General features: G+C 75.5%; 58 protein-coding genes and 1 pseudogene (2 of these 59 only partly in view). 35 read left to right on the forward strand and 24 right to left on the reverse strand.

Annotated features, from left to right (window positions below; all coding sequences use genetic code 11):
* The 5 genes and pseudogenes from BS72_RS30945 to BS72_RS30965 all read left to right on the forward strand — a co-directional run.
* Positions 1 to 16, forward strand: a pseudogene (locus BS72_RS30945) (urease subunit beta); its annotated part reaches 290 nt to the left of the window's first position; the annotation flags it as partial.
* Between the two features lie 136 nt (positions 17 to 152).
* Positions 153 to 1874 (forward strand): urease subunit alpha, encoded by a 1722-nt coding sequence (locus tag BS72_RS30950; RefSeq protein WP_037915239.1) that lies wholly within the window; start codon positions 153 to 155, stop codon positions 1872 to 1874.
* An 8-nt stretch (positions 1875 to 1882) separates the two neighbouring features.
* Positions 1883 to 2593, forward strand: coding sequence for an urease accessory protein UreF (locus tag BS72_RS30955; protein WP_051951866.1), 711 nt, complete (start codon positions 1883 to 1885; stop codon positions 2591 to 2593).
* Positions 2594 to 2924: 331 nt separating this feature from the next.
* Complete coding sequence (ureG, locus tag BS72_RS30960) at positions 2925 to 3602, forward strand: urease accessory protein UreG (RefSeq protein ID WP_037915241.1); 678 nt, start codon at positions 2925 to 2927, stop codon at positions 3600 to 3602.
* A gap of 125 nt (positions 3603 to 3727) precedes the next feature.
* Positions 3728 to 4510, forward strand: coding sequence for an urease accessory protein UreD (locus tag BS72_RS30965; protein ID WP_051952078.1), 783 nt, complete (start codon positions 3728 to 3730; stop codon positions 4508 to 4510).
* Positions 4511 to 4689: 179 nt separating this feature from the next.
* Here BS72_RS30965 and BS72_RS30970 read toward each other — a convergent pair whose 3' ends face one another.
* The 3 genes from BS72_RS30970 to BS72_RS39700 all read right to left on the reverse strand — a co-directional run bounded on the left by BS72_RS30970 (position 4690) and on the right by BS72_RS39700 (position 6962).
* Positions 4690 to 5793 carry a calcium:proton antiporter gene (locus tag BS72_RS30970; RefSeq protein ID WP_037918504.1) on the reverse strand — a complete coding sequence of 368 codons (1104 nt, stop codon included), beginning with the start codon at positions 5791 to 5793 and terminating at the stop codon, positions 4690 to 4692.
* 213 nt (positions 5794 to 6006) lie between these two features.
* On the reverse strand, positions 6007 to 6378 hold the full coding sequence (locus tag BS72_RS39695) for a LysR family transcriptional regulator substrate-binding protein (protein WP_322942562.1): 372 nt from the start codon (positions 6376 to 6378) through the stop codon (positions 6007 to 6009).
* 26 nt (positions 6379 to 6404) lie between these two features.
* Positions 6405 to 6962, reverse strand: coding sequence for a LysR family transcriptional regulator (locus tag BS72_RS39700; protein ID WP_322942563.1), 558 nt, complete (start codon positions 6960 to 6962; stop codon positions 6405 to 6407).
* Positions 6963 to 7039: 77 nt separating this feature from the next.
* On the opposite strand from BS72_RS39700, the gene BS72_RS30980 reads away from it, so the two are divergent.
* Positions 7040 to 7822 carry a CTP synthase C-terminal region-related (seleno)protein gene (locus BS72_RS30980; RefSeq protein ID WP_078901777.1) on the forward strand — a complete coding sequence of 261 codons (783 nt, stop codon included), beginning with the start codon at positions 7040 to 7042 and terminating at the stop codon, positions 7820 to 7822.
* Between the two features lie 75 nt (positions 7823 to 7897).
* Positions 7898 to 8515: a CYTH domain-containing protein gene (locus tag BS72_RS30985; RefSeq protein ID WP_232792590.1), complete on the forward strand. Its 618-nt coding sequence runs from the start codon at positions 7898 to 7900 to the stop codon at positions 8513 to 8515.
* 169 nt (positions 8516 to 8684) lie between these two features.
* Here BS72_RS30985 and BS72_RS30990 read toward each other — a convergent pair whose 3' ends face one another.
* A complete protein-coding gene (locus tag BS72_RS30990) occupies positions 8685 to 9170 on the reverse strand; it encodes a YbaK/EbsC family protein (protein WP_037915243.1) in 486 nt (161 codons plus the stop codon).
* Positions 9171 to 9213: 43 nt separating this feature from the next.
* A complete protein-coding gene (locus BS72_RS30995; protein ID WP_037915245.1) occupies positions 9214 to 10059 on the reverse strand; it encodes a TIGR02452 family protein in 846 nt (281 codons plus the stop codon).
* A gap of 241 nt (positions 10060 to 10300) precedes the next feature.
* On the opposite strand from BS72_RS30995, the gene BS72_RS39015 reads away from it, so the two are divergent.
* The 3 genes from BS72_RS39015 to BS72_RS31010 all read left to right on the forward strand — a co-directional run bounded on the left by BS72_RS39015 (position 10301) and on the right by BS72_RS31010 (position 11795).
* Positions 10301 to 10660, forward strand: a complete 360-nt coding sequence (locus tag BS72_RS39015; RefSeq protein ID WP_407639034.1) for a DUF190 domain-containing protein — start codon at positions 10301 to 10303, stop codon at positions 10658 to 10660.
* Positions 10661 to 10717: 57 nt separating this feature from the next.
* Positions 10718 to 11053 carry a DUF190 domain-containing protein gene (locus tag BS72_RS31005; RefSeq protein WP_037915250.1) on the forward strand — a complete coding sequence of 112 codons (336 nt, stop codon included), beginning with the start codon at positions 10718 to 10720 and terminating at the stop codon, positions 11051 to 11053.
* A gap of 130 nt (positions 11054 to 11183) precedes the next feature.
* Complete coding sequence (locus tag BS72_RS31010) at positions 11184 to 11795, forward strand: DUF1707 SHOCT-like domain-containing protein (RefSeq protein WP_232792591.1); 612 nt, start codon at positions 11184 to 11186, stop codon at positions 11793 to 11795.
* Between the two features lie 77 nt (positions 11796 to 11872).
* On the opposite strand, the gene BS72_RS31015 is transcribed toward BS72_RS31010, so the two are convergent.
* Both BS72_RS31015 and BS72_RS31020 read right to left on the reverse strand, forming a co-directional pair.
* The gene (locus BS72_RS31015; RefSeq protein ID WP_037915253.1) at positions 11873 to 12907 is read right to left on the reverse strand and encodes an NAD-dependent epimerase/dehydratase family protein; all 1035 of its coding nucleotides are present in this window, start codon (positions 12905 to 12907) and stop codon (positions 11873 to 11875) included.
* Between the two features lie 109 nt (positions 12908 to 13016).
* Positions 13017 to 13490, reverse strand: a complete 474-nt coding sequence (locus BS72_RS31020; protein WP_037915255.1) for a MarR family winged helix-turn-helix transcriptional regulator — start codon at positions 13488 to 13490, stop codon at positions 13017 to 13019.
* Between the two features lie 85 nt (positions 13491 to 13575).
* Here BS72_RS31020 and BS72_RS31025 point away from each other — a divergent pair, with 85 nt between their 5' ends.
* Positions 13576 to 14469 (forward strand): alpha/beta fold hydrolase, encoded by an 894-nt coding sequence (locus BS72_RS31025; protein ID WP_037915258.1) that lies wholly within the window; start codon positions 13576 to 13578, stop codon positions 14467 to 14469.
* Positions 14470 to 14699: 230 nt separating this feature from the next.
* Here BS72_RS31025 and BS72_RS31030 read toward each other — a convergent pair whose 3' ends face one another.
* From BS72_RS31030 to BS72_RS31045, 4 genes are all read right to left on the reverse strand, one after another.
* Entirely contained in the window at positions 14700 to 15674 is a 975-nt protein-coding gene (locus BS72_RS31030; RefSeq protein WP_037915261.1) for a cytochrome c oxidase assembly protein, read from the reverse strand.
* 128 nt (positions 15675 to 15802) lie between these two features.
* Positions 15803 to 16828, reverse strand: coding sequence for a 6-phosphofructokinase (locus tag BS72_RS31035; protein ID WP_037915264.1), 1026 nt, complete (start codon positions 16826 to 16828; stop codon positions 15803 to 15805).
* Positions 16829 to 17134: 306 nt separating this feature from the next.
* Positions 17135 to 17863 carry a type 1 glutamine amidotransferase gene (locus tag BS72_RS31040; RefSeq protein ID WP_037915267.1) on the reverse strand — a complete coding sequence of 243 codons (729 nt, stop codon included), beginning with the start codon at positions 17861 to 17863 and terminating at the stop codon, positions 17135 to 17137.
* Positions 17864 to 17957: 94 nt separating this feature from the next.
* Positions 17958 to 19196 carry a MurT ligase domain-containing protein gene (locus tag BS72_RS31045; protein ID WP_037915269.1) on the reverse strand — a complete coding sequence of 413 codons (1239 nt, stop codon included), beginning with the start codon at positions 19194 to 19196 and terminating at the stop codon, positions 17958 to 17960.
* A 170-nt stretch (positions 19197 to 19366) separates the two neighbouring features.
* Between BS72_RS31045 and def the strand changes: the two genes are divergently transcribed.
* Complete coding sequence (gene def / locus BS72_RS31050) at positions 19367 to 19936, forward strand: peptide deformylase (RefSeq protein ID WP_037915272.1); 570 nt, start codon at positions 19367 to 19369, stop codon at positions 19934 to 19936.
* A 56-nt stretch (positions 19937 to 19992) separates the two neighbouring features.
* Here the strand turns inward: def and BS72_RS31055 are convergent, their stop codons facing one another.
* Complete coding sequence (locus tag BS72_RS31055; RefSeq protein WP_037915275.1) at positions 19993 to 20640, reverse strand: TetR family transcriptional regulator; 648 nt, start codon at positions 20638 to 20640, stop codon at positions 19993 to 19995.
* A 226-nt stretch (positions 20641 to 20866) separates the two neighbouring features.
* Here BS72_RS31055 and BS72_RS31060 point away from each other — a divergent pair, with 226 nt between their 5' ends.
* The gene (locus tag BS72_RS31060) at positions 20867 to 22105 is read left to right on the forward strand and encodes an acyl-CoA dehydrogenase family protein (RefSeq protein WP_037915278.1); all 1239 of its coding nucleotides are present in this window, start codon (positions 20867 to 20869) and stop codon (positions 22103 to 22105) included.
* A 101-nt stretch (positions 22106 to 22206) separates the two neighbouring features.
* On the opposite strand, the gene BS72_RS37595 is transcribed toward BS72_RS31060, so the two are convergent.
* Positions 22207 to 22350 carry a hypothetical protein gene (locus BS72_RS37595; RefSeq protein ID WP_037915280.1) on the reverse strand — a complete coding sequence of 48 codons (144 nt, stop codon included), beginning with the start codon at positions 22348 to 22350 and terminating at the stop codon, positions 22207 to 22209.
* A gap of 248 nt (positions 22351 to 22598) precedes the next feature.
* Here BS72_RS37595 and BS72_RS39375 point away from each other — a divergent pair, with 248 nt between their 5' ends.
* Entirely contained in the window at positions 22599 to 22727 is a 129-nt protein-coding gene (locus BS72_RS39375; protein WP_265736818.1) for a hypothetical protein, read from the forward strand.
* A 117-nt stretch (positions 22728 to 22844) separates the two neighbouring features.
* Positions 22845 to 23480: a winged helix-turn-helix domain-containing protein gene (locus BS72_RS31070; RefSeq protein ID WP_037915282.1), complete on the forward strand. Its 636-nt coding sequence runs from the start codon at positions 22845 to 22847 to the stop codon at positions 23478 to 23480.
* A gap of 197 nt (positions 23481 to 23677) precedes the next feature.
* On the opposite strand, the gene BS72_RS31075 is transcribed toward BS72_RS31070, so the two are convergent.
* Together BS72_RS31075 and BS72_RS31080 are read right to left on the reverse strand one after the other, a co-directional pair.
* Entirely contained in the window at positions 23678 to 24844 is a 1167-nt protein-coding gene (locus tag BS72_RS31075; RefSeq protein WP_232792592.1) for a damage-control phosphatase ARMT1 family protein, read from the reverse strand.
* 289 nt (positions 24845 to 25133) lie between these two features.
* Positions 25134 to 25580, reverse strand: a complete 447-nt coding sequence (locus tag BS72_RS31080; RefSeq protein WP_037915286.1) for a universal stress protein — start codon at positions 25578 to 25580, stop codon at positions 25134 to 25136.
* 237 nt (positions 25581 to 25817) lie between these two features.
* Here BS72_RS31080 and BS72_RS31085 point away from each other — a divergent pair, with 237 nt between their 5' ends.
* On the forward strand, positions 25818 to 26423 hold the full coding sequence (locus BS72_RS31085; protein ID WP_198545986.1) for an SRPBCC family protein: 606 nt from the start codon (positions 25818 to 25820) through the stop codon (positions 26421 to 26423).
* Here the strand turns inward: BS72_RS31085 and BS72_RS32925 are convergent.
* The 3 genes from BS72_RS32925 to BS72_RS31100 form a co-directional block, all read right to left on the reverse strand.
* Positions 26417 to 27970 (reverse strand): MAB_1171c family putative transporter, encoded by a 1554-nt coding sequence (locus BS72_RS32925; protein ID WP_051951868.1) that lies wholly within the window; start codon positions 27968 to 27970, stop codon positions 26417 to 26419. The two genes, BS72_RS31085 and BS72_RS32925, sit on opposite strands and share 7 nt — an antisense overlap.
* On the reverse strand, positions 27963 to 28508 hold the full coding sequence (locus tag BS72_RS31095; protein WP_157856370.1) for a ParH-like protein: 546 nt from the start codon (positions 28506 to 28508) through the stop codon (positions 27963 to 27965). The genes BS72_RS32925 and BS72_RS31095 overlap by 8 nt, the downstream gene beginning before the upstream one ends.
* A 119-nt stretch (positions 28509 to 28627) precedes the next feature.
* On the reverse strand, positions 28628 to 29095 hold the full coding sequence (locus BS72_RS31100; RefSeq protein WP_037915292.1) for a helix-turn-helix domain-containing protein: 468 nt from the start codon (positions 29093 to 29095) through the stop codon (positions 28628 to 28630).
* Positions 29096 to 29303: 208 nt separating this feature from the next.
* Here BS72_RS31100 and BS72_RS31105 point away from each other — a divergent pair, with 208 nt between their 5' ends.
* Complete coding sequence (locus tag BS72_RS31105) at positions 29304 to 30074, forward strand: L,D-transpeptidase family protein (protein WP_232792593.1); 771 nt, start codon at positions 29304 to 29306, stop codon at positions 30072 to 30074.
* 133 nt (positions 30075 to 30207) lie between these two features.
* Here the strand turns inward: BS72_RS31105 and BS72_RS31110 are convergent, their stop codons facing one another.
* On the reverse strand, positions 30208 to 30720 hold the full coding sequence (locus BS72_RS31110) for a cupin domain-containing protein (protein WP_037915294.1): 513 nt from the start codon (positions 30718 to 30720) through the stop codon (positions 30208 to 30210).
* Between the two features lie 133 nt (positions 30721 to 30853).
* Between BS72_RS31110 and BS72_RS31115 the strand changes: the two genes are divergently transcribed.
* The 10 genes from BS72_RS31115 to ssuE all read left to right on the forward strand — a co-directional run bounded on the left by BS72_RS31115 (position 30854) and on the right by ssuE (position 41002).
* A complete protein-coding gene (locus tag BS72_RS31115; RefSeq protein ID WP_037918529.1) occupies positions 30854 to 31288 on the forward strand; it encodes an RrF2 family transcriptional regulator in 435 nt (144 codons plus the stop codon).
* Positions 31285 to 32223 carry a DsbA family oxidoreductase gene (locus BS72_RS31120; protein WP_037915297.1) on the forward strand — a complete coding sequence of 313 codons (939 nt, stop codon included), beginning with the start codon at positions 31285 to 31287 and terminating at the stop codon, positions 32221 to 32223. The genes BS72_RS31115 and BS72_RS31120 overlap by 4 nt, the downstream gene beginning before the upstream one ends.
* Positions 32224 to 32705: 482 nt before the next feature.
* Positions 32706 to 34274 (forward strand): ABC transporter substrate-binding protein, encoded by a 1569-nt coding sequence (locus BS72_RS31125; RefSeq protein WP_037915300.1) that lies wholly within the window; start codon positions 32706 to 32708, stop codon positions 34272 to 34274.
* Between the two features lies 1 nt (position 34275).
* A complete protein-coding gene (locus BS72_RS31130) occupies positions 34276 to 35349 on the forward strand; it encodes an ABC transporter permease (protein ID WP_051951869.1) in 1074 nt (357 codons plus the stop codon).
* A 2-nt stretch (positions 35350 to 35351) separates the two neighbouring features.
* A complete protein-coding gene (locus BS72_RS31135; protein WP_037915303.1) occupies positions 35352 to 36245 on the forward strand; it encodes an ABC transporter permease in 894 nt (297 codons plus the stop codon).
* Positions 36242 to 37162, forward strand: coding sequence for an ABC transporter ATP-binding protein (locus BS72_RS31140; protein ID WP_037915306.1), 921 nt, complete (start codon positions 36242 to 36244; stop codon positions 37160 to 37162). Before BS72_RS31135 ends, BS72_RS31140 begins: the two co-directional genes overlap by 4 nt.
* Complete coding sequence (locus tag BS72_RS31145; protein WP_051951870.1) at positions 37159 to 38067, forward strand: ABC transporter ATP-binding protein; 909 nt, start codon at positions 37159 to 37161, stop codon at positions 38065 to 38067. Before BS72_RS31140 ends, BS72_RS31145 begins: the two co-directional genes overlap by 4 nt.
* A 125-nt stretch (positions 38068 to 38192) precedes the next feature.
* Positions 38193 to 39542 (forward strand): LLM class flavin-dependent oxidoreductase, encoded by a 1350-nt coding sequence (locus tag BS72_RS31150; protein ID WP_037915307.1) that lies wholly within the window; start codon positions 38193 to 38195, stop codon positions 39540 to 39542.
* Positions 39543 to 39549: 7 nt separating this feature from the next.
* Positions 39550 to 40347 (forward strand): alpha/beta fold hydrolase, encoded by a 798-nt coding sequence (locus tag BS72_RS31155; protein ID WP_051951871.1) that lies wholly within the window; start codon positions 39550 to 39552, stop codon positions 40345 to 40347.
* Between the two features lie 85 nt (positions 40348 to 40432).
* On the forward strand, positions 40433 to 41002 hold the full coding sequence (ssuE, locus tag BS72_RS31160) for an NADPH-dependent FMN reductase (RefSeq protein WP_037915309.1): 570 nt from the start codon (positions 40433 to 40435) through the stop codon (positions 41000 to 41002).
* A 227-nt stretch (positions 41003 to 41229) separates the two neighbouring features.
* Here ssuE and BS72_RS31165 read toward each other — a convergent pair whose 3' ends face one another.
* Together BS72_RS31165 and BS72_RS31170 are read right to left on the reverse strand one after the other, a co-directional pair.
* Positions 41230 to 42642 (reverse strand): MFS transporter, encoded by a 1413-nt coding sequence (locus tag BS72_RS31165; RefSeq protein ID WP_037915312.1) that lies wholly within the window; start codon positions 42640 to 42642, stop codon positions 41230 to 41232.
* A 131-nt stretch (positions 42643 to 42773) separates the two neighbouring features.
* Positions 42774 to 43664, reverse strand: coding sequence for an LLM class flavin-dependent oxidoreductase (locus BS72_RS31170; RefSeq protein WP_051951872.1), 891 nt, complete (start codon positions 43662 to 43664; stop codon positions 42774 to 42776).
* 290 nt (positions 43665 to 43954) lie between these two features.
* Between BS72_RS31170 and BS72_RS31175 the strand changes: the two genes are divergently transcribed.
* Positions 43955 to 44647 (forward strand): TetR/AcrR family transcriptional regulator, encoded by a 693-nt coding sequence (locus BS72_RS31175; protein ID WP_051951873.1) that lies wholly within the window; start codon positions 43955 to 43957, stop codon positions 44645 to 44647.
* A gap of 335 nt (positions 44648 to 44982) precedes the next feature.
* On the opposite strand, the gene BS72_RS31180 is transcribed toward BS72_RS31175, so the two are convergent.
* Entirely contained in the window at positions 44983 to 45459 is a 477-nt protein-coding gene (locus BS72_RS31180) for a hypothetical protein (protein WP_037915315.1), read from the reverse strand.
* Between the two features lie 180 nt (positions 45460 to 45639).
* Positions 45640 to 46737 (reverse strand): baeRF3 domain-containing protein, encoded by a 1098-nt coding sequence (locus BS72_RS31185; protein ID WP_037915317.1) that lies wholly within the window; start codon positions 46735 to 46737, stop codon positions 45640 to 45642.
* Positions 46738 to 47035: 298 nt separating this feature from the next.
* Here BS72_RS31185 and BS72_RS31190 point away from each other — a divergent pair, with 298 nt between their 5' ends.
* The 7 genes from BS72_RS31190 (at position 47036) to BS72_RS31225 (ending at position 53796) form a co-directional block, all read left to right on the forward strand.
* Entirely contained in the window at positions 47036 to 47659 is a 624-nt protein-coding gene (locus BS72_RS31190; RefSeq protein ID WP_037915320.1) for a hypothetical protein, read from the forward strand.
* A gap of 141 nt (positions 47660 to 47800) precedes the next feature.
* Positions 47801 to 48877 carry a DUF4129 domain-containing protein gene (locus BS72_RS31195; RefSeq protein ID WP_063836171.1) on the forward strand — a complete coding sequence of 359 codons (1077 nt, stop codon included), beginning with the start codon at positions 47801 to 47803 and terminating at the stop codon, positions 48875 to 48877.
* 168 nt (positions 48878 to 49045) lie between these two features.
* Positions 49046 to 49531 (forward strand): hypothetical protein, encoded by a 486-nt coding sequence (locus BS72_RS31205; RefSeq protein WP_157856371.1) that lies wholly within the window; start codon positions 49046 to 49048, stop codon positions 49529 to 49531.
* A gap of 187 nt (positions 49532 to 49718) precedes the next feature.
* On the forward strand, positions 49719 to 50690 hold the full coding sequence (locus BS72_RS31210; protein WP_037918550.1) for an AAA family ATPase: 972 nt from the start codon (positions 49719 to 49721) through the stop codon (positions 50688 to 50690).
* A gap of 325 nt (positions 50691 to 51015) precedes the next feature.
* The gene (locus BS72_RS31215) at positions 51016 to 52146 is read left to right on the forward strand and encodes a DUF58 domain-containing protein (RefSeq protein WP_232792595.1); all 1131 of its coding nucleotides are present in this window, start codon (positions 51016 to 51018) and stop codon (positions 52144 to 52146) included.
* Between the two features lie 31 nt (positions 52147 to 52177).
* Positions 52178 to 52927: a hypothetical protein gene (locus BS72_RS31220; RefSeq protein ID WP_051951875.1), complete on the forward strand. Its 750-nt coding sequence runs from the start codon at positions 52178 to 52180 to the stop codon at positions 52925 to 52927.
* 41 nt (positions 52928 to 52968) lie between these two features.
* Entirely contained in the window at positions 52969 to 53796 is an 828-nt protein-coding gene (locus tag BS72_RS31225) for a lipase family protein (protein ID WP_051951876.1), read from the forward strand.
* Positions 53797 to 54194: 398 nt separating this feature from the next.
* Here the strand turns inward: BS72_RS31225 and BS72_RS31230 are convergent, their stop codons facing one another.
* Positions 54195 to 55000 carry the 3' portion of a copper homeostasis protein CutC gene (locus BS72_RS31230; protein WP_051951877.1) on the reverse strand. Its footprint extends 13 nt past the window's final position, so only the last 806 of its 819 coding nucleotides appear in the window; the start codon falls outside the window, past its right edge — the gene reads right to left on this strand; its stop codon occupies positions 54195 to 54197.

Raw genomic sequence — 55000 nt, forward strand, 5'->3', positions numbered from 1 at the left:
CGCCGGACCGCTCGACACCGCCGACCGGGACGCCGCGAACCCTTCCGCCGACGCGAACCCCGCCGGTGCGGGCGTTCCGGGCGGGACGGGCGGGATGGGGACCGCCGCCGGGGCAGCCGATGTCCAGCGGCCCGAGCGGGACGGAGCCCGGGATGCCTGACCTCGACCGGGCCGTGTACGCCGGCCTCTACGGACCCACCACCGGCGACCGTGTCCGCCTCGCCGACACCGACCTGCTCGTCGAGGTCGAACGCGACCTGGCCGGCGGCCCCGGACGGGCCGGCGACGAGGCGGTGTTCGGCGGCGGCAAGGTCATCCGCGAGTCCATGGGACAGGGCCGCGCCACCCGTGCCGACGGCGCGCCCGACACCGTGATCACCGGCGCCGTCGTCCTCGACCACTGGGGCGTCGTCAAGGCCGACATCGGCATCCGCGACGGCCGGATCGCCGCCCTGGGCAAGGCCGGCAACCCCGACACCATGGACGGCGTCCACCCCGACCTGGTGATCGGCCCCGACACCGAGGTGATCGCCGGCAACGGTCTCATCCTCACCGCCGGGACCGTCGACGCGCACGTCCACTTCATCTCGCCCACCCTCGTCACCCAGGCCCTGGCCTGCGGGGTGACCACCCTCGTCGGCGGCGGCACCGGACCCGCCGAGGGCACCAAGGCGACCACCATCACCCCCGGCCGGTGGCATCTGGAGCGGATGTTCGCCGCGCTGGACGGCCAGCCGGTCAACATCGGGCTGCTCGGCAAGGGGAACACCGTCCACCAGCCCGCGCTGGAGGAGCAGTTGCGGGCCGGCGCCGTCGGCTTCAAGATCCACGAGGACTGGGGCGCCACCCCCGCCGCCATCGACGCCTGCCTGCGGGTTTGTGAACGCTCGGGCGCCCAACTCGCCCTGCACACCGACACGCTGAACGAGGCCGGCTTCGTCGAGGACACCCTCGCCGCCATCGCGGGCCGCACCGTCCACGCCTACCACACCGAGGGCGCGGGCGGCGGCCACGCCCCCGACATCATCACCGTCGTCTCCCAGCCGCACATCCTGCCGTCCTCCACCAACCCCACCCGCCCGCACACCGTCAACACCGTCGAGGAGCACCTCGACATGCTGATGGTCTGCCACCACCTCAACCCCGCCGTGCCCGAGGACCTCGCCTTCGCCGAGTCCCGCATCCGGCCCACCACCATCGCCGCGGAGGACGTGCTCCACGACCTCGGCGCCATCAGCATCATCAGCTCCGACTCCCAGGCCATGGGCCGGATCGGCGAGATCGCGCTGCGCACCTGGCAGACCGCGCACGTGATGAAGCGCCGCCGCGGCGCCCTGCCCGGCGACGGCCGCGCCGACAACCTCCGCGCCCGCCGCTACGTCGCCAAGTACACCATCAACCCGGCCATCGCCCAGGGCATGGACGGCGAGGTCGGCTCCGTCGAACCGGGCAAGCTCGCCGACCTGGTCCTGTGGGAGCCGGCGTTCTTCGGCGTGAAACCCCGACTCGTCCTCAAGGGAGGACAGATCGCCTACGCGCAGATGGGCGACGCCAACGCCTCGGTCCCCACGCCCGAACCCGTCCTGCCCCGGCCGATGTTCGGCGCGACCGGCGCCGCGCCCGCCCGCAACTCCGTCAACTTCACCACCCAGGCGGCCCTCGACGACGGGCTGCCCGAACGCCTCGGCCTGGCCAAGCCGTTCACGGCCGCCCACGGCACCCGCGGGATCACCAAGGCGGACATGCGGGAGAACGACGCGCTGCCCCGGGTGGAGGTCGACCCCGACTCCTTCACCGTGCGGATCGACGGCGAACCCGTGGAGCCCGCCCCGGCCACCGAACTGCCCATGACCCAGCGGTACTTCCTCTTCTGAAGGACGCCGTGACGACCACCGGGAACGGTCCCGCCCCGCAGCCGGCGGCCCGCGCCGCCCTGCTGCTCCTGGCCGACGGCCGCTTCCCGGCCGGCGGGCACGCCCACTCCGGCGGAGTGGAGGCCGCGGTGGCCGCCGGACGGGTGCGCGACGCGGCCACGCTCGCGGACTTCTGCCGCGGCCGGCTGCACACCACAGGACTGGTCGCCGCCGCACTGGCCGCGGCGGCGACCGCCGGGGCCGACCCCACCGCCCTCGACACGGCGGCCGACGCCCGCACCCCCTCCGCCGCGCTGCGCGCCTCCTCCCGCCGACTGGGCCGCCAACTGCTGCGCGCCGCACGGACGGTGTGGCCCGCGCCGACGCTGGAAGCGCTCGCCGCGGCCGCTCCCCGCGGCCTCCACCAGCCGGTCGTGCTCGGTGCCGTGGCGGCCGCGGCCGGCCTCCAGCCGCACGACGCCGCGCTCGCCGCCGTGCACGACAGCACCACGACGCCCGCCACCGCCGCCGTGCGGCTGCTCGGCCTCGACCCCTTCCACGCGGCGGCCGTGCTGGCCGATCTGGCCGCCGAGGTGGACGAGGTCGCCGAGCGGGCCGCCCGCTGCGGGCTGCGCGCCGCCACCCACGGCCCGGCCGCGCTGCCGGCGGCCTCCGCCCCGCTGCTGGACCTCACGGCGGAGGCGCACGTCCGCTGGCCGGTCCGGCTCTTCGCGTCATGACCCGCCGCGCCGCCCGAACACACGGCCTCGCCCCGCGAACCGAGCCCGCGGCGGCCCTCGCCGACGTCATGCCGCTCGGCCTCCGGACCGGCTCCGACGGCCCCACGGCCCGGCGAAGGGGCCCGACCCGACGACCCCCGGTCCGAAGAGCAGCGACGACGTCCGACGTGACGACGTCCGACGCGAAGGGGTCGGACGCGAAGGGGGCGGACGCGAAGGAGTCCGACGCGAAGAGGTCCGACCCCGAGCCGTTCGGTACGAAGCCGTTCGGTACGAAGCCGTTCGACCCGGCCCGTGTCCGGCGGACGGGGCCCACCGAGAGGAGCAGACGATGCACCGTGACCACCCCGAGGTGTTCCCCGAGCGGTACGCCGCCGGCGTGCCCGAGGGCGGGCGGGCGCTGCGGATCGGGCTCGGCGGCCCGGTCGGCTCCGGCAAGACCGCCACGGTGGCGGCGCTGTGCCGGGCCCTGCGGGACCGGCTGCGGATCGGCGTGGTGACCAACGACATCTACACCCGCGAGGACGCCGACTTCCTGCTGCGGCAGGCCGTACTGCCGCCCGAGCGGATCACCGCCGTCGAGACCGGGGCCTGCCCGCACACCGCCATCCGCGACGACATCTCCGCGAACCTGGAGGCCGTCGAGGAGCTGGAGGAGGCGGTGGGCCCGCTCGACCTGGTCCTGGTCGAGTCCGGTGGCGACAACCTCACCGCCACGTTCTCCCGGGGCCTGGTCGACGCGCAGATCTTCGTCATCGACGTGGCCGGAGGTGACGACATCCCGCGCAAGGGCGGCCCCGGCGTCACCACCGCGGACCTCCTCGTCGTCAACAAGACCGATCTCGCCCCGCACGTCGGCGCCGACCTGGCGCGGATGGCGCGCGACGCCGTCGCCCAACGCGGAACCCTGCCCGTCGTGTTCACCTCCGTCCGGGCCGCGGGCGGCATCGACCCGGTGACCGCCTGGGTCGGGGAGCGGCTCGCCGCGTGGTCCACGGCGCACGCGTGACCGGCACGCTCGCCGGGAGCGTCGCGGCGGGAAGCGGCGTCGCGGACCACGGCGCGGGGGATCGCGGTGTGACGGGTCACGGCGCGGCGGATCGCCGGCCCGCAGGGGTGCGGGCCGTGGCACGGATGCGGGCCGAGCCGGACGGGCGGGGCGGCACCGTGCTGCCGCTGCTGGCGGGGGAGGGGCCGCTCGCGCTGCGCCGCACCCGGGCCGTGGGGGACGGCGCGCACGTCACCGTCGTCGGTGCGATGTCCGCGCCGCTGGGCGGGGACCGGCTGCGGATCGAGGCCGAGGTGGCGGCGGGCGCCCGGCTGACCGTGGGCGCCTCGGCGGCGACGGTGTCCCTGCCGGGCCCCCACGGGGAGCGGGCCGGGTACGAGGTGCGGCTGCGGGTGGGTGAGGGAGCCGTCCTGCGCTGGCTGCCGGAGCCGGTGATCGCCGCCCGGGGCAGCGACCTGCGGACGGCCACCACCGCCGACATCGCCCCGGGCGGCTGTCTGGTGCTGCGCGAGGAGCAGGTGCTGGGCCGGCACGCCGAACCGTCCGGCCGGCTCGAAGCCCGTCTCACCGTGCGTCACGCCGGCGCGGACCTGCTCGACCAGGAGCTGCGCTTCGGCCCCGGAACCGCACCCGGTTGGGCGGGGCCGGCGGTGCTCGGCGGCCACCGCGCCGTCGGCCAGCTCCTGCTGGCGGCGCCGGAGCCGGTCCTCGCGGCGGTCCTGGCCTCGGCGGACGAAGCGGGCACGGCGGTGACGGAGGACGGCCCGGACGGCGCCGGCCTGGCGGCCCTCACCCCGCTGGCCGGTCCGGCGCTGCTGGCCACCGCGCTCGCCGTGGACGGCCGCCGGCTGCGCCGCCTGCTCGACGCGTACCTGGCACTGTTCGACGCGGCGGTGCGCTCCTGGTGAGAGACACGGCCATCGGACCGACGGTCGCCCCGCCTGCCCGCCTGCCCGCCTGCCCGCCTGCCCGCCTGCCCGCCTGCCCGCCTGCCCGGCCCACCTGAGTGCCCGGACGTGTCCGGAGGTGCCCCGACCCTGCCCAGCGCTCTCCGCGCTGACGGAACGTGAAGCCTGTGGTTCGGCCGTCACGGGGTGACCGCCAGCTCCAGGTAGGCGGCGAACAGGACGAGGTGCACGCCGCCCTGGAGGACGGTCGCCCGGCCGGGGACCACCGTCAGGGTGCTCACCACCAGCGTCAGGGTCAGCAGCACCATGTCCGTGGGGTCCAGGCCCAGGACGAGGGGGCCCGACATCCAGAAGGAGGCGACCGCGACCGCCGGCACCGTCAGGCCGATACTCGCCATGGCCGAGCCCAGCGCGAGGTTGAGGCTGGTCTGCACCTGGTCCCGCCGGGCCGCCCGGAGCGCCGCGATCGACTCGGGCAGCAGCACCAGCAGCGCGATGATCACGCCGACCACGGCGTGCGGCAGCCCGACGGCGGCCACCCCGGTCTCGATGGTGTGCGAGACGCTCTTGGCCAGGCCCACCACACCCACCAGCGCCAGCGCGAGCAGCACCAGGCTGGCCAGCACCCGGCGGCGGGACGGCTGTGCCACCTCCTCGTGCCCGTCGCCGGCCGCGCCGTGATCGCGGCTGACGGGGAGGAAGAACTCCCGGTGCCGCACCGTCTGCGTGGCGACGAACAGCCCGTAGAGCGCCAGCGACGCGACCGCCGCGAAGACCAGCTGGGACGAGGAGAACTCCGGCCCGCGCCGACTGGTGGTGAACCTCGGCAGCACCAGGCTGAGGGTGGCGAGCGTGCCCACGGTCGCCAGCGCGCCGCCCGTCCCCTCCGGCTGGAACACCGCCAGCCGGTGCCGCAGCGCGGCCATCGTCAGGCACAGGCCGACGATCCCGTTGCAGGTGATCATCACAGCGGCGAAGACGGTGTCGCGCGCCAGAACGGGCCCCTTGGAACCGCCGTCGGCCATGAGGGTGACGATCAGCGCCACTTCGATCACCGTCACCGCGACGGCCAGCACCAGCGAGCCGAACGGCTCCCCCACGCGGTGGGCGATCACCTCGGCGTGGTGCACCGCGGCCAGGACGGCCCCCGCCAGCACCACCGAGGTGACCGCCACCACCGGGACGGACAGCGAGCGCCCCCACACGGCTGCCAGGAGGGCGACCGCCAGCACCGGGGCCGCCACGGTCCACCGCGCGGCGAGGGATCGCAAGCGCTCGGCCATGCCCCGATGCTCCACCGCCGCCGCGCCCACGGCGACTCCGGCGCCCCCAGCCGGGGGTGCGGCGCCGCTCCGGCGCGGCTGCGGCGGACGGCGGACCGCACCGGGCCCACCGGGCTGTCTGGGTTGCGGACCGCTGCCGCGCGTCTGCCGACGTGACAGGCACCCGCTTCCGCGGCAGCCCGAGCGGCCCCGCGAGGCCGAGCATCCGACTGCTCAGGGCAGCCGGGCCGGCGGCCCTCCGGCGGCGGCCAGCTCGTCGACGAGAGCGCGGGCCAGGTCCGACGGCCGGTGCGCGGTGAGCACCTCCACGCGGTGGACGAGGCGCGGTTCGACCAGGGGTACCGCGCCGTCGCCGGCCACCGAGCGGGGGAGCAGGGCCAGACCCTGGCCTGCCTCGGCGAGGGCGCGCAGGGCGGTGGGGTCGGCGCCGTCGCAGTGGACGGAGACGGGGAACCCGCCGCCGGTCGCGGCCCGCAGGGGCGCCAGCGGAACAGCCCCGGAGGCGTCCAGCCAGAGCGCGTCGGCCAGGTCCGCCAGCCGCAGCCCGGCGCGTCCCGCGAGCGGATGGCCGGGCGGCAGCACCACGCACAGCGGCTCCTCACTCGCGGATGTCACCCGGAGCCCGGCCGCCCCGGTACGCGCAGCGGATCGGTGGGCGCGGCCACCCCGGCGACGAACCCGACGTCCAGCGCACCCGCGCCGCCGCCCGCACCCGTACGTGCGCCCGTCCCCTGGTCCGCTGCCTCGCTCTCGCGCTCCGGCGCGAGCAGGTCCCGCACCACCCCCGCGGTGTCCGCCCAGCGCACCGAGACCCGCGCCCGCGGCGCACCCGCCCGGACCCGGGCCAGCGCCCCGGCCGCCGCCGGGCCGAAGGCCAGCGGCGCGGCTCCCAGCGCGAGGCGGGCCCGCGGCGAGCGGGCCACCCGCACCACGTCGGCGCGGGCCGCGGCGAGTCGGGCGAGCAGCGGTCCGGTGTGGTCGAGCAGGCGCGCGCCGGCCTCGGTGGGCACCACGGGGCGGCGGCTGAGCAGCGGGACGCCGAGGTCGGCCTCCAGGGCGGCGATGTGCTGGGAGACGGCCGACTGCGTGTAGCCGAGCGCGCGGGCGGCGGCCGAGAACGAGCGCAGCCGAGCGACCTCCCCGAAGGTGCGCAGCAGATGCGGGTCCATGGTCATCAGTATCCCTGATGGACCGGCAGCAAATCATCGTTGGACGTGATGTGCTGACGGGGCCGAGGATCATCCGTATGACGACCCCGACGACCGCCTCCCCGTCCGACGCGGCCGGTCCCGCCGCCTGTCCCGCCCTCCCGCCCCGGCCCGCGCGGATCGCCCTCGTCGGCGACCGCAGCGCCTCCGTCCGCTCCCACCAGCGCGTACCCGGGCTGCTCCGCGCCCTGCGGGACCGCCACGGGCTGCCCGTCGACGGCTACTGGGTCCCGACGCCCGACGCCGAACTCCCGGGCGCCGTCGCGGGGTTCGACGCGGTGTGGCTGCTGCCGGGCAGCCCGTACCGCAGCGAGTCCGGTGCCCTCGGCGCGGTGCGGGCCGCCCGGGAGGAGGGCGTCCCCTTCCTCGGTACCTGCGGCGGGTTCCAGCACGCGCTGCTGGAGTTCGCCAGGAACGTGTGCGGTCTCACCGGCGCCCGGCACGCCGAGAACGACCCCGAAGGCGACCCCGACGACCTGCTCATCGCCCCGCTGACCTGCTCGCTTGCCGGCCGGGAGGGCAGGCTGCGCACCGTACCGGGCAGCCTTGCCGAACGCCTTCTCGGCAGCCGGGAGACCGTGGAGCGCTTCCACTGCGCCTACGGGCCGGTCCCCGGACCCCTGCCGCGCCTGGAGGCGGCCGGGCTGCGCTTCACCGCCCACGACCCGGACGGTGAGCCCCGGGCCGCCGAACTCCCCGCCCACCCCTTCTTCCTGGCCGCGCTCTTCCAGCCGGAGCTGGCCGGCGACGGCACCGTCGCGCACCCCTTCGTCCGAGGACTGGCCGAGGCCGCCGTCCGACACGCCGCCGCACGGCCCTGACGCCCCTCCCGCGACGGACGCGCACCCGCCCATGGTCCACGGCAGCGGACGGCGGCCGTCTGGCAGACTGCCGTGATGGACGCTCGCGACGACGCCCCCGGCCCGGCAGGCGGCGGCGGTGTACCCGGCAACGGTTCGGCGGGGTGCGAAGGCCCGGTGGCGGAGGGCAGGTACGCGCGGGTGGAGCGGGAGCGGCGGTTCCTGATGGGGCGGGCTCCGGAACCCGCGGCGGCCGTCACCGTCCGCTCCATCACCGACCGGTACCTGGACGGCACCCGTCTGCGGCTCCGGTATGTCCAACACCTTGATGGACGGCGGGAGTTCAAACTCACGCAGAAGATCCCGGCCGGACGGCCCGGCCCGGTCCAGGGCCTGATCACCAACACCTACCTGTCGGCCGACGAGTACCGGGTGCTGGCCGCGCTGCCGGGCGCGCTCCTGGCCAAGCGGCGCTGGAGCGTACCGCCCCTCGGCGTCGACGTGTTCGAGGGCGCTCTGCGCGGACTGGTGCTGGCCGAGGTCGAGTTCGCCGACGACGTCGAGGCCGCGGCGTTCACGCCCCCGCCCGGGAGCGTGGCCGAGGTGACGGACGACCAGCGCTTCACCGGCGGCCGGCTCGTCCGCACCGCACGCCCCGAACTGCTGCGATGGATGGCCGGGTTCGGCCTCGACGCCGACACCGCCGCGCGCTGAGCCCGTCACCGCGAAGCCTCCGCCGGCACCCGCGAAAGCAGGGAATCGACGGTTCGTCATCAATCGGCCACCGGTGTCCGGGGTGGAGCCGAGGTGTGGCCGACGAGCGCCACGGGCCGGGCCGTCAGGCCCGGTCCGTCGCCCGGTGTCGGCTGTCTTAGAGCCCCGTTCAGTCCGCGACTGGCTCCACGCGGGGCTGTGCGAAGCGCTGGTAGTCCTTCGTGTCGAGCGCCAGCGAACGGTCCAGCCGGGCCGCGTTGAAGAAGATCTCCTCGTTCTCCAACAGGTCCGGATCGACGACGAGTTCCAGCTTCTCGTCGAACGAGAACGGCAGCACCGTGCCGCTCACGCTGCCGGCCAGCCGCTCGGCGGCCTCGCGGGCGGCGAAGGAGACGTACGTCCCCTCCAGCAGCGCCTTCACGGCGTTGAGATCCACCCGCCGGTCGCCGGGCACCACGGCGAGCACGTAACGGGTCACCTTCTTGCCCACCTTGACCATCACCACGATGCACTTCGCGGCCTGTGCGAGGGAGTTGCCGCGCAGCTCGCTCACCCGCTCGGTGCCGCCCTCCGGTTCGTGGTCGATGACGCGGTACAGGGCGCCCTGCTCGTCCAGTAGCGCGACCAGCCGGTCGTACGTCTCGTGCTCGCTCATGCCCGTCCTCGGGATCGTGTCGGGTCCTCCGTGCGGGGGGGGCTCATCGCGCGAACGTGTCGGCGAACGCGGCCCGGGCGGGGGAGTCCCCGCGCCGGTCCAGCACCGCGAACACCGCCTCGTCCACGGCCTGGTGGAAGCGCCCACCGGGCCGCAGCAGCGCGGCGAAGGCCGCCGCTACCCTGGCGGGGTCGTTGCGGAACACCCCGCAGCCCCACGCGCCCAGCACCAGCCTGCGGTAGCCGCATCCCACGGCCACCTCCAGCACCCGCTCGGCGCGTGCGTCGAGCGCCGGCCCCAGCAGCTCCGCCCGCTCCGGCATCGTACGCCGCACCACCCCGGCGTTCGGCGCGGGCGAGGTGAGGAAGCCCGCGCTGAACGGCTCCGCGAGCAGCCGGCCGCGGTCGTCGCGGAACACCGGTACGGCGGGGGAGTGGATCACCCGGTCGCTGTAGAAGGGGTCCCGTACCTCGCGGTGGTGGCCGTAGAACTCCGGCACCCGCAGCAGGCAGGGGTACAGCGCCGAGCTCCGGCACAGCGCCTCCTCCTGCGCCTGCGCGCCGTTCACGTAGCCGCCACCGGGGTTGCGGGCCGAGGCGAAGTTCAGCACCGCGAGCGCACCCGACCGGGTCCCGCCGCCGTGGACGAGGCGCCGCGCCGCGGCCGTACTGCTCTCACCGGTCACCGTGCACACCGTCCCCGGCCCCGCCCTCGGTCCTGCCGCCGGACCGTCCAGCGGCACCGGCTCGGGCCCGAACAGCCGCGTGCCCGCTGCCGCTTCGGCCAGCGCCCCGCCCACCTCGTGCCATCGCCCGTCCGGGCCGGTGTACCCGCCCTCGGTGAAGATCCGCTCGTTCTCCCGGGCGATGCTCCGCAGTCGCGCGCTCATGGCGGCCCACCGTACGGTCCGGCCCCCACCTGCGGCGACCTCTTTTCCCGGGGCCGGGCGGCGGCACGGGCGGCCCCCGCTCCTCCGCCCCGGGCCTGACGGCCGGCCGCCCATCCCGGTCGAGAGGAGCCCGCGCCGGAACCGTGAGATAGTCGGGGAACCCGCGCGGTCCGCGGGCACGGGCCGCGGCGGTGCCCGTCACGCACGCGGAAGCGCCCACCTGTGGGAGGAAACCGTGCAGGTGTCCCGCCCGGCCGTGCGGCTGACCGTCATCGTCAACGAGAGCGACCGCTACCACCGCGGGCCGCTCTCGGACGAGATCGTGCGCCGCGCCCGCGAGGCGGGTCTGCCCGGGGCCGCTGTCTTCCGCGGGGTCGAGGGGTTCGGCTCGTCCTCGCTCATCCACACCGACCGGCTGCTGTCGATGAGCGAGGACCTGCCGGTGGCCGTCGTCATCGTGGACGACGAGGAACCGATCCGGCGCTTCGTCCGGCAACTGGACGAGATCGGTGTCGGCGGCCTCGTCGTCCTCGACGCGTGCGAGATCACCCACCACGTCCCCGACCGGCCCGAGGGCGGCTCGTCGGAGGCGGGGCTCTGAGCCCGGCGGGCCCGGAACGTCCGAGGACCACCACCCCTTCTCCCCCTGGGGGACGAGATGCCGATCAGCACCACCGCGGCCCGACTGACCGTCCACCTGTCGGGATCGGCCATGTGGCACCACCGGCCCGCGTACGTCGAGATCGTGCACCGGGCGCTGCACGCGGGCCTCGCCGGGGCCAGCGCCTTCCGTGCCGTCGAGGGGTACGGACGGCACCTGCGGGTCCACCAGGAGCACGTGAGCCGCCTCTCCCACCACGACTCGACCGTTGTGGTCGTCGTGGAGGAGGAGCAGCGCCTGCGCGACTTCCTCGCCGGCCTCTCCGACATCCTCGAAGTGACCGGTGTCGCCGTCGTGGACCCCGTCGAACTCCACCACCCCCGGTCGGCGTGAGCCCGCGGCCGGCTCCCGCGCCACGAACGCGCGCCCCTGGCCCCCGCCGCGACCCCGGGCCGGCCGCCTTGCACCGTGCGTAAGTCGCGATATAGCGTGTTGGCGCCCACCCGCCGTCTGGAGGTCCTCCGTGTCCGAGCCGTCCCCGGCACCGCCGTCCCCCGCACCGTCCGGTGAAGCGCACCTGCGGGCGTCGGACGACGAGCGCGAGTACACCGCCGCCCTCCTCGGCGACGCCCTCGCGGCCGGCCGGATCACCGTGGACGAGCACGCCGACCGCCTGGATTCGGTCTACGCCGCCCGCACCCGCGGCGAACTCGCGCCGCTCACCGCGGACCTGCCCGAACCGCGTCCGGGCGCCGACCTCGCCGTCCCCGGCGACGACGCGCCGGTCATCGCCCTCTTCAGCAAGGTGCGGCGCTCCGGGCAGTGGCCCGTACCCGCGCACACCGTGGTGCGGGCCCGGTTCGGCGCCGTCTTCATAGACCTGCGGCAGGCCGTCTTCACCCGCCGCGCCGTGGTGATCGACGCCGGCTCCTTCTGCGGCAAGGTCGAGATCCTCGTCCCCGACAACGCCGAGGTCTACGACACCGGTTCGGCCGTCTTCGGCAAGCGCTCCGGGGGCGGCCGGCGCGACGAGAAGGCCGGCGAGGGCCCGGTGATCCGGGTCACCGGGCGCTCCGTCTTCGGCCACGTCCGCGTCATGCGCGGCTTCAGGTGGCCCTGGCGGGAGAACCGCTGACGCGTCGGGGGTTCTCCCGCCAGGATCGCTGACGGCTCGCCGGCGGGCCCGGGCCCGGGTCAGGGTCCGGGCCCGGGTCAGGCGGCGCGCCGCTCCAGCCAGCGGTCCTCGGCCGCGTAGTCGAAGAAGTCCAGCGCCGCCGCGCCCCGGGGGAACACCGTCCGCCAGTCCGCCCCGCGCACCGCGTCCGCCAGCCACGCCACGGTCTCCGGCAGCGACTCCTCGTAGGTGGTCACCGCCTGGTAGCCCAGCGCCCGGGCCGCCTCCGACATGTCCATCACCAGCGGGTACGGGAGCGCCCACGGCGAGTCGCCCACCGCGCCGACCGGCGGAGGCCCGTCCACCAGCACCGTCTCGGAGCCGTGGCCCATGACCGCGTCGATCGCCGCGCCGATCTCCGCCACCGTCGGCACCCGCGGGTCGCCCGCGTTGAGCACCCGCGAGCCGGGGGTGCGGGCCGCCAGCCGGACCAGTTCGGCGAGGTTCGCGGTGTGCGCCGGGTGGAAGCGGCTGCCGCCGCCGTGGGCGAGGACGCGGACCGGGCGCTTGTCCAGGGCCCGCTGGACGAAGAACAGCTCGCGCGGGATCGGGCTGTGCGGGCCGTGGACCGCGCCGGCCCGCAGCGGCGTCGTCGGCAGCCGGTCGCCCGCCGCCAGCAGCTCCCGCTCAAGCTCCACCTTGCGGGTGCCGTACGTGTCCGGGCCCGGCGCCACGGTGGGCTGGGCCTCGGGCACGGGCACCGGGTAGCGGGGGAAGCCGTCCGGCTCCTCCTGGGTGTCGAAGCCCCGGCCGGCGTCGTCCACGTAGACCGCGGCGCTGGAGACCACCACGGCCGAGCCGATCCGGTCGGCCAGCGACAGCAGCTGCCGAGCGTCGGCGCCGTCGTAGGCCACGCAGTCCAGCAGGACGTCGCAGCCCTCGCCGAGCGCGGCGGCCAGTGCCCCGGTGTCGGCGCGGTCGACCCGCACCGTCCGCACCCCCGGCGGCCACCCCTCGTCGGCGCCGCCGCCCCGCGAGGCGGCCGTCACCTCCCAGCCGTCCTCCGCGAGAGTCCGTACGGCCCGTCGGCCGATCTGTCCCGAAGCGCCGATCACGAACGCGGTTCCTGTCATGGTCGGACGCTACGCCCCGAGCCGTCCCGGACGGCAGGGCCGTTCGCCCGGCGCGAATCCGCGCCGGGCGAAAACCGGGCGCGGCGGGACGCGGGGCCGGGAGAGCCTCCTACGCGTCGGGGTCGCGCGCGATCCAGCCCGGTGAATCGAGCCGGATCGCACCGTCCCCGACGAGCGGTCGGAGCGTCTCCTCAAGCGCTGAGAGTGATGCCGCCCCCACCTGCTCCTCCCACTGCGCACGCAGCTCCTCGAAGATCGCTTCGCCCTGTCGTAGCAGCGCCAGTCCGTGCTCGGTGACGCGAAGTCGCGTCCGTCGACGGTCGGCCGAGTCGGGTCGGCGCGCCACGTAGCCGCGTTCCTCCAGCGCGGCGATCGTCTTGGCGGCCGCTTGCCTGGTCACCGACATTCTGCGGGCGAGCTCGGTGGCGCTGTCGGCGCCGGACAGGATCGCGTGGAGGGCGAAGTCGTGCACCGGCCGTACGTCCTCGAACCCGCGCTCGGCGAGTTCCGCGGTGGCTCGATCCGCCAGGGTGCGGAATCCGGCGAGCAGGAGGAGGGCGAGGTCGGCGCCTGATCTGGACATGCGGCCAGCATATGGCCACTTTTGACATGGGCAACCTGGTTGCCTACTTTGGTTGGCAACCAGGTTGCCTAATGGGGAGCTTCCCGTGACCACGACCACGCCATCCGGCGCGACCCTTCCCGGCGTCGCGCATCACCTCGCCGACGTCAACGGAACACAACTGCACTACGTCTCCGCCGGTACCGACGGCTCTCCGATCCTGCTGGTGCACGGCTGGCCGGAGACCTGGTGGGCGTTCCGCAAGCTGATTCCGCCGCTCGCGCGGGCCCACCGGGTCTTCGCCGTCGACCTCCGCGGGTTCGGCGACTCCAGCAACGCCGACACCGAGTACGGGGAGGCGGTCGCGGCCGAGGACCTGCACCATCTCGTCGAGCACATCGGCGCGGGCCCCGTCCACATCCTCTGCCAGGACATCAGCGGCGGCACGGGCTTCCGCTTCGCGGCAACGCACCCCGAGGACGTCATCAGCTTCACCGGAGTCGAGACGGCCCTGGCCGGTTTCGGACTCGAGGCTCTCGCCGACGTGAACAACCACGGCTCCTGGCACGTCGGATTCCTCAGCACCCCGGGGGTGGCCGGAATGCTCCTGCCGGGCCACGAGCGCGAACTCCTGGCCGACTGGGCCTTCCCGCTGATGAACGGGACGGAGGGCTCCATCGGCGAAAGCGACGTCGAGGAGTTCGTTCGGAGCTACGCGCGCCCGAACGCCTGGCGAGGTACGGAGGGCCTCTACCGAGGCGTTCTCGCCGATGGCGGCGCGACCAGGGCTCTGGCCGAGTCGCACCCGATCACCGTCCCGGTGCTCACCGTCGAGGGTGCCGGCGGGAGAGGGATCACCGAGACGACCTTCCGCCAGGTGAGCGCCGGCGAGGTCACGTCGGTGCGTCTTGAGGGGGTCGGACACCTGATCGCACAGGAGGCTCCCGAAGCGCTCGCGGCCGCGATCCTGGAGTTCACCGCGAGGGTCGACAACACGTAGGCCCGAGCGGCGTCGGCTCTGGTCGCCGCCCCGGCGAGGCGAGAGGGACGCCGGCCGGACGCCCCGGCCGTGGCGCCGCGGCGAGCCCCGACGCCGTCCCGGCCCCTCCCCGCCGCCGCGCCGCCCCGCCCGCCGGGCGGCAGAACGCCGGCGCCCGGGCTGAGCCCGGACGCCGGCGCGGCGGCGGATCGGAGACGGCGGCGGATCCGAGACGGCGAAGGGGGGAGGAGTCAGCCCTGGCCGCTGCGCGCCCGCAGCGACGCCAGGTAGGCGTTGTACGCGGCCAGCTCCGCGTCACCGTCCCGGTCCGCGGCCCGGTCCTTGCGGCGCTCGTGGCGCTTCTCGGTGACGTACCACTGGAAGAGCAGCGCGATCAGCACCACCACCGAGGGGACCTCGCTGAACGCCCACGCGATGCCGCCGGCGGAGGTCTGGTCGCTGAGCGGGTCCACCCCGAGCGAGGCCGGCGGGTGCTCGAACGTCGAGACCATCGGGGAGCTGGCCATCATCAGCGCGATGCCGAAGAACGCGTGGAAGGGCATGCCCGCGAAAAGCTCCAGCATCCGCATCACGTAGCCGGGCCGGTGCGGGCCCGGGTCCACGCCCATGATCGGCCAGAAGAAGACCAGGCCGACCAGGAGGAAGTGCACCATCATCGCGATGTGCCCGGCCTCGCTCCGCATCAGCGTGTCGAAGATCGAGGTGAAGTACAGCCCGTACAGGCTCGCGATGAACAGCGGAATGGTGAACGCCGGATGCGTGATGACCCGCATGTAGCGGCTGTGCAGCAGCTTCACCAGCAGCTCGCGCGGGCCGAGCCGCCCCCGCCCGGCGGCCGGCAGCGCCCGCAGCGCCAGTGTCACCGGCGCGCCCAGCAGCAGCAGGATCGGCGAGAGCATGCTGAGGATCATGTGCTGCACCATGTGCACGCTGAACATGGCCATGCCGTACGTGTTGAGCTTGGTGCACATCGTCAGGCCGATGGTCACCACCCCGGCGGCGAAGGCCACGGTCCGCCCCACCGGCCAGGCGTCGCCGCGCAGCCGCAGCCGCACCACCGCCGTGCCGTACAGGACGAGCAGAACCACGCACAGCGCCAGGAAGAACGGGTCGCCGCCGAAGGCCAAACCACGGCCGAGGGTGAAGGGCGGCAGCTCCGCCGGCATGCCCGGCATGCCTGGCATCGCCAGCCCCACGTGTTCCATCTGCTGTCCCTTCGACCGCCCGCCGGGCCCGATCTGCCCGGGTCCACCCTAGAACCGCCCCCCGCCGCCTCAGCGGCCGGGGGCGGGCACACCGCCGCGCGGCGCGCCGGGTCAGCGGTGCGGGGAGGTCACAGGACGCACTCGGCCTCGGTGTACCGCTCGGCCGGCACGGTCTTGAGCTGCTCGACCGCCTCGGCGAGCGGGACGAGGGAGATCTCGGTGCCGCGCAGCGCCGTCATCATGCCGAACCGGCCGCTGTGCACGGCCTCCACCGCGTGCCAGCCGAACCGGGTGGCCAGCACCCGGTCGTAGGCGGTCGGGGTGCCGCCGCGCTGGACGTGGCCCAGTATCACCGGCCGGGCCTCCTTGCCGAGGCGCTGCTCCAGCTCCACCGACAGCTGGTTGGCGACCCCGGAGAACCGCTCGTGGCCGTAGACGTCGGTCGGGCCGGAGGAGAACTCCATCGTGCCCTCGCGCGGCTTGGCGCCCTCGGAGACGACCACTATGGCGAACCGCTTGCCCGCCTCGAAGCGCTTGCCGACGACGTCGGACAGCTCCTGCACGTCGAACGGACGCTCCGGGACGACGATCGCGTGCGCGCCCGCGGCCATGCCGGAGTGCAGCGCGATCCAGCCGGTGTGCCGGCCCATCACCTCGACGATCAGCACCCGCTGGTGCGACTCGGCGGTGGTCTTCAGCCGGTCCAGGGCCTCCGTGGCCACCGTGACGGCCGTGTCGAAGCCGAAGGTGACGTCGGTGGAGGCGATGTCGTTGTCGATCGTCTTGGGCACGCCCACGATGGGCAGGCCCGCGTCCGACAGCAGCCGGGCGGCCTTCAGCGTGCCCTCGCCGCCGATCGGGATGATCGCGTCCAGGCCCAGGTCGCGCACGTGGCCGCGGGCCTGCTCGACACCGCCTCGCAGGTGCGCCGGCTGGACCCGGGAGGACCCGAGGATGGTGCCGCCGCGGGCCAGGATGCCGCCCACGGCGTCCAGGTCCAGCTTGCGGTAGTCGCACTCCAGCAGGCCCTTCCACCCGTCGTGGAACCCGATGACCTCGTCCCCGTGGTCGACCACGGCGCGGTGCACCACGGAACGGATGACGGCGTTGAGTCCGGGGCAGTCCCCGCCGCTGGTCAGGACACCAATACGCATTGCTCTCGCTACTCCCGCAACTCAACCGGAACTCAACCGGACGGCCGGACTCCGTCGTCCGGGTGGACCGCAGCACAGCTTACCGAGCGGTCGCCGGACGCCTTCACTGCGACCGTAGTGCGGACACCTGGCGGACATCCGAAGGAAACCTGAACAGTGGGCGGCGCCGACCGGGGGCGGGGGTGGCCGCGACTCGGGACAGGTCGCCCACGGCCGCCGGAGCGTCTGGCGAAAGGCCAGTTCAGGGTGGTGGAAACAGCGGCGGCGCCGGCCCCGGGAGGGGTGCCGGCGCCGCCGTGGCGGGTGTCAGGCCGGCTGGACGGCAGCCGCGATGCGCTCGGCGCGCAGTGCCTCGAACCAGCGGTCGTCCACCGGCGGCAGCGCGTTGACGTCGAGGGCCAGCTTGATCAGCAGGTCCGCGATCTGCGGGTTGCGGGCCATCACCGGGCCGTGCATGTACGTGCCGAAGACGGTGTCGTTGAACGCGCCCTCGGTGCCGTCACCGGTGCCGTTGCCCCTGCCCACCCGCAGCCGGGCGAGCGGCCGGGCGGCGGGTCCGAGGTGGGTGACGCCCTGGTGGTTCTCGAAGCCGGTCAGCGGCGGCAGGTTGAGGTGCGGGTCGATGTCGGCGAGCACGTCGCCGACGCAGCGCTCACCCTCGCCGCGCACGCTGACCACGTCCAGCAGGCCGAGGCCCGGCTCCGGGCGGCCGAGGTCGTTGATGAACTCGTGGCCGAGGATCTGGTAGCCGGCGCACACCGAGAAGACGATCGCGCCGTTGGCGACCGCCCGGTTCAGGCCGCCGTCGCGGCGCAGCCGCTCGGCCGCGAGCCGCTGCGGCCGGTCCTCACCGCCGCCCAGCAGGTAGATGTCGCCCGAGGTGGGGATGGGCTGGTCGGAGCGGACGTCGACCCGGGAGACGGGCACCCGGCGCATCTGTGCGCGGCGCTCGACCACCAGCGCGTTGCCCTGGTCGCCGTAGGTGCTCAGCAGGTCCGGGTAGACCCACACCAGGCGCAGGCTGGACTCACTCATTGCGTGCTTCTCCTCAAGCGCTGTCGGGGCGCTGCCGGCCGGCCGGGCCGGTTCCGGGGACGGGGTGCCCCAGGACCGGCCAGCCGGCCGCCGGTCAGTTGCCGACGGTGCGGCGCAGGTCCTGGAAGGCGGTGTAGTTGGCGATGACCTCGATGCGGCCGGGCGGGGAGGCGGAGACCGCCTCGGAGAGGCTGGAGCAGACCTGGAACTGGACCCCGGCCACCTCCAGCCGTACCGCCAGGTCCAGCTTGCGGTCGCCCAGCACCATCACCGGGTGGCCGGCCAGCCGGGTGTAGTCCACGTCCCACAGCCAGGAGGTGTCCGTGCCGTCCGCGCCGCGGGCGTTGACCGAGAGCACCACCGGCGTCGGCGGACCGTCGATCAGCGAGAACGTCTCCAGCCAGCCGGCCGGGTTCTTCGCCAGCAGCAGCCGCAGCTGCCGCTGCTGGTAGACGACCACGTCGTAGCGGCCGGCGACCGCCTGGACGTGGGACATCCGCTCCAGCGCCACCTTCGGGTCGACACCGAAGGCGGCGGCGACGGCGGCGGACATCGCCGCGTTCGAGCGGTTGGCGCGGCCGGGCAGCTGGAGCTGGATCGGCCAGGCCACCCCGTGCGGGTCGACCACGTGGTCGTTGACCATGCCCCAGGTCGGCATGGGGCGGCGGAAGCCGCACTCGCCGCAGAACCAGTCGTCGGCGGGGCGCTGGAGGACGCCGCCGCAGGACGGGCAGGACCACGCGTCGTCCTTCCACGCCTGGCCGGCGGCGACCCACACCACCGTCGGGCTGGAGGAGGCGGCCCAGGTGATCAGCGGGTCGTCGGCGTTGGCGATGACGATCGCGTCGGTGCCGGCCAGGCCCTCACGCCACTTCTCGGCGAGCATCCGGGTCTCGGCGGCTCGGTCGAGCTGGTCGCGGGAGAGGTTGAGCAGCGCGATGGCCTTCGGCGAGACGTCCCGGGCCACGCCGGCCAGGTACTTCTCGTCGACCTCGATGACGCCGAAGCGCGCCTCGGAGCCGCCGGCCAGCGCCGAGGTGATGCCGGCGGGCATGTTGGCGCCCAGCGCGTTGGACACCACGGGCCCGCCGGCCCGCAGCGCCTCTGCGATCAGCCGTGTCGTGGTGGTCTTGCCGTTGGTGGCCGAGACCAGGACGACGTCCAGGTGGCGGGCGAGCCGTGCCAGCAGGTCAGGGTCGAATCTGAGGGCGACCTTGCCGCCGATCACCGATCCGCTGCCCTTTCCCGCCGCGCGGGACACCGCCGCCGCGGCCTTGCCCGCCGTCACGGCCAGCTTGGCCCGTGGCGACAGCGGCTCCGAGTTGCCTGCCATCGTCTCGTCTTCCTCCTCGACTCCGACCGCGAAACCGCCGTGGCGCGCCCGGTCCTGTTCTACCCGGGCGGGCCGTCCGGCCGGCGGCGCGCTCCGATCGCGCCCAGCTTATCGACTTCCGGCCCCCCAGCCGCACGGTACCGCCCCGAACAGCACATACGCTGACACCCATGCGACCCAGCGGCATACCCGGCAGCAAGGGCACCGTCCATCCCGTACGGCGGTTCGGCACCCCGGCGCTGCACGTTCCCGGCGCGGAGGTACCCGAGTTCGGGGCGCCCCTGGCCCAGCTGGTGGAGGACCTGTTCGCCTCCATGTACGCGGCCGGCGGGGTGGGACTGGCCGCCGGGCAGATCGGCGTGTCCCTGCGCGTGTTCGTCTACGACTGCCCCGACGACGAGGACCGGCGCCACCTGGGCCACCTCGTCAACCCCGGCCCGCTGCGCACCGGCGGCGTGGAGGTCACCGGACCGGAAGGGTGCCTGTCGCTGCCGGGCCGGGAGTTCGGCACCCGGCGGTCGGACGAGGCCGAGCTCGACGGGTTCGACGCGTACGGCCGCCCGGTCACCGTGGCCGGCACCGGCTTCTTCGCCCGCTGCCTCCAGCACGAGTACGACCACCTCGGCGGCACCGTCTACACCGACCGGCTGACCGGGCCGCGCCGGCTGCGCGCCCGCTGGGCCGAACGGGGCTGGGCCGGGCCGGGCCGAGGCGCCGGGGAGGCGCCGCCGCGGTCGTGAGGCCCGCCTCCGGCGGGCCCCCGGGCCGTGGGTGCCGCCGGGGGAGCCCGGAGGCGTCACAGGCCGGGGCTGCCCGAGCGGTCGTCCACCTGCGCCAGCCGCCCCCAGAGCAGGTCGGCCAGGGTGCGCACCAGGTCGTCGCGGGAGCAGGGCCGCTCGCTCAGCCACCAGTCGCCGGCCGCGTACATCATGCCGACGACTCCGTGGCCCCACACCAGGGCGGTCTGCCCGGCGTCCGGGCCCAGGTCAAGCCGCTCGGCGATGGCCTCGGCCAGGTCCTCGCCCATCCGGCGCAGCAGCGGCACCTGGTGCCGTCCGACGTCGAAGCCCTTCTCGCCGTCGGCCGCCGGGGTCTCCGCCGGGTGCATCAGGAAGCGGTAGACCTGCGGGTTCGTCTCGATGGCCGACAGGTAGGCGTGCAGGGTGGCCTCGACCCGGTCCCGCCGGTCGCCGGGGGAGTCCAGCGCGGCGCGCAGGGTGGCCAGCAGCGCGTCGGTGTGGCGCTTGGCCAGTGCCCGGTACAGGCCGGACTTGTCGCCGAAGTGCCGGTACAGGATGGGCTTGGTGATGCCGGCCTCGGCGGCGATGGCGTTCATCGACGCCTCGGGGCCGTCGCGCAGCACCACGCGTTCCGCGGCCTCCAGCAGTTGGGTACGCCGCCGCTGCGCCGCTGTCCGCTGGTCCTGCCGCTGCCCGGTCTCCACCGCGTGCCTCCCCGGTCTCCGGTCCGGGACGGCCCGCGCGTACCCCGCGCTCCGGCCGCCCGGGTGCCTGTCGTTGCCGTCGTCCCTGCTCCTGGTCCTGGGCGCAACGTAACACCCCGCGCTGGGGCGACCTGCGGCGCGGCCTCGGGCAACCAGCGAGTTGACATCTCCTACCGAACGGTAACAGACTGCGGTTACCGCAAGTAACTGGCACGTGGAGGGGACGATGGGCGAGTTCTCGTTCGAGCTCAACGAGGAGCAGGAGTCGGTGCGCGACTGGGTCCACGGCTTCGCCGCCGACGTGATCCGCCCGGCCGCCGCCGAGTGGGACGAGCGCGAGGAGACACCCTGGCCGGTGATCCAGGAGGCGGCCAAGATCGGCCTGTACTCGCTCGACTTCTACGCCCAGCAGTACTTCGACCCGACCGGCCTGGGCATCCCCATGACGATGGAGGAGCTGTTCTGGGGTGACGCGGGCATAGCCCTGTCCATCGTCGGCACCGGCCTGGCCGCGGTCGGCGTCCTCGCCAACGGCACCGACGAGCAGATCGGCACCTGGGTGCCCCAGATGTACGGCGACGCCAACGACGTGAAGGTCGCCGCGTTCTGCTCCTCCGAGCCCGACGCCGGCTCGGACGTCGCCGCCATGCGCACCCGCGCCGTCTACGACGAGGCCAAGGACGAGTGGGTGATCAACGGCACCAAGACCTGGGCCACCAACGGCGGCATCGCCAACGTGCACGTGGTCGTCGCCGTGGTCGACCCGGAGCTCGGCAGCCGCGGGCACGCCTCGTTCATCGTGCCGCCCGGCACCAGGGGGCTCTCCCAGGGGCAGAAGTTCAGGAAGCACGGCATCCGCGCCTCGCACACCGCCGAGGTCGTCCTGGCGGACGCGCGGGTGCCCGGCCACTGCCTGCTCGGCGGCAAGGACCGGCTCGACGAGCGGCTGGCCCGCGCCCGGGAGCGGGCCGCGGCAGGAACCGCCGGCGGCGGGGAGCGGGTGAAGAACGCGGCGATGGCCACCTTCGAGGCGTCCCGCCCGGCCGTCGGCGCGATGGCCGTGGGCACCGCCCGCGCAGCCTACGAGTACGCCCTGGACTACGCCAGGACGCGCAGCCAGTTCGGCCGACCGATCATCGACAACCAGGGCGTCGCCTTCCAGCTCGCCGACATGCGCACCCAGATCGACGCGGCCCGGCTCCTGGTGTGGCGGGCCTCCTGGATGGCCGTCGCCGGGCGGCCGTTCACCTCGGCCGAGGGGTCGATGTCCAAGCTCTTCGCCAGCGAGACGGCGAAGAAGGTCACCGCGCAGGCCGTCCAGATCCTCGGCGGCAACGGCTTCACCCGCGATTACCCGGTGGAGCGCATGCACCGCGACAGCGCTATCTACACGATCTTCGAGGGGACCAGCGAGATCCAGCGGCTGGTCATCGCCCGCACGCTGGCCGGCCTGCCGATCCGCTGAACGGGACGGCCGGCCCCGCCCTGCCGCGGCCCGGTGCGGTGTCCGCCCGTCGCCCGCCCGGGGCGTCCTGGCCGTCCCGGGCGGACGGGCGGCGCGGGCGGTCAGTCGTTGCGGTAACCGCGCAGCAGGAACCAGCCGAGCAGCGCCGCTCCGATGACGGAGACAGCGAGCACGGTGCGCATCACCGGGCCCGGCCCGGCCGACTGGCTGACCGCGAGGGCCGTCAGCGCGTGGTGGATCTGCATGGCAACTCCTTCTGCTGGACGCCCCAGCGTAGCCCCGCCTCCCTCGCCGTCCGCCGCAGGGGTGCGGCGAGTCGCCGCGGGCCGTCACGGGCTTCGCGCGTTCCTGCCGGGGGCCGAGCGGGAGGGGTGGGGGAGGGGTGCGGTAGTCGAGCGGGAGGGGCGCGGATCGGGCCGACGTGACGCCGGACACGTCGCTCGGTGCTTCCGACCCCTCACACCACGGGCCCCGGGTCTGCTTCAATATGGGCATGGCCAGCAGCAAGCACACCGGGACGGGGCGCGAAGACCTCGAACCCTTCTGGCCGTCCCGGCAGGAGCACCACTTCGACCGCTGGTGTCGCCGCGCGTCCACCGCGCGGAACCACGCCGCCCGCTGACCCTCCGCCGCCCCGGCCCCTTCTCCCGCCGGGCGTGCCTTGTCAGCACCGCAAGTCGGCCCCCGTTCCGCGCACTCCGGAGTCCTCAACGGCCCCTCGCGCGAAAGAGCCCACGCCATGTCGAACACGTCCCACTTCCCGTCCCTGTCCGCCTCCGTCCCGTCCCCCGCCGGCGTCCCCCACCGCCAGCGGCTGCGCGCCGTCCGGCCCGACGAGGTGCCGCCCGCGCCGGACTTCCTGCCCCCCGGCGCCACCTGGCTCCCCGCGCCGGGCCACGTGCTGCCGGCCCCCGCCGGCGACGTCCCGATGGTCGGCTACCTCGTCCTCGTCCCGGCCGAACGCGGCCTCGGACCGGTCGCCGTGGCCGGGCCGCCGGACCACGCGGCCGCCGAGGTCCGCGAACCGTCCGCCGCGCTCGCCCCGGCCCTCGCGGGCGGCGCGGCGCCCGCGCCGAGTTCGGGCAGCGGCCCGGTGCGGATAGACGGCGAGCGCCGCGTCGCCACCGTGGACGGCCGCCCGCTGGACCTCACCTACCTGGAGTTCGAGCTCCTCGCCCACCTGGTGGCGCACCCGCACCGGGTGCACAGCCGCCGGGACCTGGTCGCCTCGGTGTGGGGCTACGGGTACGTGGGCGACGGCCGTACCGTCGACGTCCACGTGGCCCGGCTGCGGCGCAAGCTCGGCGCCGGGCGCCGAGCCAGCATCGTCACCGTGCGCCGGGTCGGCTACACGTACGCGCCAGCCGCTGGCTGAACCGCCGCCGCTGGGGCGGAGGTTCCCGTGCCGGAGCCGCCGCCCCAGCGGCAACTCCGTGCGTACGGCGACCGGTTCGGATCGAAGGACGCCAAGAGGAGGTCGACCGCTGGGGCGTTCGGGGTCCGGGCCGAACCAGGCGGAGGCGAGCACCGGCGACGGCGCGCGCGGTCCACGGCGGCTCCCCGCGCCCCGCGCTACCGGCGGAGGCCGACCTGGACGACGGCGTGGCGGCCGTTGGTCCGCCACGGAGTCCCCGAGCCGTCGAGTCGCGCCAGGGTGGCGGCGTCGACGCCGACGACCACGTCCGATTTCAGCGTTCGCAGCGCGGTGACGGACGACGGGAAGTGGCCGACCGTCGCGGTGAAGGGCGTGGTCGGCGGCCAGAGCCGGTCGCCCACCAGGCGGCGGTAGTTGAGGTCCCCCTTGAGGATCGTCATCACGGCACCGGTGAACTCGGCCCGCAGGTCCGCGGGCATGTCGTGGAACGGCAGCGGGGCGGAGAGGAACGGGTGCGACCGGACGACGAGCGCGCCGTCGTTCATCGCCTGCCACAGTCGCCCGCCGACCCCCTCGGCGGCCTCGGAGGAAGCGGCGCGCAGGCGTACGACGGAGGCGAGTACGTCGGCCATCGTGGCGTCGGACACGTAGTACGGCTGGGGCTTCACGTACAGGACGACCTGAGCCGCCAGGGTGCGGCTCAGGAGGTGGTCGATCAGCACCAGGTCCGGCAGCAGCTCCCGGCCGGCGTTGTCCGCGACGACGCACACCCGTCCGCCGCTGGTGCGGTCCAGCTCGTCCCAGAGCGTCGCGCTCTCGTCGGCGACAAGGTCGGACGCGATCGGCCCGCCGGCCTCCGCGGTGATCCGGAAGCTGAGGTCCGCGCGGTTGCCCCAGAGGGCGGAGGACAGCAGTGCCCTCGCCCGCCGAGGGTCCGGCAGGCCGTCGAGCCTGCTCAGGGCGGCCAGTTCGTCGTCCACCGCCGTCCCGGCCAACTCCGCGTTCTTGAACGGTGCGAAGGGGTCGATCCCCTGCCAGGCGCCGGGCCGGAAGTACCCGATGGCCTCCAGCAGCCTGCGGTAGAAGTAGCTCTCCGCCCACAGGAACGGCGCCTCGTCCCACGGCCGACCCCACAGGCCCTGTCCCCACTCCAGCCACTGGGCGTGGTCGTGGGCGCTCTCCGCCAGCGGTTCCAGGACGCCGGTGATGCTCTCCGCCAGCAGCCGCTCCACCTCTGCCCGCTCCGCGGGGCCGTACGGCAGCGCGCCGAGGACCTGCTCGACGAGTCTCGGGTGGCGCTCGTGGAACACGCCCCAGGCGAAGGACCCGGGGACATCGCTGTGGATCACGGGTGCGGTTGGCACGTGGGGGCTCGTCTCTCTCGTCATCGGTGGGTGGTGGGGCCGCTGGTGGGTCCGCCGGCCGAGCCGCCGGGACGGCCGGGCCACGGCGCTGCCGGGCCGGCGGCGCCGCCTACCAGGATGGGCCCGCATCCGCGCCGGCCGCTCGGTCCGGCGTGGCGGCCGCGCGATGTCGCCGGGCCGGCCCCGCCGGGCGACTCACCGGTCCCCGACGGTCCTCGGCCGACGCCGCCGCCGGACGCACGCCTGCCCCTGTGCCCGGACGTGTCGCGGAGGGGGAGCCGACGGGTCGTCACGGGACCACGGTGACCGGCCACTTGCCGGCCTTCACCAGTCGTACGGCCACCGAGCCGATGATGCGGTGGCCGGCCCGCTCGGAGGCGCCCACCACCACCGCGTCCGCCGTCAACTGGTCCGCCGCCAGGGCGAGGCCGCTGTAGGGGTCGCCCCGGAAGGTGTGGAACTCCCAGCGGACCCGGAAGGCGCCCTCCGTCCGCCGCACCGCCTGGCGGATCTCGGCCAGCAACTGCTGGGCCACCCCGGAGTCGGCGTCGGGGAACGTCGCCCCGAGCGCGGCGCCGGCGAGATAGGGCTGGACGTAGACGAGGGCGAGCAGGGCGTTCTGCCGCCGGGCCAGCCCGCCCGCGTACGCCGCCGCCCGCCAGGAGGAGCCGGAGCCGTCGAGCCCCGCGACGATCACCTTCGGTCCGTCGGTGCCGCGTTCGAACCGCGTCGGCATCCCCTGCTCCTCCACCTGGTCAGGCTATCGGTCGCGAGCCGGGCGGGTTCACCCCTGTGCGCCCGGCGGTCTCACTCGAACGGCCGTATTGCCACGACATCGGCGCATTTGAGGGGCACGCTGATGGGGAGGAGTGAAGCAGGCGGACACCAGCCGGACATCGGGCCCCGCAGTCGGGCCGCGCCCGCGCACGCCGTCCCGCCCACGCCGTTACCGGGGAGGTCTGCCATGCCGAGCGTGACCACGAACGTGTTCGTCCGCCGCGCGCCCGCCGAGGTCTTCGACTTCCTCGCCGACGCCCGGAACCTCGCGCTCTGGAGCTCCGGCGTCACCTCGGTCGAGTCCACGCACGTCACCCCCGGCGCCGAGGCGGTCTACCGCTACCGCTATCCCGGCCGCCGCCGGGCCCACCGCCTGGAGTGCGCCGCGTACGAGCCCGGCCGTCGCATAGCCTTCCGTGGCCAGCGGATGTGGAGCCCGCTGGGCACGCAGATCCCCCTGTACGCGTTCGATCTGCTGCCGCACGCCGACGGCACCCTGGTGCGGCTCTCGGTCACGAGCTCTCTGACGGCCGCGCTCATCCTGCTGGGCCCGCTGGTCGCGATGGCGTGGCGGCGCGACCTGCCCGCGGACGGGCTGAAGTTCCGCGAGCTGCTGGGCGAGCCGCTCGCCCCCGCGGCGACCGCCCCCGCCGGCCCGGTCTCCGCCTCCGGCGGCCCGGCGGCCCCGGCTCCCGTGGTGACCACCGCCGCCGCGGCGACCCCGGCCGCGACACCCGCGGTGCCCGGTGCGAGCGCCATGCGGACCTCGGCGGCGACGCAGGGATTCGACTACGCTCATTGAGCGTTGAACCACGTTGAACCACTAATAGGCGGGGCGCGCGACCCCCGCCACCTCGCGACCGCCCCGGCCAGGCCACCATCCCGGCCGGGGCTTCCTCGTTCCCGCACGGGACCCGCCGCACGGGACCCGCCGGACGGGTTCCCGCACGGGACCCCGCCGGAAGGGACTCGCGGGGCGGCCGCCGCCACCGGGAACCCGCTGGGCTGAACCTTCGTGGCCTTCGTGGCCTTCGTGCCGGAACCGCGCCCAGCGGCGGTGGTGCGGGCCCCGTCCGCGGGGCGAGGGGCGTTCAAGCGGGTGCGGCGCTCCCGTCCGCGACGGCCTCGCGCGCCCCCCTGTCCGGTCCTGCGCCGTCTGCGGGCCGCGACCCGTCGCCGGCGGTCCCCGTGAACGCCTCCGCCACCAGCAGCAGCCAGGCCAGGTCCGCGTCGATCGAACCGGAGCGCGGCTGCCCCGGCCGCGGTGCCGGAACGGAGGGGCGCGCCGGGCGGGGACGGCGCCCGCGTGCCGCGCGGCCAGCCCGCCGCCAGCGCGGCCGCCTCGCGCGCCGCCGCCTCCCGCGCGGTCGGGACGTGGTCCGTCCCCGCCGCCCCGGGAACCGCGGCCTCGGCCTCCGGCGGGTAGTACGGCAGCAGGCGCAGCCGCCCGTCGTGGATCTCGATCACCCGCCGGTACAGCGCGAACTCCGCCTGCCGCAGACCCGGTCGGCCCGCGCGGCGCGGCTGGGGCAGGGCGATGGCCGGGTGCGCCAGGTACAGCGCCGACCACAGCGGCTCCAGCCTGCGGTGGGCGCGCCGCGCCCGAAGGACCCGCAGCGGAACGGCCAGCACCCGCCCCCACACGGCCGCCGTGGCACCGCCCACCGCCAGCGCCGCGCACGCCAGCGCCAGCACCGCCGACTGGGCGTCCTCCGCGGAGTCCTGCCGGCCGCTGCGCACCACCATGAGCGCGTCGCTGAGCAGCCACAGCGTCCACAGCACGCCCACCGCGCCGCCGGCGGCCATCAGCTTCAGGCCGACCCGCAGCCCGCTCGCCTCGATCCGCCGGGCGTGCCGGGCCATCAGCGTCACGAACAGCAGCAGGCAGCGCACCGCGTACAGGAGGAGGAGCAGGTCGTAGACGGCCAGCAGCCAGCGCCCGGAGCCCGCCGCCTCGGCGGCGCCGCCGAGGCACCGCGGCCGGGCCGACGCGAACAGCGCCGCCTCCAGCACCATCGCGGCCAGCGCCTGCGGGCCCAGCCGCCGCGTCAGGGGCCCCGGCTCGTCCAGCGCCCGGGCGAAGAACGCCAGCGCGGTCAGCCCCGCCATCTTCAGCTCGGCACCCAGCAGCACCGCGGCCGCCGCCAGGCCGCCGCCCGGGCCCGGATGGCGCTCCAGCACGCCGAGGCTGCTGGGCGCCAGGACGAGCAGCGAGGCGCTGACGGACAGCGCGAAGACGCACACGTGGCGCAGCGCCGGGTCGTGCGCGCCCCGGCGGTCCGGCAGCGCCAGGTAGCCGGCGAACCCGATCAGCAGCGCCGCCGCGAGGTAGGTGGCCGCGTCAGTCACGGGCCCCGCCCGTGCGGGCGGACCGTGCGCGCCGCGCGCCGAACACCGACCCCAGCCGCTGTTGCTGACCTCCCGTCAGGAGGGGTGAGCGGGCCTCCCGCTCCGCGCGGGCGCAGATCAGCGAGGCCAGCAGCTCCGCCTCGCGCTCCTGCGGCTCGGAGTAGACGGTCCGCCCGAGCACCTGCCGCACCAGGGCGTCGGGCAGGTGCGGCAGCAGCTGCCGGGTCCCGGCGGCAGGGTCGGGCGCCTGGTCGTGACCGCACACCAGGTGCGCCGCCTCGTGGATCAGGATGTGCCGCTGGTGCAGCTCCGTGGTGCCGGTGGAGTACAGGATGCAGTCCGCATCACCGGTGACGACCAGCAGCCCGCACGGCAGGTCGGGGCGCGCGTCGACGGGGATCACCTCGATGCGCCGGCCCCGCCGCACGGAGAGCCGCTCGACCAGTTCCAGCGCGTCGAACGGCTGCCGCAGCGGCGTGTCCCCGACCGCCCGCCGGTACAGGCCCCACAGCCGCTTGCGAACCGCTCTCTCCCGCACGTCCACCATCCCGCTGCCTCGCGGCGGCCGGCTCGGCCGCCAGGTGCTGACATACCGACGGAACACCCGGGGGAGCGCCCCGTCCGTGCGGGCCGCGCCACCGGCGGGGGAGCGTTCCCTCAGGAGGAGCCCCGCTCCGCCTCGCGCCGGGCGATGAGGTCGATCATGTCGCTGATCGTGCCCATGCCCTCCGGTGAGAGGTTGACCGCGCGCAGCGCCACGCTGCGCACCCCGGCGTCCCGTAGCGCGCCCAGCAGTTCGAGTTCCGCGGCGATCCGCGCGCCCTGCTCGTCGTCGAAGAAGTACGCCACCGGGATCTGGAAGAACCGTGCCAGCGCCTCAAGGTGACGCTTGGTCGGGTTGTCCCGGCGGCCGGTGCGCAACTGCCACAGGTAGGTGGCCGAGAAGCTCTCCCCGGTGGCCTCGCGGCAGGCCCGGGCCACCTCCTCGTGGGTGAACGCCTCGCGGTCGGGGCGGCGTACCACCCGGAAGAGGGCGTCGATCTTCTCCGCGAGCGTCGACGGGGTGCCTCCCCCTGCCGGAACCGAGGAGCTGCCCGCCGGAACCGCGCGGTTCTCCTCCGGCATCGGACCACCACCATCCGCCATGTCCTGGCCTCCCACCCGACCGGGTGCCCATCCTAACCGCGACCGGGCGCCGTCGCGTGGTCGCACCGTGTCGCCGTCGCGCCGCGCGACGCGCGGGGCGGAAACGCCCTGAACGGGAGGGCGTGTGGTAGGTCTCAGGCCAGTGCGCGGCCCGCGCCGCGGTCCGACGTCCACGCCAGGAGGAGCCGTGTCCCAGCCGACCCGCCGTGCCCGCGCCGGGGCCTTCGCGACCGTGCTGGCGCTGTCCGCGGTGGCCGCCGCCGCGGTGCCCGCGGCCGGTACGGTCCCGGGCCGGACGCCGCCGAGGACCGGAGCCGCCCGCGGCGGCCCGGTGCCGCTGCCGCCGCTCCTGCGGGACGACGGCGGCGGCACCCAGCTCGTCACCGCCACCGCGGCCACCACCTCCGCCACCACCGGAACCCTGACCTGGTACCAGCGCACCGGCGGCGTCTGGAGGCAGGTGGGAAGCGCCCCCGTCCGGTTCGGCGCGCACGGCCTGGCCGAGGGCGGCACCCGCGTCCAGGGCACCGGGACCACGCCGACCGGGCTGTACGGGCTGCCGTTCGCGTTCGGCGGCTCCGCCGCGCCGGCCGGAACCACGCTCGCCTACCGCCGGGTCACCCCGACCGCCTGGTGGTGCGAGGACAGCGCCTCCGCCGCCTACAACCGCTGGACCGACCCGCTGCCCACGGACTGCCGAGGCGGCGAGTCCGAGCACCTGGCCGACTACCCCGTCCAGTACGCGCGGGCCGTCGTCATCGGCTTCAACTACGCCAAGCCGGTCAAGGACCGCGGCGCCGGCATCTTCCTGCACGTCAACGGCGCCGGAGCCACGGCGGGTTGCGTCTCCGTCCCGGCCGGCGCCCTGGCCCGCGTGCTGGCCTGGCTCGACCCGGCCCGCAAGCCGCACATCGCGATCGGCACCACCGGCGGCGCCACCGCCGTCACCGGATACTGACGGCAGGCGCGGAGGCCGACGACGGACGGCCCGCCGTTACCGTCGGCCGGGGGCCGGCCGGCGCGCGCAGACGCCCGCCCGGCGGTCGGCCGTGCGTCGAAGGAACCTGTGCCAGGGCGGTTCTGACGGTGCGTCAGTCCGTTTCGGCCGGCAGGGCGTACAGCTCCGGAAGGTTCACCACGACCGCCTCCTGCGTGCTGCGGGCGATGACCACCACGGCCTCCTCGCCGGGGTCGGGGTTCTCCTCCCGGTGCGGCACGAAGGGCGGGACGAAGACGTAGTCGCCGGGGCCGGTGCGCAGCCGCACCTCCCGCGGCCCCGCTCCGGAGTCGTCGAGGAAGACGAACTCCGGGTGGCCGCTGACCACGTAGATGGCCGTCTCCGAGGCGCCGTGGTGGTGGTCGGACGAGGACGTCGCGGGTGCCACGTGGGTCTGGCCCATCCACAGCTTCTCGGAGCCCACCGCCCTTCCGCTGACCGCCGCGAACCTGCGCATGCCGCCGGTCTGCGCGGTGTCGCCGTCCAGGGCGTCCGCGCGGATGTGGTGCAGCCGGGTGTGCGGGGCGGCGGGCGACGGGGTGTCGTGGAGGTGGGGGTGGAATCCCTCGCCGGGGACGTCGCCGGAGGGTGTCGCGGACTCGCTCATGGCGCGGACGCTAGGCCGCGCCCGAAAAGGATGTCAAGAGGTGTCCAATGCCGTTCATCTGCGGCAACGTTGCCGCAACATCCGCTCCAGCGGACCGGTTCCGGCGGTCGCGGCATCGTGCATGATGGAGGGCATGCATATCTCCGCGAAGGCGGACTACGCCATCCGGGCGCTGCTCGAACTGGCCTGCGAACCGGCCCGCCCGCTGACCTGCGAGGCCATCGCCTCCGCGCAGGAGATCCCGTTCCGGTTCCTGAAGTCCGTGGTGGGCGAACTGCGCAGGGCCGGCCTGGTGCGCAGCCAGCGCGGCTGCGAGGGCGGCTACTGGATCGGCCGGGAGGCCGACGGGATCACCCTGCTGGACGTCGTGCGGGCCGTGGACGGTGAGGTGATCACCCTGCGCGGCGAGCCGCCGGGCGGCCTGGACTACCCCGGCCCCGCGCAGCGGCTGCCCGGCGTGTGGCGGCAGGTGGAGGAGGACGCCGTGGCGCTGCTCGCCGGGCGGACCCTCGCCTCGCTGCTCCCCGCCGAGTACCTCCGGCGCCCGGCCGGCACCGATGCCGCATGACCGTGCCCGGCGCACCGCACCGGCTCCCCGGGGACCCAGCGGCCGCCGGGCCGCTGGAGGTGGTGGAGTTCACCGACCCGTTGTGCCCGTGGGCCTGGGGGTCCGAGCCGGCCTTCCGCCTGCTGCGGGCGGCGCTGGCCGGACGGGCCCGCTTCCGCCGCGTGTACGGCATGCTCTTCGACGACGGCGACGATCCGGCGCCCGACCCCGCGGCCGAGACCGCCTGGTACGCCCGCCACGTCGCGGAGATCAGTGCCACCACCGGCGCTCCGTACGCCGCCCGGCTGCGCCGGGTGGCGGCCAGCTCCTGGCCCGCCGCGCGGGTCGCCAAGGCGGCCGAACTCCAGGGCCCCGCCGTGGCGACGCGGGTGCTGCGCCGGCTGCGCGAGACCGTCTTCGTCACCGGCGACCCGGCGGACACCCCCGAGCTGGCGCTGGCCGCCGTGTGCGGCGTGCCCGGCCTGGACCACGGGCGGCTCGCGGCTGACGCGGCGTCACCGGAGGTCCTGGAGCGGCTGCGGGCCGACCACGCGGAGGCGCGCGGACCGGTCCCCGAGGTGCTGTCGGTGGACAGCGACTCCCCGCACCCCGGCGCGGCCCGCGAGACCCCTGACGGCGCGCTGCGCTACGCGCTGCCGACCCTGCTGCTGCGCACCCCCGCCGGCCGCGCCGTGGTGCCGGGCTGGCGGCCCTTCGCGGCCTACGCGGAGGCCGTCGACCGCCTGTGCCCCGGCGCGCTGCGCCCGCCCGCCCCGCGGCCGGCGGCCGAGGCGCTGGAGGTGCACCGCAGTCTCACCGAGCCGGAGCGGCGGGTGCTGGCGACCGGCGCCTGGCCGCCGCCGGGCGCGGTCGAGGTGGCGACGGGGAACGGTCCGCTGTGGCTCCACCCGCAAGAGGCGGCGGCCCGCCCCGACGCCGGGGCCCGCCTCGGCTGAGGGCTCGTAACCTGCGGCAATGTATGTCCCGCCGAATGAGACACCAATTGGTGTCTATTGACAGCGGCTTGGCGGCTCCCGCACGATGGCGGACATGCTCACGACGCACCCCGCAGTGGTGCGCCGCTATGTGGACCTGCGGCGCACCTGTAGCGCCCTCTGTCGCTGACGGTCCGCCGCGGCTGCCGCTGCCGCAGCCACCCGGCCGCCGCCCGGCGCTCCGCCGCCTCCCGGCCCACCGGTGCCGCGGCGCGGCACCGGTGCTGAACCCCTGAGCCACGCGCCCGCTCCGCGCGCCCCGCCCCGCCCACGGAAGAACGCCCGCGCACGGGCGCCGCACGGGCGGCCCACCCCCCGCTGTCCCCTCGTTCCGCACGCCGCCGTGCCCCGCGCCGTCGGCCGTCCCGCGGACGCCGAGCCGTGCCCGCCACCCGCCGCGCCGCGCACCGACGCGTGCCGAGCCCCCATCACGGAGAGGCCCCATGCCCGCACGATCCGCCACCCGTCGTCCTCGCACACCCTCGCGACCCCTGCGGCGGGGCACCCGGACCGCGGCCGCTGCCGCCGCCCTCGCCGCCCTGCTCGCGCCCGCCCTCAGTGCCTGCGGCTCCGAGGCGACGGCGTCCGCCGGCGGCGCCACGCTGAAGTGGGCCTCCTCGTACTTCCCCGCCCACTGGGACCCGGTGGTCTCGGGCAGCGGCGCGCAGTTCCGCGAACTCGGCCTCGTCTATGCCTCGTTGACGCGCACCGACGCGAACGGCAACGCCGTGCCCGACCTCGCCAGCGGCTGGACGTACGACAAGGCCGGCACCCAGGTCGTCTTCCACCTGCGGCCCGGACTGAAGTTCAGCGACGGGCAGCCCGTCGACGCCGTCGCCGTCAAGGACGCGATCGACCGGGCCAAGAAGCAGAAGAACTCGGCGCTCTTCGGCGACCTGACCTCGATCGCCTCGGTGACCGCCGACGGCCTCGACGTCGTCGTCCACCTGGACCAGGTCGATTACCAGATACCCCAGCTGCTGGGCGAGCGCGTGCTCCAGATCGCCAGTCCGAAGGCCGCCGCCGACCCCGTCAAGCTGGACCAGAACCCCGTCGGCGCGGGGCCGTTCATCGTGCAGCAGGTCATCCCCGGCACCCGTGCGGTCCTGCGCAAGAACCCCGACTACTGGGACGCCAAGGACATCCACATCGACAGCGTCGTCCTCACCTCCGCGCCCGACGTGGCGACCGTCGTCTCCGGACTGCGCACCGGCGTCTACAACTTCGCCGACATCGCGCCCAGCCAGGCGCAGGCGGCGAAGAAGGCCGGACTCGACGTCTTCGTCCAGCCCGGCTACAACGCCTCGAACATCAGCATCAACGTCAACAAGGCGCCGTTCACGAACAGCAAGGTCGTCGACGCCGTCCGATACGCCGTCAACCGGCAGGAGTTCGTGGACAAGCTGACCTTCGGCTACGGCCAGGCCACCGACCAGCCCTTCCCCAAGGGGTACGCGGCCTACGACCCGAAGTCCGCCGACGCCTACCCCTACGATCCGGCGAAGTCCGAGAAGCTGCTGGCCCAGGCGGGCTACAAGCCCGGCCAGATCAAGCTCGACCTGGTGATCCCCGCGCCCGATCCGCAGGCCGAGATCGTCCAGTCGCAGCTGGCCAAGGTGGGCATCACCGTCAAGATCAGCGTCGACAAGAACTGGGCCACCCCGTTCTTCGACAAGGACCTCGCCTTCTCCCTCTACAGCACCACCGGCCGGGACTCCGCCGTGCAGACGCTCACCGCCCACTTCGGCCCGGACGGCCCGCTGAACCTCAGCTCGCCCTACGAGCCGGCCGGATTCGAGGCCGCCGTGGCGAAGGTCCGGCGCACCCCGCTGGACTCGCCCGACTACCCGGCCGTCCTGCAGGCCGCCACCCGCACCGGGCTGCGGAGCCGGGCGCTGGTCTTCACCTACTCCTCGCCCAACCTCTACGCCCAGAGCCCGTCGATCTCCGCCCTGCCGAAGAACCCGGGCCACATCGACTGGACCGGCGTCACGATCACGGGCGGGCACTGAGATGGCGACCCCACCGGCAACCGGCCTTCCCAGGAAGGACGTCGCGGCGCCAGGCGAGGCGACGGCCCGCCCCGCCCGGGGCAACCCGACCAGCGGCGGCTCCAGGACCGGGCGGGTCCTCCGCCGCGCGGCCGGAGCCGTGCTGCGGCCGGCGGCGATCGTCGTCCCGGTCTTCGTGGTCGCGACCTTCGCCACCTTCGCGCTGCGCGCGCTGAGCGGGCTCAGCCCCGCCCGGATCCAGCTCGGCGAGGACGCCACCCCCGAGGCCATCCACCGCGTCGAGTCCCAATGGGGCCTGGACAAGCCCTTCCTGACGCAGTACTGGAACTGGTTCGACGGCGTGCTCCACGGCCACCTCGGCACCAGCTGGGTCAACGGCGCCGACATCTCCACCCTCATCGGGCTCGGCCTCGGGGTGAGCCTGTCCATCGCGCTGGCCGCCCTGGTCGTCGGCGTCGTCGCCGGCTCGGCCCTCGGCGCGCTGGCCGCGCTGCGGCACACCACCTGGATCGACCGCGCCGTCACCGGCTTCACCACCGCGACCTCGGTCATGCCGCCGTTCGTGGTGGGCATCCTCCTCGTCGAGGCGTTCGCGGTCGGGCTGCACCTCTTCCCCTCGGCCGGATACGTGCCGGCCGCGCAGGGGGTCGGCCCCTGGCTGGCGCACATCACGCTGCCGGCACTCGCGCTCAGCTTCGAGGTCGTCGCCGACGTCGCCCGCCAACTGCGCACCAGCCTCATCGCGGCCTACCGGCAGAACTACGTGACGGGCGCGCTGGTCCGCGGCCTCGGCGCCCGGCGGGTCTTCTTCGGGCACGTGCTGCGCAACGCCTCCGGCCCGGCACTGGCCACCCTGGGCCTGAAGTTCCCGTCCCTGGTGGGCGCGTCCGTGGTGACGGAGTGGATCTTCGGCCTCCAGGGCTTCGGCAGGTTCGCCAACGACTCGGCCCAGTCCGGGGACGTGCCGGCGGTGCAGGGCGTCCTGGTGGTGTCGATCGCGCTGGTCGTCGGCTTCAACCTGGTCGTCAACCTGCTGCTGGCGCGGCTGGCGCCCGCGGCCCGGCGGGGGGTGTGACCGTGGTACGCCGCCTGCTCGCCCTGCGCTCCGGCCGCACGGCCGCCGCCGTCCTCACCGTGATCGCCCTGCTCGCGATCCTCGGTCCGCTGCTGGCCCCGCACGCCCCGCTGGCCACCAGCGCGCAGACCCTGGCCGGGCCCTCCGGCTCCCACTGGCTCGGCACCGACTATCTGGGGCGCGACGTCCTCAGCCGGCTCCTGGACGGCTCCCGGGTCAGCGTGCTCGGCTCGCTCGAAGTGGCCCTGGTGGCGCTCGGCGCCGGAGCCGTGCCCGGCATCCTGTCGGTGTACCTCGGCCGGGTCTTCGAATGGGTCACGCTGCGGCTGGCCGACACCCTGGTCGCGCTGCCGTTCCTGCTCTTCGCCGTCGCCGTCATCGCCCTGCTCGGCAACGGGATCACCCAGGCGATGCTGGTCACCGGGGTGCTGCTGGCCCCGCTCTTCTACCGCGTGGCGCGGGCCGCCACCCTGGCCGTGGCCCGCTCGCCGTACGTGGAGGCGGCGGTGATCTGCGGCGCCTCCGCCGGCTGGGTCGTCCGCCGCCACGTGTGGGGCAAGGTGCTGCCGCCGATCGCCGTGGCCTTCGCGCAGACCGTGGGCACCGGGTTCACCATCGTCTCCAGCCTGACCTTCCTCGGCATCGGCGTGCAGCCCCCGCAGGCCACCTGGGGCGGCCTGCTCGCCTCCGACCTGGGCTACCTCAGCTACCAGCCGTGGGCGCCCCTCTTCCCCGCCGCGCTGATCACCGCGACGGTCTGGGCGGCCAACCTGCTCGCCGACGCCCTGCGCGACGTCTCCGGCGCGGCGCCCCGAAAGGCGCCCGCCACCGGCCGCGGCACCACACCCGGCGCGGCCGACGCGCACGACCCCCTGCCCGCGGGAGGGACCCGATGACGACCCTGTTCCAGACCGGCGCCCCCGACGGGAGCCCCCCGCGGGCCGCCGCCGAGGCCGCGGGTGAGGCCGCCGCCGCGCCGGCCCCGGTGCCCGACCCCGGCCCGCCCGTGCTCGCCCTGCGCGACGTGCGGATCGGCGACCGTGCCGCCGGCCGCGAGATCGTCCACGGCGTCGGCTTCGAGCTGACCCCCGGCAAGGCCGTCGGCATCGTCGGCGAGTCCGGCAGCGGCAAGACCCTCACCTGCCGCGCCGCGCTCGGCATCCTGCCGCCGCCTGTCGAGGTCACCGGCGGCACCGTCGCCATCGCCGGGCGCGACATCAGCGGCCTGACCCCGCGCGAGTGGACCCAGGTGCGCGGCTCCGCCGTCAGCGCCGTCTTCCAGGACCCGGCCTCCTACCTGAACCCGTCGATCAGGGTGGGCGCGCAGGTCGCCGAGGTGTTCCGGGTCAAGAAGGGGCTGGGCCGGCGCGAGGCGCGCCGCCGCGCCCTCGACCTGCTGCACGCGGTCCGGCTGCGCGAACCGGAACTCGCCTACGGCCAGTACCCGCACGAGCTCTCCGGCGGGATGCTCCAGCGGGTGCTCATCGCGGCGGCCGTCGCCGCCGAACCGCGCGTCCTGATCGCCGACGAGGCCACCACGGCGCTCGACGCCACCGTCCAGGCCGAGGTCCTCGACCTCCTGGACGACCTGCGCGAGCGGACCGGCCTGGCCCTCGTCGTCGTCTCCCACGACCTGGCGGTGGTCGCCCGGCTGTGCGACGAGATCCTCGTGATGCGCGACGGCGAGGTGGTCGAGCAGGGCCCCGCACAGCAGGTGCTGCACCAGCCGCGGCACCCCTACACCCGGCTCCTGGTCGACGAGCACGAGAGCTACGGGCTCGACCGGTTCCGTACCGAGTGGGAGGCGTCATGACCCCGCAGCCGACCGTACGGCCGGTCGCGAGCACCGACCCGCACCCGAACGCGCACGCGGCGCCGTCCGCGGACGGCGGGGCACCCGCCCCCGTACTGGAGACCGCCGGGCTCGACGTGCACTACGGGCACGGCCGCCGGCGCCGCCGGGTACTGGACGGCGTGTCGCTCACCGTCGCCGCCGGCGAGACCGTCGGACTCATCGGCGAGACCGGCTCCGGCAAGTCCACCCTCGCCCGCGCGGCGCTCGGCCTGGTGCGCCCGTCGGCCGGGTCCGTCCGCGTCGACGGCGAGGAGGTCAGCCGGTACGGCGCCCGGCAGTGGCGGGCGCTGCGCCGCCGCGGGGCGGTCCAGTACGTCTTCCAGGACCCGCTGGGCAGCCTCGACCCCGACCTGCCGGTGATCGACTCGCTGGCCGAGCCGCTGGCCGTGCGCGGCGTGCCGCGCCGGGAGGCCGCCGAACGCGCCCGCGGCTACCTGGAACGGGTACGGCTGTCCGGCGGCCTCGTGGACCGGCTGCCCGGCGAGCTGTCCGGCGGCCAGCGCCAGCGGGCCGCAGTGGCCCGCGCGCTGGTGACCGACCCGCGGCTGGTCATCCTCGACGAGCCGGTCAGCGCGCTGGACGCGGCCAACCGCTCCCAGGTGCTGGAGACGCTGAAGGCGCTGCGCGCCGCCGGCACCGCACTGCTGCTCATCTCCCACGACCTGGGGTCCGTGGCCGGTACCGCCGACCGCGTCGCCGTCCTCTACCGGGGCGCCCTGGTGGAGTGCGGGCCGGTCGCCGACGTGATCGGCCGGCCCCAGCACCCGTACACCCGGCTGCTGGTCGGATCCGCCCCCACGCTGCGCGGCGCCCGCTCCGGCCGCGCCGAACGCGACGCCCTGCGCGCGCTGCTGGACGGCTGACCCCGCACCCCGTACTCCCCGCACCCCGTACTCCGCCGCCCGCCGCGCCGCCGGCGGCCCGACGCACCGACCCCGCCCGGAGCGCCCCCGCGACCCCGGACCGGGCCGACACGAGAGGACCGACCATGACCCGCCCGTCCCGCACCCTCCACCTCGCGCTGCACCCCTTCGGTGTCGGCGGTCCCGGCCAGCACGGCCTGTGGAAGGACCCGCGCGTGGCGAAGAACGCCAGCATCGACATCAACTACTACATCCGGCAGGCGCAGGCCGCCGAACACGCCCTGTTCGACGCCCTGTTCATCGTCGACAGCCAGTTCATCAACGCCACCTACCCGGCCCACTACCTCAACCGGCTGGAGCCGCTGACCCTGCTCTCCGCCGTCGCCACGCACACCCGGCACGTCGGGCTGGTCGGCACCGCCAGCTCGACGTACAACTCGCCCTTCAACCTCGCCCGCCGGTTCGCATCCCTGGACCTCATCAGCGGCGGCCGGGCCGGCTGGAACGTCGTGACCAGCTTCGACACCGGCACCTCCCGCAACTTCGGACTCGACGAGCACCTCGACTACGCCACCCGCTACGGCCGCGCGCTGGAGTTCGTGCAGGTGGCCCGCGGCCTGTGGGACTCCTACGAGGACGACGCGTTCCCAGCCGACGTGGAGCGCGGTGTCTTCCTCGACCCGGCCCGGCTGCACGCCCTCGACCACGAGGGGGAGCACTTCAAGATCGCCGGGCCGCTCAACATCTCCCGCTCCCCGCAGGGCCAGCCGGTCATCTTCCAGGCCGGCGTCTCCGAGGAGGGCCGCGACCTCGCGGCACGGGTCGCCGAGGGCATCTACGCGCCCGGCGGCAGCCTGGAGCAGGCCCGGGAGTACTACGCCGACGTCAAGCGGCGCACCGCCGCCCACGGACGCGACCCCGAGCACCTCAAGATCCTCATCCACGGCGCGCCCGTCGTCGCCGCCACCGACGAGGCCGCGCGGCGCCGGGAGCGGGAGATCTTCGACGAGGACACCGACTACGAGCGCAGCCTCGCGCTGCTCGGACGGTCCTTCGGCGCCTACGACTTCAGCGTCCACGACCCGGACGCGCCCTTCCCGGACGTCGCCCACCTCGCCGAGAAGGGCGGCCGGACCGGCGCCGCCAAGCTCATCGAGCGCGCGACCGCCGAGAAGTTGACGTTGCGTCAGGTCGTCGAGTCCCTGGCGGCGTTCCGCCGGTCGCCGTTCGTCGGGGCGCCGGAGACCGTCGCCGACAGCATCCAGAGCTGGTTCGAGGCGGGCGCGTTCGACGGCGTCAACCTGGCCTTCCGCACCACCGAGGACCTCGACCTGTTCGTCGACGGCGTGGTCCCGCTGCTCCAGAAGCGCGGCCTCTTCCGCACCGAGTACACCGCCGACACCCTGCGCGGCCACCTCGGGCTGCCCGTTCCCGCCAACCGCCACACCCGCGAGCGCCAGCTCGCGGCCCACTGAACCGGCGATGGGGGAGACCGGCACCGTGTCCGACACCGTCCAGTACACCGACCACCACGCCCCCGAGGGGCTGACCGTCCGGGGCACCGTCCTCGTCGTCCCCGGCAGAGGCGAGAGCGCGGCCACCTACCAGCGGCTCGGCCGGCGGCTCGCCGCCGACGCCTACCACGTCCGGGTGGTCCCGCCCCCGGACCTCGCTGCCGGGCCCCTGGACGTCGCCCTGGACGGGTTCGGCGCCGCACTCGCCGCCGCGGCGGAGACCGCGGGACCCGCCGGTCCGGCCCGGCCGCTCGCCGTGCTGGGGGCCGACACCGGGGCACTGGCGACCGCCGCCCTGCTCGCCGGGGTCCGGCCGCCGGCCGAACTACGGCCCGAAGCGGTCGTGCTGGCCGGGCTGCCCGGCCGGGCCGGCACGACCGCGCCGGCCGGCGGCTGGGAGGAGGAGCTCGACCTGCGCACCGCCTGCCCCACGCACCGCCGCACCCTCACCGAGGACGCCGACGTGCGCCGCGGCGCGCTCGGCGCCCCCGTCCCCGAGGCGCTGCTCGCCGCCGTGTACGACGGCGCCCCCGACGTCCCCGCGCTGCTGCTGGCCGGCGACGCCGACCCGCTCGCCGACCAGGACGCGCTGGGCCGGTGGGCCGCCGAACTGCCGCGCGCCCGGTTCTCCGTGGTGCGCGGAGGCCACCACGACGTCCTCAACGACGTGCAGCACCGGTCGGTGGCCGCCGAGATCGTCACCTTCCTGGAGACGGTCCGCGACGGCCTGGTGCCCGTGGTCACGGTCGCGTCGAGCACCTGGTGAGCGGCGCCCCGCCGTACGGCCGTACCTGACACCCACCGGCGCCCACCGCCCCGCCGAACCCGTCAGCCCGATGAAAGGACCTCGCATGGCCGCCATCCTGTCCGTGTCCGCCAGTCCCTCCGCCACCTCCCGCACGGCGCGGCTGCTGCGCCACCTCGACCAGCGCCTCAGGGACGAGGGCCACGAGGTGACGGCGCTCGACGTGCGCACGCTGCCCGCCGAGGCGCTGCTGGGCGCCGACACCGCGCACCCGGCCATCGCCGAGGCCGTCGACCTCTTCGCGCGGGCCGACGGCGTGGTGGTCGGCACGCCCATCTACAAGGCCGCGTACTCCGGCCTGCTGAAGACGCTGCTGGACCTGCTGCCCCAGCACGCCCTCGCCGGCAAGACGGTGCTGCCGCTGGCCACCGGCGGCAGCACCGCCCACGTCCTGGCGATCGACTACGCCCTGCGCCCGGTGCTCAGCTCGATGGGCGCCGGCCACATCGTCCCTGGCTGGTTCACCCTCGACAGGGACATCACCGCCGTGGAAGGCGGCGTCACGGTGGCGCCGCAGTCCGCGCAGGCCCTGGCCGACGCGGTCGACCGGTTCACGGTGGCCCTGAGCCGGGCCCAAACCCCCTACGGCCAGCCGCAGTTGGCCGCCGCCGGGTGACGAGGGGCGGGCTGCGGCCGGTTCCGGGCCGATGGCAGGGGCGTCGCCCGCCGGTGAAGTGCGGTGAAGTGCGGTGAAGTGCGGTGAAGGCCGGCGGCAGCGGCGGATGTGACGAGCCGTCAGGTCGATGTGGGAGCCCTGCTCCCGGCCGCACGCGGTGAGGTCCGGGAACGGCGGAGGTGCCCGCCGTTCCCGGACCTCGTCCGCGCCTCCGCGCGACCGAGGGGTTACCTCCCCGCCGCCTCCGGCCGCGCCGCGGGCTCGGCCGGAGCGGGCCGGGACGGAGGCGGCACGAAGTCCTTCTGCCGGATGAGGACGGCGCTCAGCACCGCCGACACCGCCGCCACGCCCGCGCCGATCCACAGGATCAGGTTGAGGCCGCTGGCGAACCCGTGCTGATCCGCGCGGGAGGTGAAGACGGTGCCCAGCACGGCGATCGCGGTGGCGAGCCCGACCTGCCGGGCGGTGGCGTTCACCCCCGAGGCGGCACCGGCCCGCGCCGGGACGACGACGCCGACGGCGGTGGAGGCGAGCGGCACGGTGACCATCCCGGCGCCCGCCCCGGAGACGATCATCCCCGCCAGCAGGTGCGTCCACCGCGACGAGTCCGTCACCCCGCTCATGAGCGCGATGCCGACGGCGACGAGCACGAAGCCCGCGCTGATCATCACCTTGACGGGCACGGCCGAGCTGAGCCGCCCCGCCGTCGTCGAGGCGACGAACATCGCCCCGGTCAGGGCCAGCAGCCGCAGGCCCGCCTGGGCAGGCGAGAAGTGCAGCTGCTGCTGGAGGTACAGCACCAGGTACGTGATCAGCGCGTAGATCGACGCGTTGAGGCCGAAGGCGGCGACCAGACCGCCGTTGAACGTCGGCTTGCGGAACAGCGAGAGGTCCAGCATCGGGTGCGCCCGGCGCCGCTCCAGCAGCGGGAACGCGGCCAGCAGCACCGCGGCCGCCGCCAGCGCCGCCCACACCTTCGGCTGCGACCAGCCGTCGGAGGCGCTGATCAGGCCGTACAGCAGCAGCGTCAGTGCCGCGCCGAACACCGCGAAGCCGGGCCAGTCCGGGCTCGCTGCCGCCGGATCGCGCGACTCCGCGAGCCTGAGCAGGGTGACGGCGACGACGGCGGCGCCGATCGGCACGTTCACCCAGAAGATCCACCGCCAGCTCAGGCCGCTGGTGATGGCCCCGCCGAGCACCGGCCCGACGGCGACGGCGATGCCGAGGACGCCGCCGTAGACACCGAAGGCCAGGCCGCGCTCCCGGCCCTGGAACGCCTCGCTGAGCAGCGCCAGCGAGGTCGCCCAGACCACCGCGCCGCCTGCGCCCTGCCCGGCCCGGGCCAGCGACAGGAACAGCGGTCCGGTGGCCAGTCCGCACAGCAGCGAGCCCGCGGTGAAGACCGCGGTGCCCACCGCGTACAGCCGCCGCCGGCCCCACAGGTCGGCCAGTGAACCGCCGGTCAGCAGCCCGGCGGCCAGGGCCAGGGCGTAGGCGTCGATGACCCATTGCAGGTCGGACAGCGAGGAGTCGAAGTCGGACCCGATGTCGGGCAGCGCCACGTTCACGATGGTGATGTCCAGGACCAGCATGAACACCCCGGCCACCACGGCCGTGAGTGTCCACCATTTGCGTGCCATGCGGTTCTTCCCTCCGTTTCCGGGCATACGGGACCGCCCCGACGGCCCGGGTGCGGGCGGCCGCTCGCCTCCGCGCGGGGTGGCGGGGCGGGGCGCGGGCGGTGGACGCGGGCGGCGGGCCGCCGCCCGCGTCAGGTAAGGGCCAGCTCCCGGCGTACCAGCGGCACCACCTCGGTGGCGAAGCGCTCCCGGACCTCGGCCCGGTCCAGGCCGAACGCCACCGGGAAGGTGAATCCGGCGCGCACCACGGCGAGCAACTGCTCGGCCACCGCCTCGGAGGAGCCCGCCACCGCGCGCGGCCGCGGGCCCGACCGGTCGTCCAGGACCACCTGGACGTTGCAGGCACAGGTCACGGCATCGGGGTCGCGCCCCGCCCCGGACGCCGCGTCGCGCACCTGGCGGCGCAGTTCGGCCGCCCGTTCGAGGTCCATGCGCTGGAGCGACGGCAGCCAGCCGTCGGCGAGCCGGCCGGTGACCGCGAGCGCCCGGGGGCCGTACGTGCCCAGCCACACCGGGATGGCGGCCTCAGGGCGCGGCTCGATCCGCGCGTCCCGTGCCGTGAAGTGGCGTCCGTCGAACGTGGTCGACGGCTGCCGCCACAGCGAGGTGATGAGGCGCACCGCCTCCTCCAGGGCGGCGACCTTCTGCCCGGGGGTACGCACGGCCAGGCCGAACGCGGCGAACTCCGCGTCGTAGCCGCCGTTCCCCAGACCCAGGACCAGCCGCCCGCCGGAGAGCCGGTCCAGCGTCTCGGCCATCTTGGCCAGCACGGCGGGGGAGCGGTAGGGCAGCCCGAGCACGTCGGTGGCCACGGTGATCCGCTCGGTGGCCGCGGCCAGGAAGCTCAGCGCGGTCCACGGTTCCCACGTGGGCCGGCCGCCGTGCAGGTGGTCGCTGATCGCGAACAGGTCGAAGCCGAGCCGTTCGGCGTGCCGGGCCTCCTCCACCAACTGGTCGGGATCGGGGCCCTGGTGGTGCGCGCCCAGGCCGAAGCCGAGGTGCTGTCCGGTGACGCTGCTCATCGGGCGGTTCCTCTCGCGCGGTCGACGGGTGCCGGCCCGCGGCACGGGCGGCCCGCGCCGACCGCTCCTCCCGGCGGACGCGCTCACCGGCGCACGGGTGGGTCAGTAGGGTGCCGAACGTGACATGCCGGGGCCCGTGCGCCACGTCCGCTGACGGTGTGCAAGGCTGAAAGTAAAGTACAACGTGCATGGCAAAAATGACAACGGCGCCAAGTCCGCCCAGTTGAGCGGCTGTTGGCCGCCGAAGACCGGCAACCGATGACGAGACACCGAGTACCCGGAGGCACCCGCTGAGCACCACATCCCCCGCACCCGGCGAGCGCTCGGCCGCCGCCTCCGGGACGTCCCCGAGGACCGGCGGCCGGGCGGCCAAGCGCCGCGCGGTCACCGAGGGCGCGCGCACCGTCTTCGGCCGCGAGGGCTACAGCCGGACGAGCATCGAGGCCATCGCCGCCGAGGCCGGCGTGTCCACCCGCACCATCTACAACCACTTCGAGGGCAAGGAGCAGTTGTTCTCCGAGGTGGTCCACGACAGCGCGAGCCAGGTGGCCGACGCCTTCGTGCGGCGGGTGGAGAAGGAGCTGGCCGGAGCCGACCCGCGGGCCGACCTGATCGCCCTGGGGTGCGCCTTCGTCGGCCAACGCACCCAGTTCCCCGAGCACTTCGCGATGATCCGGCAGATCAAGGCCGAGGTACGACACTTCCCCGCGAGCGTCATCGACGCCTGGCAGCAGGCCGGGCCGGCCCGGGTGCAGGGTGAGGTGGCCCGCCGGCTGGAGCAGCTGTCCGCGCGCGGCGTGCTGCGCGTGGCGGACCCGGCACGCGCCACGGTCCACTTCATCGCGCTGGTGACCTCGGAGATCACCATCCGCCCGGTGGGCAGCCCGCCGCCCGGCCCGGACGAGGCGCACGCCTGCGTCACCCGCGCGGTCGACGCCTTCCTCCACGGCTACGGCACGGGCGAGGGACCGGTGCGCGGCTAGCGCCGCGACCGGCAAGGTTCGCCCCGCTCGCCGCCCTGGTAAGGGCTGTCGCCGCGTCGGCCGAAAACCCGCGTCGTCCACTGCGAGGGCTTCCGGCCGCCGTGCGATCGCCCGCACCAGGACCTCGCCACCGGGCAGACCTCGCCGGTCACGGCACCAGTGGCTACGGGCCGGGGGAGCGGGCGGGACGGTCGCGGGCGCTCCCGCCCCGCCCGGGGCGGCGCGGACCCCGGCACGGCTCGGCGCCGGACCACCGGGGCACCCGCCACCGGGCCGTGTCCCGTCCCTTTCCGCGGCCCCGCCACCCTGTCGTTCCGTCCGGCGGTCGTCGCCCGTCAGTCCCAGGTGGTGAAGAGCACTCCGCCCAGCTGGGTGACGCCGTGGTGGCGGATTTCGGACCACTCGACCCGGGCGAGGTCCGAGGTGTCGGCTTCCGTGAGAGGGGCGGTGAGCCGCGCGCGATCGAGCACGACGAAGCCGAAGCCGGCGAAGGCGCGTGCCCACGGCGGGGGTGCGAGGAACTCCTCGGTGTACCAGTCCAGGCGCTCCCGAGCGAAGGCGATCCAGGGGTGGTGGGCGTGGCACAGGACGACGTGCTCGCCCGTGCCGTCGACGACTGTCGCGGTGTGGAACGTGCGGGGGTACGCCCGCGGCTCCAGCGCGCCCACCGTACCCCTGGCGGCGCGGGCGGCCGCGTACAGCGCGGAGCGAAGGGTCGGAAGGCCGGTCTCGGGAAGCGGGCCGTCCCGCGGGCGGAAGAAGCCCGTGGCTCCGCGCGGCACCGTGAAGCCCGAGCCCTCGTCGTCGGCCATGCGCCGAACCCCCCGTGGATTTCGTACGGTCCCGAGCGGTCGCCCCGCGCGGCGCGGTCCTGCTCCCGCACTCCGGCGATCACGATGTCCGCAACTGCCGGTCCCGGCCGGACGTTCCGGAGCGGGCGGCAGAGCCCGGCGCCGACGAGCGCGGCGGGGCCGGGCCTGCCGCCCGGCGGCTCAGAACCGCAGGACCGCGGCCACGTGCCCGGAGCCCTCCAGCGTCCCGTCCGGTACGAAGTGCACCCGGGCGCCGGTGTCCAGGGCCTGCTCGGCGATCTCGTCCACGATGTCGTCGCGCGCGCCGCGCTCCGCGGCCCCGGCCGGCACCAGGTGCTCGCCGTCGTCGCGGACCGTCGCGCGGAAGCCGTCCTCGATCGCCACCAGCGCGGCCCGGCGCTCGACGACCGACTGCCACACCTCGTCCACGCCCCCGGCGAACGCCTTCCGGCCGCGGGCCCGGTCCAGGTCCGCCAGGACCGCCGCCACCTGCGCCTCGTCCCGTTCCCGGTCGGCCTGCCGGACGGCCTCGCCCAGCGCCTCGGCCGGCCCGCCGGCCAGGCCGCCCTGCGACACGCGCGCCACCGCCTCCTTCACCAGCGGCCCCACCTCGTCCAGCGCGGCCAGCGCCGCCACGTCGCCGACCACGTACAGCGGACGGGGGTCGGCCGCCAGCACCGCGTTGGCCGCCTCGGTGACCTCCCGCAGGTAGGTCCGGGTGTCCTCGTCCCGGAACGTGCTCGGCGTGTCGCCGATCTGCTCCTGCCGCTCCGGGTCGAAGTCGACGGTGGGGCGGCGCACCGGGAACGGGCCCTTCTCCGGCTGCGGCGCCTGGTGCCGGCTGCCGCTCCACATCGTCGCCACGTCCGCCGACAGCGCCAGCACCCAGTAGGGGCGGCTCGCCGCGTGCGCGGCCACCAGGTTGCGGGTGAGGAAGGTCTGGGCGAGGAGCACCCGCTCGGGCACCGAGCGCTCCAGCGACCACACCTGGTGCTCGCCCGGCGCGGCGAAGATCGCCAGGCCGTCCTCCGCGTACACCAGGTCCACCTCGCTCATCGCCTGGTCGAGCTGGCCGATGACGTCGATCCGGTCCGACCGGGAGACCTCCGGGTCGTTGTGGACGGCGTTCTTGGCCTCCTCCAGCAGGTTGCGCAGCCGGACGGAGTCCTGGGCGTTGTCCGGCTGGCGGCGGTGGGTGGGCAGCAGCACCGACACCGCCGGGTACTTGCGGGGGCGGCGCAGTTCGGCGAGGGCGGCAGGGGTCAGCGGCTGGTGCATCGAAGGCATCGAACTACCTCTCCGGCGTCCCCCGGGCCATCTGGGCGAGTCGTCCTGTCCTTTCCTGGATATAGCAAGAAGCCGATCCCCGCAGCCCCAGCGGGACGCCGGTGCCGCGCCGCCCGCCCGGCCCGCGCCCGCCCGCCTCGTGCCGTCCCCGCCCTCCGGCCCGCCACCGCGGCGCCCGCCCGCCGCTCACCCGGTCGGGCCACCGCGGCTGCGCCGCCCACCCCCGCCGCGCAGCCTGGTGGGGCCGGACGCGGCAGCAGGCCCCGCCCGCCGAGCCAGGAGGTCACCGTTGAGTCGCAACCGCCGCCCACGTCCCGCCCGGTCCCGCGCGCTGACCGCGGGGCTGCTCGTCACCGCCTGCGCCGTGTCGGTGGCCGCCCTGGCCGGCTGCGGCGACTCCGGTTCGGGCAACCCCTCGCCGCCCGCCGCGGCCGGCACCTTCAGCGGCACCAACGTGCCCTCCGTGCTCAACTCCCTGCTGGCGTCCGGCAGGGCCGCGGCCTCCTCCGCCGCGGCCTCCATCAGCGACGCGGCCGCCAGCTTCGAGGCCTCGGTCGAGGCCAACGTGGGCAGGTCCTCCAAGGCGGCCAGGGACGCGCTGGCGAAGGTGTCGGGCAAGGGCAACGCGATCAAGGACGTCAGCATCAGCGGCCTGCCCAAGGCCGAGTCCGGCGGCACCCACACGGTCATCGTGAACATCACCAACCGCACCAGCTCCAAGGCCTCCTTCGCCGTCGAGGTCCAGTTCGCGAACTCCGACGGCAAGATCGTCGACAGCACCGTGGTGGGCGCCCCGAACCTGAAGGCGGGCGACACGGCCCACCCGCTGGCCTTCTCGCTCAAGGACATCTCCAAGACGCTCTTCCCGCGCGTGGCCAAGGCCCAGCGGTACACCACGCCCACCCAGCAGTGACCCGGCGCTGCCGGGCCGGCTAGGGACCGACGCCGCCGAGGCCCCGCGCGCCGCTTCCGGAGGCCGCTCCTCCGCCCCCTGCCGGTGGCTTGCCCGCGGTGGTGTGCGAAGCTGCCCGCACCTATGGGGAGGGGCGCGGCGGTGGTAGGACGATCGGACCGGCTGGCGGCGGGACCGCCCGGTCGCCGGCGGGACGGCGGACGGCTCCTGGACGCCGGCGGGGCGGCGCTGGCCGTCCTGGTCGTCGCGGGGGTCTGCGTCGCGGCCCTGGTACTGCGGCCGGGCACCCCGCTGCACGTGCGCGGGCGCGGCCCGCTGGGCGGCAACGGCGCCGTGGTGGTTGCCGGCGCCCTGGTCTGCGCGGCCGTCGCGTTCCCCGTGTGCCGGCGGCTGCGCGAGCGCTTCACCCCGGCGTACCTGCCCGAGGCGTCGGCCCGCCAGCGGCTGGCCGACGTCGTCCGCTGGGTGCTGACCGGCGCCGCGCCGGCCCTGGCGCTGCTCGTCCTCGTCCTCCACCGCTTCAGCCCGAAGGCGCGCCACGTGGAGCCCGTCCGCGCGCGGCGGGTCAGCACCCTGCCCCTCGTCAGCGCCACCGCCACCCCGTCGGCACACCCGCTGGACGGCACCGGGCCGGCCTGGGTCGGGAGGCTCTTCGCCGTCGCCGGCACGCTGGCCGTGCTCGCCGTGGTGGTCCTCATCGGCTTCGCGCTGTGGGTGCTGCTGCGGTCGCTGCCGCGTCGGCGGGCGGCGGCGTCCCACGGCGGCTTCAGCGTCCTCGACGACGAGCAGGCGCGGCTCGCCGACGCGGTGGACTCCGGACGCCGGGCGCTCCTGCTCGGCGACGACGCCCGCGCGGCGGTCATCGCCTGCTACGCGGCCATGGAGGAGTCGCTGGCCGCCTCCGGCGTCGCCCGGCGCCACTCCGACAGCCCCCAGGACCTGCTGGAACGGGCCGTCGGCAGCGGCCTGCCCGCCGCCACGGCCGCGGCGGCCCTCACCGACCTCTTCCGCGAGGCCCGCTACTCCACCCACCCCATGGACGACGGCCACCGCCACCGGGCGTCCGAGGCGCTCGCCGAGATCGCCGCGGGCCTCGCCGACCAGGCCGGGGCAGACGCCGACGCCGACGCCGACGCCGACGCCGATGCCGGGGCCCGGGCCGGAGCGGGAAGCCGTGCCGACGGCCAGGCCGCACCGCCCGCCGGAGGCCGCCCGTGACGCCCCGCACGCCGCCCCGACCCCGCCCGGTGCCTCGGCCACCGCGGCGCCGGCCTCCGCCGCGCGGCAGGAGGCCGCCCCGCCCGCCGCCCGCCCGCCTCCCGGCCCGCCGCGGTCGGTCCCGCACCCGGGCGGGGGACCGACCTCGGACGGGTGACCGATCCCGGCGTGGCGTCGACCCGTTTCAGCGTGGCCGTGCTCGCCGGGTGCGCCACCCTGGCCTGCCTGCTCGTCGGCCTGGCCGACGGCCTCGCCGCCGCGGCCTCCTGCCTGGCCCTGCTGACCGTGGGCGGCCTCGCCGTGCTCCGCTACGCCGCGGGCGCCGCCGCCCAGGACAGCGGCCTGCGCAAGCGGGTACGGCTGCTCGGCGGCCGCGCGCCGGCGCTCGGCGAGTGGCGGCGCACCGTCGAACACGCCCTCGGCGCCGGGGGCGAGGTCTACTTCGCCACCGGCCTGCGACCCCAGCTCCAGCGGGTGTTCGCCGCCCGCCTGGCCGAACGCCACGGCGCCGACCTCTACCGCGACCCGGCCGGCGCCCGCCGCCTGGTCGGCGCCGAGCTGTGGCCGTGGCTCGACCCGCAGGCCCCGCCGCCGCAGCCCCGCCTGCCCGAGCCGGTCCTGCGGGCGCTGCTCGACCGCCTCGACGCCCTGTGACGTCCCTCCGGGCATCCCTGGACCGCCCGCGTGCCCGCGCCCACCCGAGCCCCGGCACCCCGCCCGGCCGCAGCCCGGCCAACAGCGCGACGCCGCCCTCCGACCCGAGCCACCGACCCGACCCCGCCCACGGCACAGTGAGGACCCGACCGTGACCAGCCCCGACCCCGCCACCGCCCGCGACGCCATGACCCCGCAGCAGGCGGGGGAGCGGGCCGCCGCCGTCCTCGACGAAGTCCGCACCGCCGTCGTCGGCAAGCCCGAACCGCTGGCCCTGGTGATGCTCGGCGTCCTGGCCGGCGGGCACGTCCTCATCGAGGACCTGCCGGGCCTCGGCAAGACCCTGCTGGCCCGCTCCTTCGCCACCGTCCTGGGCCTGGACTTCCGCCGCATCCAGTTCACCCCCGACCTGCTGCCCTCCGACGTCACCGGCGCCCCCTTCTACGACCAGTCCACCGGCGAGATGGTCTTCCGCCCCGGGCCCGTCTTCACCCACCTCCTGCTCGCCGACGAGATCAACCGCACCCCGCCCAAGACCCAGGCCGCGCTGCTGGAGGCCATGGCCGAGGCGCAGGTCTCCGTCGACGGCAGCACCCGCCCGCTGCCCGACCCGTTCGTCGTCATCGCCACCGCCAACCCCATCGAGTACGAGGGCACCTACTCCCTCCCCGAGGCCCAGCTCGACCGGTTCCTGCTGCGCACCCGCATGGGCTACCTCACCGCGGAGCAGGAGGCCGGCATGCTGCGCGCCCGCGTCGGCCGCGCGGCGCCCGAGGCGACCGTCCGCACCCTGTCCGGCCCCGCCGAGGTACTGGCCATGCGCGCCGCCGTGGAGCGGGTCGAGATCGACGAGGACCTGCTCGGCTACGCGGTCGCCCTGGTCGGCGCCACCCGGGGCCACCAGCACGTCCAGGTGGGCGCCTCGCCGCGCGGCGGCCTGGCGCTGGTGCAGCTGGCCCGCGCCCGCGCCCTGCTCGACCGGCGCGACTACACCACCCCCGAGGACGTCAAGGCCGTGGCCGTCCCCGCGCTGGCCCACCGCATCACGCTCAAGCCCGAGCTGTGGGTGCGGCAGATCGACGCCGACGACGTCGTCCGGGAGATCGTGCGGTCCGTCCCCGCGCCGGAGACGATGCCGCGCGCCGCCGTCGCCTCATGACGGCCCCGACCCCCGGCACCGATCCCATTCCCGCACCCGCACCCGTACCCGAGCCAATGCCCGTACCCGATCCCGTACCGGCCATGGGGCCCGGCCGGCCGGCCGGCGCGGTGGAGCGGGCCCTGGGCGGAGCCGCAGGAGCGGCCGGAGCCGCCGGGACGGCGGCGGTGGACGGCGACGCGCACGCCGGGCCCCCTCGCCGCCGCCGGCCGGCTGGCGGGCGGCCGAACGCACCCTGGGCCGGGCCACCGTCGCCGCCACCGCGCTGGCCGCGGCCCTGCTCACCGGCCACGCCTGGCTGCTGGCCACCGCCGCGGCGCCGCTGGTGCTGCTGGCGCTGTCGCTGCCGCGCGGGCCGCGCCCCCGACGGGTGGAGACCTCCGTCGAGGCCGACGCGCGCCGCGTCTTCGAGGGCGAGGCCGTCACCGTCCGGATCACCGTGGCCCACGACGGCGCCCCCTGCCGCCTCGACCCGGGCGTGACCCCGGGCCCGGGCCTGCGCCTGGACCACCTGTCGGTGGGCAGCGCCCGGATCGAGCTGCGGCTGACCGCCGAACGCTGGGGCCGCTGGTCGCTGGGCACCGTGGACGTCGACCTCTACGACTCCGGCGGCGCCGCGCGCCGGACCGTACGCGTCGACCTCGGCGAGGTCGCCGTCTTCCCGCTGCCCAGCGCCGCCGGGCTGACCCCCATCCCGGTGCGGCTGCCGCAGCGGCTGGGCGAGCACGCCTCCGCCCAGCGCGGCGAGGGCGTCGAGGTCACCGGCGTCCACCCCTACGCGCGCGGTGAGCGCCAGCGCCGCGTCAACTGGCCCGCCACCACCCGCCGCGGCACCCTTCAGCTGCACCAGTTCGCCGCCGAACGGGCCGCCGACACGGTCGTCCTGCTCGACGCGACCACCGACGTCCGCGACCCCGCGACGGGCACGTCCTCCCTCGACGAGACCTTCCGCGCCGCCGCCGGACTGGTCCGCGCCTACCTGCGCACCCACGACCGGATCGGCGTGGTGTCGATCGGCGGCACCGTGCGCTGGCTGCAACCCGGCAGCGGCCAGGGCTACTTCTACCGGATCGTGGAGAGCGTGCTGGAGGTCCGCAAGGACCTCGCCCACCGGGGCCAGGGCCTGAACAGCCTGCCGCCGCCCGCCCTCCCGCAGGGCGCCCTGGTCTACGTCATCACGCCGCTGGCCGACCAGCGCATCCTCGACGTGCTCCACCAGGTGCGGGCCCGGGCCAATCCGATGGTCGTGGTGGCCGTGCCCACCGGCGACCCGCCCGTCGAACGCGGCGACCGCCACGGCGAACTCGCCCTGCGGCTGTGGCGGGCCAACCGCGACGCCATCCGCTTCGCCCTGACCGAACGCGGCATCGCCGTCGTCTCCCACGAGCCCGGCCGGACCCTCGACCTGGCGCTGGCGCCGCTGCTGCGCACCCGTATCCGCGGAGGTTCCCGATGACCACGCCCACCCGTACCGCCCGGGCCGCGCGGTGAGGGCCCCGGACCGGACCGCCGACCGGCTGCTCGGCGCCGCCCTCGCGGTGGCCGCCGGCGACCCGGCCCGGCTGTCGCACGAGGGCCCGGGGCGCTGGGCGCAGGCCGCCCTGCTGGCGCTCCTCGCGGCCGTCGCCTGGTGGGCGGCGCCGATGACCGACGAGCGGCCCGTGGCGAGTTCGCTGCGCTGGCCGACCCTGGCCCGGCGCCGCCGCAACACGCTGCTCGCGGCCGGCGCGGTCGTCGTGGCCGCCCTGACCGACCCTCCGGTGTGGGACGCGGCGTGCGTCACCGCGCTGCTCGCCGCGTACCTGCTGGCCACGGACGCCTGGACCAGCGGCCTCATCGCGCCCGCCCCCGCCGCCCCCGCTCGGCGCGGCGGCCGGCACCGCGGCCGCCTGCGCGGTGGTCTTCCTCGCCGCCCGCGTACCGCTGCACGGCACCTCGTGGGAGCGGCTGCCCGCCGCGCTCGCGGTCACCGCCACGGTGACGTGCCTGGCGCTGGCGCTGAGGCACCGCGCCGCGTCCGGCGGGCCGCCCGCCCGCGCGGCCGAGCCCGCGCCGCCCGTCCTCCCGGCCGGACGGTCCGGCCGCCACAGGTGACGTCGGCTCGGCGCCGGCGGCACCGCTCCACGGCGCGGCAGGGGGCGTCCGCGGCTGCCCGTGGGCCGGACGGCGTCACCGGGCGCGTCCGTCAGGGTGGTCGTGGCCGTGAGCCGCTCCACGGCGCCCAGGGCCGCCGCTAGGTTGCTGGCGGACGGAGCAGGCTCACGCGAAGGAGGCGCCCATGACCATTCCCGCGCTGGACCACTCGACGACCGGCTACTGCCTCCCACACGCCTACTGGATGGCCCGGGCGGCCGGGCTGGCGGCACTGGACCGGGCCGACATCGAGGCCCAGGCCCCCGCCTGGGGCTTCGGTGAGGTGCGGTACTTCGAGTCGACGCACAAGATGCCCTTCCCGATCGAGGACACCCAGGCGTACGTCATGGCCAGTGACCGCATGATCGTCACGGGCTTCCGGGGGACCGAGGTGGAGAAGATCCGCGACTGGCTCACCGACGTGGACACCCCGCCCGTTCCCGGACCGGGGAACAGGGGCTTCGTCCACTACGGCTTCCACCAGGCCCTGGAGTCCGTCTACCCCGAGGTCCGCGACACCATCCTGGAGCTGCGCGACAACGGGCAGAGCGTCTGGTTCACCGGCCACAGCCTCGGCGCGGCGCTGGCGATGCTCGCCGGTGCGCGCATGTACTTCGAGGAGCCCCACCTGCTCGCGGACGGCGTCTACACCTTCGGCCAGCCGCGCACCTGCGAACGGCTGCTCGCCGCCGCCCACAACAAGGCGTTCGCCGAACGCTGCTACCGCTTCGTCAACAACAACGACATCGTTCCGCACCTGCCGCCCGAGCCCGCGTACACGCACGTCGAGGCGCTGCGGTACTTCGACGCCGACGGCGGGCTGCACACCGTCATGCCGCTGATCGCTACGGTGCGGGACCGGGTGAAGGGCGTGGGCGAGGATCTCTTCGCCCCCGAGACCGACGCCATCAAGGACCACCACCTGCTGAACTACGTGGCCGCGTTCGAGCGGAACCTCGCCCGGACCGGCTGAGCGGCCCGGGAGGAGGACCAGGCCGGTCGCCGCGGCGCGCGGGCGGCACGGGGATCCGCCGGTCCCCGATCCGAGCAGGTCGGCAGCGTGCTCACGGCACCGCGGACTGCCCCACCCGGAACTCCGCAGCGCGGCGTGTCCGGCGATCCCGCGTGCGTCGATGCGGGCCGGCGGCGATGTGGGCCGCAGATCGCGCGGTACGCCGCTGCCGTGCACCGGCCGCCCGAGGCCGGGTTGTCGTCCGGGCGGTTGAACCGCCCGGACGACGGGGTTCGCGGCGCGGCGCGGCGCCGGAGCAGCCGAGTGGGTTCCCATCCCGGTTGCTCCGGCGCCCTGGACGCATCCTGTCCGGCACGCGACACGCGACACGCGGCACGGCAGCGGCAGCGGCAGCCGGCTCAGCCGACCGCGTCGACCGCCGTCCTGGCCGCGGCCACGATGTCGGGGGCGGTGACGAAGTACGTGTCCGCGTCCGCCGAGGAGGCCGCCGCGCCCATGGGCACCCACGTTCCGCCGTGGCGGACGGGGGCCGCCCGCTTCGCCGACAGGTGGACCGCGCCGACCCCGGCGACGGCCAGCGCCGCCACGTCCTGCGGGCGCACGCCCCCGCCGGCCATCACCTCGACGCCGGGCACGGCGGCCGTGATCGCCCCGAGCGTGGCGGCGCCGTCCAGCGCGCTCGGCGCGCCGCCCGAGGTGAGGATGCGGGTGATCCCCAGCGAGGCGGCGGCCACCGCCGCGGCCACCGGGTCGGCGGCCTGGTCGATGGCCCGGTGCAGGGTGACGTCGACCGGCCGGCCGGCCGCCGCCCCGGCCTCGCGGGCCGCGTCGACCAGCCGCCGCATCGCCTCCGAGTGCAGCGAGCCGTCCGCGTCGAGCACGCCGACGACCACGCCGGCCGCGCCGGCGGCGACCACGGAGCGCACCTCGGCCGCCATCAGCGCGACCTCCTCCGCGTCGTGCACGAAGTCGCCCGGACGGCACCGGACGAGGACCTGCACCGGCAGACCGGTCGCCGCGGTGGCCGCGACCATGGCGTCCGAGGGGGTCACCCCGCCGAGTTCCAGCGCCGAGCACAGCTCGACCCGGTCGGCGCCGCCGTCCCGGGCCACCCGGGCGCCGGCCGGGCCGGTCACCGCGATCTCCAGCGCGAGCCGGGCGCCGTGGGGCCGACCGGCCGGCGCGTCGGCCCGCGGGTCCTGAG

The organism is Actinacidiphila yeochonensis CN732, assembly GCF_000745345.1.
GTDB lineage: Bacteria > Actinomycetota > Actinomycetes > Streptomycetales > Streptomycetaceae > Actinacidiphila > Actinacidiphila yeochonensis.

Excerpts from the sequence above, each read along its gene's own strand:
- BS72_RS31145 (WP_051951870.1), top strand. The coding sequence starts at position 37,159 with ATGACCCCGCAGCCGACCGTACGGCCGGTCGCGAGCACCGACCCGCAC.
- BS72_RS31150 (WP_037915307.1), top strand. The coding sequence starts at position 38,193 with ATGACCCGCCCGTCCCGCACCCTCCACCTCGCGCTGCACCCCTTCGGT.
- BS72_RS30965 (WP_051952078.1), top strand. The coding sequence starts at position 3,728 with ATGCGGGCCGAGCCGGACGGGCGGGGCGGCACCGTGCTGCCGCTGCTG.
- BS72_RS31030 (WP_037915261.1), bottom strand. The coding sequence starts at position 15,674 with ATGGAACACGTGGGGCTGGCGATGCCAGGCATGCCGGGCATGCCGGCG.
- ureG (WP_037915241.1), top strand. The coding sequence starts at position 2,925 with ATGCACCGTGACCACCCCGAGGTGTTCCCCGAGCGGTACGCCGCCGGC.
- BS72_RS31120 (WP_037915297.1), top strand. The coding sequence starts at position 31,285 with ATGACCGTGCCCGGCGCACCGCACCGGCTCCCCGGGGACCCAGCGGCC.
- BS72_RS39375 (WP_265736818.1), top strand. The coding sequence starts at position 22,599 with ATGGCCAGCAGCAAGCACACCGGGACGGGGCGCGAAGACCTCGAACCC.
- BS72_RS31185 (WP_037915317.1), bottom strand. The coding sequence starts at position 46,737 with ATGCACCAGCCGCTGACCCCTGCCGCCCTCGCCGAACTGCGCCGCCCC.
- BS72_RS31115 (WP_037918529.1), top strand. The coding sequence starts at position 30,854 with ATGCATATCTCCGCGAAGGCGGACTACGCCATCCGGGCGCTGCTCGAA.
- BS72_RS31110 (WP_037915294.1), bottom strand. The coding sequence starts at position 30,720 with ATGAGCGAGTCCGCGACACCCTCCGGCGACGTCCCCGGCGAGGGATTC.
- BS72_RS31140 (WP_037915306.1), top strand. The coding sequence starts at position 36,242 with ATGACGACCCTGTTCCAGACCGGCGCCCCCGACGGGAGCCCCCCGCGG.
- BS72_RS31180 (WP_037915315.1), bottom strand. The coding sequence starts at position 45,459 with ATGGCCGACGACGAGGGCTCGGGCTTCACGGTGCCGCGCGGAGCCACG.
- BS72_RS30950 (WP_037915239.1), top strand. The coding sequence starts at position 153 with ATGCCTGACCTCGACCGGGCCGTGTACGCCGGCCTCTACGGACCCACC.
- BS72_RS37595 (WP_037915280.1), bottom strand. The coding sequence starts at position 22,350 with ATGCAGATCCACCACGCGCTGACGGCCCTCGCGGTCAGCCAGTCGGCC.
- BS72_RS31060 (WP_037915278.1), top strand. The coding sequence starts at position 20,867 with ATGGGCGAGTTCTCGTTCGAGCTCAACGAGGAGCAGGAGTCGGTGCGC.
- BS72_RS31080 (WP_037915286.1), bottom strand. The coding sequence starts at position 25,580 with ATGCCGACGCGGTTCGAACGCGGCACCGACGGACCGAAGGTGATCGTC.
- BS72_RS31045 (WP_037915269.1), bottom strand. The coding sequence starts at position 19,196 with ATGGCAGGCAACTCGGAGCCGCTGTCGCCACGGGCCAAGCTGGCCGTG.
- BS72_RS31155 (WP_051951871.1), top strand. The coding sequence starts at position 39,550 with ATGGGGGAGACCGGCACCGTGTCCGACACCGTCCAGTACACCGACCAC.
- BS72_RS31100 (WP_037915292.1), bottom strand. The coding sequence starts at position 29,095 with ATGCCGGAGGAGAACCGCGCGGTTCCGGCGGGCAGCTCCTCGGTTCCG.
- BS72_RS30970 (WP_037918504.1), bottom strand. The coding sequence starts at position 5,793 with ATGGCCGAGCGCTTGCGATCCCTCGCCGCGCGGTGGACCGTGGCGGCC.
- BS72_RS30985 (WP_232792590.1), top strand. The coding sequence starts at position 7,898 with ATGGACGCTCGCGACGACGCCCCCGGCCCGGCAGGCGGCGGCGGTGTA.
- BS72_RS31125 (WP_037915300.1), top strand. The coding sequence starts at position 32,706 with ATGCCCGCACGATCCGCCACCCGTCGTCCTCGCACACCCTCGCGACCC.
- BS72_RS39700 (WP_322942563.1), bottom strand. The coding sequence starts at position 6,962 with ATGGACCCGCATCTGCTGCGCACCTTCGGGGAGGTCGCTCGGCTGCGC.
- BS72_RS31005 (WP_037915250.1), top strand. The coding sequence starts at position 10,718 with ATGCCGATCAGCACCACCGCGGCCCGACTGACCGTCCACCTGTCGGGA.
- BS72_RS31165 (WP_037915312.1), bottom strand. The coding sequence starts at position 42,642 with ATGGCACGCAAATGGTGGACACTCACGGCCGTGGTGGCCGGGGTGTTC.
- BS72_RS31040 (WP_037915267.1), bottom strand. The coding sequence starts at position 17,863 with ATGAGTGAGTCCAGCCTGCGCCTGGTGTGGGTCTACCCGGACCTGCTG.
- BS72_RS31070 (WP_037915282.1), top strand. The coding sequence starts at position 22,845 with ATGTCGAACACGTCCCACTTCCCGTCCCTGTCCGCCTCCGTCCCGTCC.
- BS72_RS30990 (WP_037915243.1), bottom strand. The coding sequence starts at position 9,170 with ATGAGCGAGCACGAGACGTACGACCGGCTGGTCGCGCTACTGGACGAG.
- BS72_RS31210 (WP_037918550.1), top strand. The coding sequence starts at position 49,719 with ATGACCCCGCAGCAGGCGGGGGAGCGGGCCGCCGCCGTCCTCGACGAA.
- BS72_RS30995 (WP_037915245.1), bottom strand. The coding sequence starts at position 10,059 with ATGAGCGCGCGACTGCGGAGCATCGCCCGGGAGAACGAGCGGATCTTC.
- def (WP_037915272.1), top strand. The coding sequence starts at position 19,367 with ATGCGACCCAGCGGCATACCCGGCAGCAAGGGCACCGTCCATCCCGTA.
- BS72_RS30980 (WP_078901777.1), top strand. The coding sequence starts at position 7,040 with ATGACGACCCCGACGACCGCCTCCCCGTCCGACGCGGCCGGTCCCGCC.
- ssuE (WP_037915309.1), top strand. The coding sequence starts at position 40,433 with ATGGCCGCCATCCTGTCCGTGTCCGCCAGTCCCTCCGCCACCTCCCGC.
- BS72_RS31015 (WP_037915253.1), bottom strand. The coding sequence starts at position 12,907 with ATGACAGGAACCGCGTTCGTGATCGGCGCTTCGGGACAGATCGGCCGA.
- BS72_RS31035 (WP_037915264.1), bottom strand. The coding sequence starts at position 16,828 with ATGCGTATTGGTGTCCTGACCAGCGGCGGGGACTGCCCCGGACTCAAC.
- BS72_RS31020 (WP_037915255.1), bottom strand. The coding sequence starts at position 13,490 with ATGTCCAGATCAGGCGCCGACCTCGCCCTCCTCCTGCTCGCCGGATTC.
- BS72_RS31225 (WP_051951876.1), top strand. The coding sequence starts at position 52,969 with ATGACCATTCCCGCGCTGGACCACTCGACGACCGGCTACTGCCTCCCA.
- BS72_RS31130 (WP_051951869.1), top strand. The coding sequence starts at position 34,276 with ATGGCGACCCCACCGGCAACCGGCCTTCCCAGGAAGGACGTCGCGGCG.
- BS72_RS31170 (WP_051951872.1), bottom strand. The coding sequence starts at position 43,664 with ATGAGCAGCGTCACCGGACAGCACCTCGGCTTCGGCCTGGGCGCGCAC.